Consider the following 42,075-nt stretch of genomic DNA (forward strand, 5'->3'; position numbering starts at 1 on the left):
TTTGTCGTGAAAGTATAGTGTGGCAATGGATTGCACAGCTATCCTTTCTTCAACCTAGCGGTCAAGCAGGAAGGGAAAAGTCTGGGGTCAAGTGTACTCCTTGACGCTAGATTTTTCCCTTCCTACACTCACAGGTGGTTGAAGAAGAGAAGAATCATATGAAAATGCGAGAATAAGGGAGAAAGACTCAAATTTTGAGGGGTTAAACCGAAATCAGTAAGCAATACATAGATCTTACTGAAATGAAGAAGACAAGTTTCGATGGGTTTATCCAAATCGTTAATGAAAAAAACCTTTAATATAAAAGAGTAAGTAAGCTCGATGAGTATCTGTGTCGAAAACCACATCAATCTTAATGACAACGGCAATTAAGAACAATCATTTTCTGTTTTCGGACATTAACTAGGGATTGTAAATTATTTTGTGTAAATGGGTTTTTAAGAAATAAAGAGTCACATCGAAGGCTTTACATGGAGGGGAGGGAGGGTCAAAGTAGTTTACTAATTCGACAATCACCCAAAAAATGATGAAGGTGATCAGTATGTATACCCATTTTTTACGAAGTGAATTGGAGCTTACGATAAATCCCCAACTAACTAGGAAGAGTGTCGACAAAACGATTGATTCAAAGTTGAGCACGGAAATCACTCCTTCACGCTTTATTACGCAAATGGAGAACATGGGTTACGGGATCGGTTTTACAAAACACGGGCTTTGCGAAAATCATGCTTTAAGAGAGAAACATAAAATCGTAACAAAGGCATAAATCAGCGACAGTCTAGGATTGGAAAATAAGGCCCTAAACTGCCGCCTATTGATAGAACGATCGTGACAGCTTGGTCAGGGTGTTCCGGGGCGGATCGGCGAGCGCAGTGAAGATGAGGCAGAGTGTGTCCTTCGCAACCAATTAAGCATCTCCTTAATTAAGGTTGTAATCAAATATAAGCGTCAATGCGGTCATCTCAAGCTGCTGCGAAAGGGCATTAAAGAAACGGAACGGAAGGAATTTGTGTAGGGGTATAACAAAAGAGAAAGTATGGGAAAGAAGGAAGATGCATGTGTTTCGTTGGTATCGACCAGTCCACCAAAATCGGATTTGGGCGTCATGATTTACCGCCTAATTTCAAATTTTCGGCCATTTGCTGCAAATGATGCTCCATTTGGGTTAGATAATCGCTGACAAGCCATTGCAACGTCACGGTATCACCATTCGGCAAGATGCACACGGTGGTGCATTTTTCTTGGGGTATGGCAGAAATAATGCGAAGGATAGACTTATTCAAATAGATCCAAAACGGGATGATGTCTGTAATCGGTGCGAGTTGGTAATGCTGCAATCGTACCCACTGATTCTGGTCATATTTCTGAATGGAAAAAGGAGCTTCCTCCATTTGTGCATGTATGAACCGGGTTAGATTATGAATAGCAGAATCACACAAATGCCCCAATATTTCCTTGGATGACCACTTGTTTGGAGAGGGACGTGACGCCAAAGCTGTTTCCGAGAGCGCTTCCAGTTCCGGTGGTAACGCATCAATGATCTGTGACAAGCGAAATATCAATTCATTCATAAAGGCCACCCCCTAGCTAAGTAGTAAACATCATATCACGAGGCCGTTTATTCAAACAGATTAACCTGACGATGGATGCGATCGGTTTTTTCGAATCACCAACGCTCAGTTCGTTCAACCGTTTTTAAAAAAAGCAAGCTAGCAGTTTAGAAAAGGATGACTGAACAAAAAAACAGACCTTTAAACTTCGGTCTGTAATTGGAGAACGTTGTCCCAATGTCTGATTGATTTTTGTAGCTGATGGATCTCATTGCTGATAGCTCTTTGCACAATCTTTGAGTAATCTTTTTTCTGTTCCTGCAACAGCTGGTCTAGGTCATTCGTGTAGCCTTCGAGTCGTTGTTTCGCGAGTTCTGTACGTGACATAACGATTCCTTTCACCTGACCTAATCATTGGTTCCAGATGAACATCAAGAACCGATTCATCACTACTAAAAGGCCATAGATTAAGGCTAAACTTTGCTTTCCTGCAACGTAAAGCGCGAGAGCAGGGAGACCAAACACGATTATCTCCAAAAGCAGATGTACATAGGTAGACAGCTTCACTGACGCCCCTGGAGAACCTAACATGCCCCAAATGACCGCGAGCAGCAGCGGAGCGCCAATACCCAGTGTGACTTTTTTCAAAAGCGTACCACTCGATTGGAATCCCCAGTATCCAAGAGCAGTTAAAGCGCACCATTCCAGGATGAATCGAAGTAAAAGGTTTGCCGTTTGCAGCAATGTGTTTCCTCCTAAACGAGTCCTTGTATCGGAAGTGGATACAAATGGAAAGATCGATTGGTAAAATTACGAAGACAAGCAAAATTAAAGGTCAGTCTTATCGCATTCACCTGATCACCTCTACGACTTTAATACGTGTATAAAGGTAAATGGTTTACAGGCTGAGGAATAACATAAAAGGGAAAGTCCCTTTCTGAGCGTTTTCCTGGAGAGGTGAAAGTATGGGAAGTAAAAATGTTGGCGAGGATCTCGCGCTTGTTGGCGTTTGGTTAACGGTGATGGCGGATATATTTGCGGCAGTTGGAGCTACGGTCTTAGCAGAGCCTGCTGCAAACTCCGACTCCAACGGGAAGGCACAAAAGCAATTGGACGAAATGATGGCGCAATTAAAGGAACAAAAGAAGATACTACAAAAACAGCAGATACAATTTCAACTGATGCAAATGCAGATGGAAGTGCGGGAACTGGAACAGCAAGTGAAGGAACGAAAAAAGTAGGGTTAAACCCGATTAGCAAGAGGGGATGCAGATGTCATCTTTTCAAGATGATGATGTGGCAGTCATAGCTCTATGGATTATAGCCATTGGTGTTTTTATATTGGCCATCGATAAGACAACCAAGCTAAACAATAAACCGGAGACTTTGCCTGCCCCAGTCCCCTGTCCACCCTGCAATCAATCGGACGACCAGCAATTTGACGAAATCCAAAAGCAGTTGGAGCAGTTGAAAAATGGGCTTATTCAACTAAAGAATATCTGTAAACCGGAAGAGAAAGGTGAGTAAGCAGGATTTATTCGGCAAAAAAATAAGCTCACTGCTCAGAAAGCAAGCAGCCATTTGTAAAGGTACCAGCTCACCAAAATCCCACAAAGTATCCAAATCAAAATAAATAAAACACCAACAACCCAATTTTTGGGCTTTCCTTTAGCGAGAAGTTCTTGAGCTTTTTCGCGACAATCCGTAATCACAGTCTTCGGGATAAGTTTCAACGCAAACCAGATCCCCAGCGGAACTAAAATGATGTCATCTAAGTATCCCAAAACGGGAATAAAGTCAGGGATTAAATCGATTGGACTAAACGCATAGGCTACAACGCATATAGCAAAAAGCTTCGCGTACCAGGCAACTCGATGATCTTTATACGCAAAATAAAGAACAAATGCTTCTCTCTTCAGTAACTTAGCTTTGTTTTTTATGGCTTGAAATGCTGATGTCGCTTTTGACAAGTATCTCACCTCAAAGGCTATGTTACGGAAGAGAGAGTAAACATTCAACGGCTGTATTTGCAATACATAAGCGTGAGTGCTTTTAAAAAATGTGCAGCATCTACAAATCCAAGAGGATAGTGATCATGGAGCAAATCCATAAAAGAGCAAAATGAAAATGAACTTAAGGACCAATCCAGCTCCAGCTGCTAACAAGATGTACAGGAGGCCAATCAAAATACGAAGGACTATTGAGGCATTTCTATTTTGAGCAAAACGAATTACCCGAATAAGACCGACGATCAACAAGGGAATAATGTAGAGATAAGAGAACCAATCAACCCAATCAAATAGTTTGAGAAATGCCTCACTGGGTACAGGGCCCTGCTTCATGTTGTAGGTCTTCATGATGTAGAATCTACCGCTAAAGAATACGAGCGACACGATGATGTAGTAAAAAAGCAGAGCTTTGATTTTAGTCATTTTTTCACTCCAACCTATTATTTTTACCAATGCTAATATTGGATGAAGAAAACAAAAAGTACCAAATTTTTTTGGTACTGAATCGATAACGTTATTTAAGTAGGCGATTACCTTCTGCTTGAGCGCAATTTGATTTATGTCCATAACTGGAGTCCTTAGTACCTTGATCCTGAAAAAAATAAACCCGGGATACATTTACCCGAGTTTTGAATGGCACTTTTTCATACAGAGCCTTTCTGCAAAAAAACTGACAGCCAGACCAATGATGACTGGAACGAAAGAACCCGATGAAATGACAAATCCATCTGGGGTAAAGGAAGATTGGTAATGAAACATGAACCAAGGAACCGAGAACAAATGACCAATGAAGTAAAGCAACCCCGTTGTCACTAGAAGGGATAATAGTGTAACGGCAAGACTTTTAAAATTCACTGAACATCCCCCTTTTTCAAAGTAATTGTAATTTTGATTGGAACGACGCTAGCTTCAGTAAATATCTTTATCGTTTACTGGAAAGTAGGGTGACAGCAATAGCTGCGATCGCAACGATGACTACAGCGACCCCTAATCCAAGGATTAAAGTAATGGACATATTGATCTACAACCCTTCTGTACAATACGTGTTTCTATACATGTAGTACGAATCAGGATTGTCGACTGTTACATGGAAAAGGCACATCTTTTGAGAATGGATGGGGACAAGCTGCGAAAACCCATCACAACTTTACCAGACTTGATCCAAACGATCCCGGTAAATGCGAATGGCCCGGCTGTATTTCTGGATATGCTGACTAGAAGATGTTTCGACCAAGCTATCCAACAGAAGCTGTATCGCACCTTCGAAATCCTTCCCATTGTACTTGGCAAAAGCTAAGAAAACCTTCAAGGAATGATCTTCAGGAAAAAGGGAGATTGCCTTCGTCAGCAGAGCAATGGATTTTTCATATTCCCCGATGCAACGGTATGTACTGCCAAGTCCCAGGTACGCACCGCGAAGATCCTCTGTTGACAATGCATCGGAAGAGATTGCCTGTTCATAATAGGGAACGGCTTCCTTCTCATGCCCAAGCATGTCGTGTACGCCTGCACACTCGTACGAGATTTTTGCATGGTCCGGATAGAGGGTGGAAAGTTCAATCAACCGTTCCTTCGGGTGCCAGTAGGGAAATCAAGCAGACGAATGCCACGAGTCGTAATATTCTCACCCATCTGTCCATACGAAACGTCAAAGCCTGCCAGGCGCAGCTCTTCATGCAATTCGGAGTGAATCAGGTGTACTTGGCGCAGGTTGGGTTGAGTCGGGTCCTGAGCTAAGCGAGATCGGTGTTTGACGGTCTCACCCAGGTGAGCATCGCCTTCAACTCCCAACCCTGCAAGAAGACGGATAGAGGTTTGATTCGAAGGTGATGGAATTAGTATGGGCTTGTATGGAAGAGAAAAACCCCCGGTAAAGGGGGCGGAGAGCGAGTGATCCCTACTTGGTTGCAGATAATTCGAGTTCAAAGGAATCCAGAATCTCGAGAAAATGCGAGGCTTCTCGAAAGACGTGATCTGCCAACAGGGGAGGGATGATGCTTTTAATCCGGCACGCTTCTATCAATTCGTAAGCAGTCTTCTTGAAATCACGCAACTGGCGGACAGAAACGCGATTTTGATCAACAAACTGATCCAGTAAGGGCTGGGTGAGGGACTCGGGACGCATGGAGTCAAGATCGATGGCCTGGAATAGGAGCTGATCAAAGTCGTGACTAAAATCTCTCGCTTGCTCTACCAATTTTCGTTCTGAGGGATCGAGCAAATGGTTAATAAACTTTGCGTGGTCTGCCATGATTTTAAGGAAGAACACGTTTTCATTGATAACCGCATCAGGCAAGGGATCAAGGGTCCCGGTATTTAATTGCTCGAGCCGCTTCATGAAATATGCGGCTTCCCGGCTGACATGGTCGACGAGTAAAGGAAAGTTGTTGCCCAGAATTTTGCAATGAATGATCAATTCGAGGACCTTACGCTTGAAGGCCCAAATATGGCAGACGGCTCCATGAACGACTTTGTTAAAATCATAAATCGTTTGTGGATCTGTATCGGATGAGTATGCGAGGGATTGGTTTTCAATGTTTTCGAATATGCTGTAAAAACGATCAGCTTCCCTGATTAATTGGGTGTCATCACAATTGAAGCCCAATTTGAGAAAGAGGGAATGTTCTTTCATGATCCTGGACCAAAAACGAATTTCTTCTAACGACCGATCAACAAAATGATCTGCCATGTCCTACCTCCGTTTTGTCATTTTTGGGGTGGCGCCTGATTCCAAGCAGCTATTCACAGATAAAATAATTGGGGAATTGCCTGACAATGCCCATGGTGAAAGCATCTGCCATCTCGAGCGCTTGACGTTTAACCTTATCGAACGTAGCAATGTCTACGGCAAAATAACCTGTCAATCGATTGACGGCTTCCGTTTTGGTGAGGGCAAGATGCTCGTGCAGCATGGCTCTAAATGCTTCCTCGGACCAGTAAGGATTGACGCGTTGCAGAAACGCCGCTATTTCATTCGCATTTTCGTACCAGTTTTTTTCGGTTTCAACGGCAGCCCTGTTATCGTCAGCTTTCGCGGCTTTGACGAGTTGAGCAGCGAAGATGAAATGATCTCTGAACAAAGCTTCAAACGTGGAGGCAATGGCATCGCCATAAAAGGATTTCATTACATTTGCCATATCAACAGCATTTCGAAGCAAGCGTTTGGTTACGAGTTCTTCATCTGGCAAGCCTGCCGCAATACTGATGATGAGCATTCTTGTCCATGCGACATGCTGCTCCCAAAGTGTTCGCATCAGATTGTTCAAATCGAGGTATGCTTTGGTGATACACATGCAAGAATGATGCTGCGAATAGGAGGGTTCAAAGGAAGCAACGGACTTAGGGTATACCAGTGAATGAGGCTGATTTAGGGAGGGCATAAGCTGGTAAAAGGGATTTCCAGCAAAAGGCACCGGGGGGAACCTTCTCATCTGGTTGAATCCTCCTTTCCTTTGAATGAAATCCATCTATTCAAGCTGCAAGTACAATCGAGGGTTGACTACCTTGCAACAAAAGGGTGAATGCCTAAGCAGTATATGTAAGAAACAGGAACTGGGTATGGGCAGATGTCTATGCTGGTGAAAGGAATTGACAAAAGTCTTGTCTGGTTGATTGGCTTGACATCTCCCCAACCATTGCTCATTCTTGAAAAGGAGAAAGGAATGATTTCACCATGCGACTCTGGCATCAGGCATTACTACCAAAGCTGCCCAGACAGCAGCTGCTTGGACAGCATCGAGAATGTGCAGCCTTACGCGGAGCCGGATGGGGGAAGAGACATGCAACTGTAAATTATGTGTTCGATCCCAATCCATACAAGCTTTTTCTTTACCATCAGCTCGTCATGCAGGAGATGGCGGCAAGAGGGTATACGCCTGATGCTGTATGGTTCGACCCCATGTATAGAGGGAAGGTCGCAGAACCTTGGGAAGAATCTCAACTGGATGACAGCTTCCAAAGAGGTGGTCTCATCTATGCGGAGCATGACGACACTTACATGCATGAATGCCTGGAAAATTTATCCCAAAAAGGAATTGTGATAGAAGAAGGTTCGGAAAGCGGTGCCTCCGCCCACCAAAAATGAAAGAACCAGCGCTCCCTTGTTTGGGGGAACAGCTGGTTTTTTACAGTCATGTTCAAGAAAACCATTGAATGGCCCAATAAATCACACCACTGACGACAAAAAGCGTTAGAAAAGTAATAATCCGGACCTTCAGTCTATTCGGATTGGGAGACAATAGAAGATCTGCCCCTACCCATACCAAGAGTGAGAGGGCAAGAAGTATTTTGATAAATAAATCCACCACCAACCTCCTACCTCTTCGTTTACCATATAATACCACTTGTTACGGGAAATGAAAATCTCATCTCAACAAATAGACCGTGCAAAATTTTGAAAACAGTTGGACATCCCGTATAATACGAAAGAAAGGGAAAATCATGTCAATCTCATGTATGGAGGATAAAATGGGCGTACAGGTTTCACTAATCGAGCCAACAGAAGCGTTGCAAGACGAATATCTTCCATTCTACCAGGAGTGGAAAAATAGTGGCGAGCCAATGGTTCCGTATGTGATTGGCAAAGATCCTACTGATTTTGCCAAAATGGTGAGAGAGTTGGAAGAGGAAGGATCAGGGAAGAATCTCCCTGAAGGATGGGTGCCGGCATCGACGTACTGGTTGGTGACCGATCAGAACAGAATCGTGGGAGCGGTGAACATTCGCCATCGTCTGACGGAGGGGTTGTTACAGTCGGGTGGCCATATCGGTTACGGAATCCGCCCATCGGATCGCAGGAAGGGCTACGCCACGCAAATCCTGGCGCTTTCTCTGGAAAAGGCAAAGGAGCTGGGGATCCAAACAGCGCTGGTCGTGTGCGATGCGAGCAATATAGGCTCGGAAAAAACGATTGTCAAAAATGGCGGGGTACCGGATTCGGACTTTGTGGAGGAAGACGGGAACGTCGTGAAGCGATATTGGATTGCGTTGTGAAATGAGGGGCTGACATGAAAAAGAACAAACTCGTGATAATCCTGCTCGCGCTGGTGATCATAGCTGCACTCGGCTACATTGGCTTTCGTGCGCTAGACTCTGTGGATTTGGCGGAAGGCTACTTGTACGAAGAGGAAAATCTGTTGCTCTATGCCAAGGTGACGAACGCAGAGAAGATTGCTGTTGATGTAACGGAATGGAAAGTAGAGAGCGAGCAAGGAATACCAGTTTTGAGAAACAGGCAGGAAGCGTACGGGGGCCGTATCGAAGATGAGAAACTGGTGCTTCAGCAGGATGCGGAAAAGACATGGAGCGCTACATTTACAAAGGATGAGCTGGTCTTTATCGATCCTGTAAGCGATGCAGTGACAGCCGAAGCCAGATGGAAGGCAGCCACGCTGGCGACCTATGAGGCCAAGCAAAAAGCGTTGGATGAGAGAATCCGGCAAGAGGCAGAGAAAAAGAAAAAAGAGAAGGCACTCGAGGAAGAAAGAGTGCAGTTGGCCAAAAAACTGGATCAACTCAAGCGCTTGAAGGCTGATCTGCTGGAAAATACCAATTACCTGAATGAATCACAGTTTTCCGATGAGACTAGTGTGTCCCAGAGCCACATGGAGCAGATGCAGGGGTTGTTGGAGGAAGTCAAAAGCTATGCATCCTCGCCAAGCCTTCATCGGGTGGAGTTCGAGGTGATGGGGGCGACCGTGGAAAGTATGAGTGTGTTAAGAGACGGCGTCCGCATCCTCGAAGAAAATATCGATCGTAAAAAGAAAGCCATGACAAATCTGATCGAGATTCTGGAATCAGATCTAGCCGATTTGGAAAAGACGTGGGAAGCGGTAAAAGAAGAAGTCCAAGATGCCGAAAACCAATTAAAGGAATTGGAAACCGTGAAAGCAGCGACCACGCAAGCCCTTGCTCAAGCGGAGGAACGGATCGTTGCGAGTGAAAAAGAGCTCTCCGCTGCCGAGAAAAAGGCAGATGAGCTTCTCAGACAAGCACAGGGTCTGGTGAACCAAACGAAGGAAAAGCATAAATTCTAAACAAGGACTAACTTGAAGCCTCCCTTTTCCGAGAAAAGAGGGGGTTTTTCGTTTCCAAGTGCGAGATACTGGTTTTCATACACGAGTATATGTATTATTCTTATAGAAATACTACGTGTTTGAATGGTCTCTCAAGGAGGTTGCACCATGCGTGTTTATCAAAATATAACAGAGCTGATTGGAAATACACCTTTGGTCAGGCTGAATCGACTGGTTCCGGAGGGGGCGGCTGATGTCTATGTCAAGCTGGAGTATTTTAACCCTTCGAGAAGCGTAAAGGACAGAGCAGCCTACAATTTGATTCATACCGCTGAAGAAGCGGGGCTGATTCAGCCTGGTGATACGATTATTGAACCGACGAGCGGAAACACGGGGATCGGTCTGGCGATGAACGCTGCTGCCAAAGGATACCAGGCTATTCTGGTCATGCCAGACAACATGTCCAAGGAAAGGATCAATCTGCTCAAAGCCTATGGGGCAAAAGTCGTCCTCACACCGAGTGAGCTGCGGATGCCTGGTGCGATTGCAAAAGCCGTTGAACTGCAAAAGGAGATTCCCAGAAGCTTTATTCCACAGCAGTTTGAAAACAAGGCCAATCCCGATATTCATCGAACCACGACCGCGAAAGAGATTTTTGAGCAGATGGATGGGAAGCTGGACGCTTTTGTTGCGACTGCCGGAACGGGAGGAACCATTACCGGTACGGGTGAAACTTTGCGGGAGCAGCTCCCAGAACTCTATATTGCGGTTGTGGAACCCAAAGGCTCTCCTGTCCTGTCTGGAGGAAAGCCTGGTCCACACAAGCTGGTAGGAACGAGTCCAGGCTTCATTCCGCCGATTCTGAATACGAGCATCTACAACGAGATCATGCAAATTGCAGACGAGGAAGCATTGCAAACCATGAGAAACCTGGCAGCGCTGGAAGGGATACTGGTCGGTCCTTCCTCGGGTGCGTCTGTCTATGCGGCTCTAGAGGTTGCCAAGCGTTTGGGTGCAGGCAAGCGCGTCGTATGTATTGCCCCTGATACGGGTGAGCGCTACCTGAGCATGAAACTCTTTTAAGCACTGCTAGACTGAAGCAAACCTATCCGAATGATAGGTTTGCTTTTTTTTCTTTCAAATATACTTCTCTTGGCAGCTAGAAGACGTTGATCCTGCGAAAACGTTCCTGCATCCATAGTAGGTTTTTTTCTTTGGTTTGCGACAAATGCTGACAGGCTTTTCTGGGTCTTTAGACTGGATTTCTTGGTTGATTCGATCAAGGAATTGGAAAAATCTAGATCAATTCTCAGAAAGCGATAAAAAATCCCTCCAACGTAATGACTGATTTGACGGCAAGGAAGCGAATTTTTGTCGAATAAAAAAATTTGGTTACAAAACGATGACGTGCAATAATTGGGAATAGTCGGAACTCTATCTTTCCAAAATCTCTCACACTCCGACAATTCCATAGAAATAGAAGAGGGTGAACGTTGTGAAGAAGGGCAAAAAGATTTTACCCATCCTATTTTCCTCTTCGTTGGTGTTTGGCACCTTCATGGCTGTGCCTGCAACAGGCTTGGCGGCCAAATCGAAAGAGGAGAAGAACTCCCTGCATGTGGACTTGTCCACGATCAACCTGGAGCGTCTGACCAATGCCTTGATCGATCGAGGGGTCATTGACGAGGATGCAGACCAGGAGGAAATCGACGAAGCGATTCGGGATTATTTGAAGGATCGCAAAGTTCCGCACGGGATTGATGAATCGACCTCTTTCGGGAAAAAAGCAAGCAAGTCTCAGCAAGCAGCCGTCTCCAAAGCAGCCAATAAGATTTCCAAGCTAAAAGATGAGAAAAAGTTTAGCGCATCTGGAAAAATACATAAGGACAACATCGTGGTAGCTCTGATCGAATTCCCTGATCGCGAGCACAACAATGTGCCAAAGAAAAGCGACTCGCTGTGGACCAAAGACTTCAACGAAAAGCATTATGAAAAAATGCTCTTCGACCGCAAAGGCTACAGAACGCCTGAAGGCACCAGCATGACGACAATGGCGAAATTCTACTATGATCAATCAGGACAAACCTGGCAGGTAGATGGCGTCGTGACACCGTGGCTGGTAGCGGAAAAAGGCTACGAGTATTACGGCGGCAATGACAGCAGCGGGAATGACGCCAATCCTCGCGATCTGGTGAAGGAAACGCTGGAAGCCGTTGGTGAAGCGATTGCCGGAAAAGAAGATCTCTATGACCAGCGTGATCCGTATGACCTGGATGGCGACGGAGACCTGATGGAGCCGGATGGCATGCTGGATAACCTGATGCTTGTACACGCAGGTATCGGAGAAGAAACGGGTGAAGATGATGATGCGATCTGGTCGCATCGCTGGACGGTAGGCAGACCGGTTGATATTCCGGGAACCAGTCTGAAGGCCTACGACTACATGATTCAGCCGGAAGATGGAGCGCCTGGCGTTTTTGCCCATGAGTACGGTCACAATCTTGGATTGCCTGACTTGTACGATACGACCAGGCAAGGACATGACTCCCCAGTCGGTGCTTGGTCCTTGATGTCGTCGGGAAGTCATACAGGCAAGATCTTCCAGACGCAACCAACCGGGTTTGATCCTTGGTCCAAAATGATGCTGCAACAGATGTACGGTGGAAAATGGATCAAGCCGGCTGTCTATGATCACAAAGACCTGAAGGGTGCAAAGCGTAGCGTCAAATTGGTGGATGCTAGCAGCATCGGCCCAAATAGCAAAGTGATCAAAATCAATATGCCGGAAGTCGAAAAGAAACCACCGATCCAGCCAAAAGACGGCGACTATGCGTATTTCTCGGATGAGGGCGACGATCTGAATACCAAAATGGTATCGGAAGTCATCGATCTGACCGGAGCAAGCAGAGCGTCCATGAGCTTTGATTCATGGCGTTCGATTGAGGAAGGGTACGATTATTTGTACGTCCATGTCATCGACGCAGACACAGGGGATCGCGAGGAAGTCGCCGCCTTTGACGATGTGACCAAAGGCTGGGACAGGGAAGAAATCAGCCTGAATGAGTTTGCAGGCAAGAATATTCAGGTAGAGTTCAATTACGTGACAGATGGTGGTCTGGCGATGGAGGGCTTCTATCTGGATAACTTCGAAGTCGAAGCAGATGGCGAAGTGATCTTTGAGGATGACGCGGAGGGCGACCTGAAATTTGAACTGGATGGCTTCGTCCACTTTGATGGGGAAGGCAAAATGTACGATGCCTACTATCTCGTCGAGATTCGCTCCCATAAAGGCGTAGATGCAGGCCTGGAATTCTTCCGACGTAAAGACACGTTCTTCAGCTATGACCCAGGCATGGTCATCTGGTACTACGATGGCCGTTACGGAAAAACACAAGACAATAACACCAGCCAACATCCAGGCTACGGAATGCTGGGAGTAGTAGATGCCCATCAGGAGGTTCGCTACTGGAACAATGATGAAGACAACAAGGATGCGATTGCGGATTCTCGTTATCAGGTAAACGATGCTGCGTTCAGTCCGAACAAAACCTCGGGAATGAAGCTGGATTACATTTTTGGCACGATGAATTACGAGCCGTTGAAGGGAATTACCATCTTCAACGACAAGGATGACTACCGGATGAAAGAAGTCCCTGAGATCGGAAAAATCCTGCCGAAGATCGGTCTGCAAATCAGACTGAAAAAAGTAGAGAAAGATTTTAGCGGCGGTACGATTGAAATCTCCGTCAAGAAATAAGCGTGCAAGTTCAAACAGGTTGCGCAGACCAAGTTCTGCGCAGCCTGTTTTTTGTTTTAGGTCTAAGCAGGGTTTGTCTGAAATAGGTTATAGCAATGAATAGAAGCTGCCCTCAGCAAGGAAGGAAATGCAGACAACCTGTGAAACAGCCTGAATACAGCAAAGAAAGCTGCCCGGTAGCAAGGAGGGATGTTGGATGTTGCACATTGTTGCTTGTATCAAACAGGTGCCCGACACCAAGATCATCAAGATGAACCCCAAAACCAATACAATGGACCGTGCCAGTGCGCCAGCGATTCTCAACCCCTATGACGCGCATGCAGTGGAAGAAGCGGTTCGGCTGAAGCAGCGGTATGGCGGTGTGGTCTCTGTGGTTACGATGGGACCCCCGCCCGCTGTCAAAGCCATTCGCAAATGCGTCGAGATCGGGGCAGACGCGGGATATTTGGTCACGGATCGTGCTTTTGCAGGTGCAGATACGCTCGCTACGAGCTATGCATTGACCAAGGCGATTGAAAAAATCAGTGAAACACAGCCGGTTGACCTCGTCATCTGCGGCAAAATGACGATTGATGGGGATACAGGGCAGGTCGGCCCCGGGATTGCCAGACGCCTCGATATTCCCCCGCTCACCAATGTGAATAAAGTGGTAGAAGTGAATCGGGAGCAAGGCTATGTGATCGTCCACCGAAAGCTGGAGGATGGCTATGAAGTGATCCAGTCTACGTTGCCTTGCCTGTTTTCCGTGGAAAAAGAAATCAATGAGGTACCGTACTCCCCTTTGCCCAACATGCTCCGTGCAGCCCGCTATCAGCCTGTGATCTGGGCGGTCAACGACTTGGGAGATATCGATCGCACGCTTTTGGGCCTGAAAGGATCGCCGACGATTGTTGCAAAAGTCTGGCCTCCGGAGAAGCCGAAAGGTGGAGAAAGACTGGAGGGGACTTCCAATGAGCAGGTGTCCAGACTAATGGAGGTCTTGTCGGAGAAACGAGCGTTGTTCCGGGTGAAGGAGGAGCAGGTATGAATTTGGATGAATACTGTGGTGTGTGGGTTTTTCTGGAAGTTTCTGGTGACCGGATAGCGCCTGTCTCCCTGGAGCTTCTGGGAGCAGGTCGACAGATGGCTGACAAGCGGGGAGTTCCGCTTGCAGGTCTGCTGATTGGCGAAGGAGTAGAAGAACTGGCACAGAGCGTGTTTCCTTATGGGGCAGACGAAGTGTATCTCTACGATGACGCCATTTTTCGAAATTACCGCACCGAGTCCTATATGAGAGCTGTTATCGAATGTGTCGAATTGCACAAGCCGGAGATCATTCTTTACGGAGCGACCTCTACCGGAAAGGATCTTGCAAGCGCTGTCGCAACTGACCTGCAGACTGGACTTACCGCCGATACCACCATGCTGGACGTAAATGCGGAGACAGGACTTCTGGAAGCGAGCAGACCTGCTTTTGGCGGGAACATCATGGCGACGATTCTATGTAAAAAGCATCGACCGCAGATGGCGACCGTTCGCCCCAAAGTCATGAAAGCGCTCCCCCCTGATCCCTCTCGGACCGGTCGAGTCATCCGGGAGAAGATAAGCCTGAGAGAAGAAGACATCCGGACGAAGGTGCTGGAGATTGTGCGGGAAACCAAGGAAAAGGTTCGTCTGGACGAAGCCGATGTGATCGTCGCTGGCGGCAAAGGCTTGGGCAGCAAGGAGGGCTTTGAGCTGATTCGCCGTTTTGCGGACAAGATCGGAGCGACAGTCGGCGCGAGCCGTGACGCGGTAGAGGCCGGATGGATCGATCATCACCATCAGGTGGGCCAGACTGGTGTGACTGTGACACCGAAAATCTACTTTGCGATCGGGATTTCTGGTGCGATCCAGCACATCGTCGGCATGCAGAACGCCGGGCTGATCATCGCTATCAACAAGGACCCGGATGCGCCTATTTTTCAATCCAGTCACTACGGAATTGTCGGAGATGCCTTTGAAATCGTGCCGATGCTGATGGAGGCGTTCCAAACCATGCCGGACAAGGAGGTTCAATATGGCTGAAAAATTTGATGTCATTATTGTGGGAGCAGGTCCGGCTGGAACAGCTTGTGCATATACCTTGGCAAAAGCGGGGGCAAACGTCCTGTTGATGGAGCGAGGGGAGTATCCAGGTTCCAAGAACGTGATGGGAGGGGTGCTCTACCGCAAGACGATGGAGGACATCATTCCTGGCTTTTACAAAGAAGCTCCCGTGGAGAGGCCGATTGTGGAACAGCGCTTCATGATGCTGGATCAGGCATCTGCGCTTTCTTTCAGCTACAAGGGCTTGGAATTTGCCCAAGAGCCGTACAACAACTTTACGGTGCTGCGGGCGAAGTTCGACCAGTGGTTTGCGGATCAGGCAGTGAAAGCGGGTGCCTTGCTGCTCAATGAGACGGTGGCGCTGGAATGTATCGTCGAGAATGGCAAAGTCGTGGGCATCCGAACAGACAGACCGGATGGCGATGTCTATGCGGATGTAGTGGTGCTGGCAGATGGTGTGAACTCGCTCTTGGCAAAATCGCTCGGGTTTCATAAAGAGTTTCGCCCTGACGAGGTAGCACTTGCCGTCATGGAGGTACTCAAGCTGGATCGGAAAATCATCGAGGATCGCTTCAGTCTGGAGGGCGATCACGGTTGTACAATAGAGATTTTTGGGGATTCGACCAAGGGCATTCTCGGAACGGCATGGCTGTACACCAATAAAGACAGTCTCAATATTGGAGTAGGAACGATGCTCTCCGGTCTGATCAAACAGAAGATCAAGCCGTACGATCTGCTGGACTACGTCAAGAATCATCCGATGATTCGCCCTTATATCCAGGGCTGCGAGCAGCAGGAATACTTAGCGCATCTGATCCCGGAAGGCGGCTACAAATCCATGCCAAAAGTTGTCGGCAACGGGGTCATCGTAGTGGGAGACGCCGCACAGCTCGTCAACGCCATTCACCGGGAAGGCTCCAACATGGCGATGGCCTCGGGTGTCATGGCCGCAGAGACGATTCTGCAAGCCCAAGAGGCAGGGGACTTTTCGGAGAAAATGCTCGACGCCTATCGGATCAAGCTTCTCGACAGCTTCGTCGGTCAGGATCTGAAGAAATACAAGGATGCGACCCATCACTTTGAGAAATTCCCGCAATACTTTGAGCAGTATATTCCCATGATGAACAGAGCGGCGAGCCAGATGTTTACCGTTGATGGCCATTCCAAATGGGATAAACAGAAAAAAGTATGGCGAGATATGGGATCAGCCAAAGAAAAGTGGAAAATGGCCCGCGATCTGATGAACGCATGGAGGGTGATGAAGTAATGGCAGACATACCCAAAGGGCAGTCCATCGAGGAAAAACAATATTTAGTCAGGTTTAAGGCAGATACGCAGTCACATCTGCATGTGATGGATGCCGACATCTGTGCTACACGTTGTCCCGACAAGCTATGTACGATATTTTGTCCTGCCGAAGTATACAAGTGGGAAGAGGTGCGGATGCATGTCGGATATGAAGGGTGTCACGAATGCGGAAGCTGCCGCATCGGCTGTCCCTATGAAAACATCAAGTGGGAGTATCCGAAAGGCGGACATGGCATTATCTTTAGACTCGGGTAACGGGTGGCGATGGATGTGATATCGGTAGGGGATCAGGTTGTGTTTCTTCGGGATGGCGCGAGAGGCATTGTGATGCGCATACAAGAAGGGAAGTGCCTCGTCTTGTGGGAGGATGAGTTTGTCAGCTGGGAAAGTGTAGAGCTGCTGCGGAGCGCACAGGTGGAAAGGTCAGAACAGCGGATGTAATTTCCCGCTGTTTTTTTCTGGTCAGAATACCACCTACACGTTCGACTGAAAGGAGACAAGGCATTGGCGCAAGTAATCGCTTCTGTTTTGAATGAAGGATCGTATAAAGTCAGGTTCAGCATCAAAGGATTCCATTTTATCTTTTTTAAAGGGGTCCAGAGGCAGGCAAGGCCGTAGAAGCTGATGGAGTTCAGCTATTCTAGGTTCCAGATGGTCAGGGGTAAAGGAAGTTTCTAAAATGTCTTCAAGAATCAGACTATACCGCTTGCGAAAGTGTGCAACGTCCAGTATTCGGGCGGTTAGCGTGTTGAAGCCATCGATTGGCAGGAAGGTATGATCCATCACTTTTCCATTTACATTGCGGCCCCAGGTAGCATCGTAGTCCCAAGGGATGATGCTGAACTTCTTGGTTTCTTCATTTCGATACAAGGCGTAGTTATGAATAAAACCGTCATAGTTTTGTGTGCAAACAGCTCCAGCCAGCCAGCGCAAATAGTTGTCGATCTCCAGAATCTTGTCTATCTCTTTCTCGAATTCTTCTTGTGGAGTTGTAATCGTTTTAAAAATGAGTTCGCGGAGAAAAACGTCATCATCAGCAGTCCCGCACTTCCGTATATAGCCTGCTTCCAATGAATCTTTCACTTTCTGTGATTTTGGATGGTACAAAGAAAAATTGGCATTGGAATTGACAGCGTAATAGATGGGGCCATTCGCTAGGTGACGTTTTTGCAGAAAGCACTCGTCAACAGATTCCAGCTTCAGATAGATTCCAGCACAGGATTCATTGATATAGAGCAAAATGTGTTGAGCCAACGGGGCCAACGAACCGATTTCGGTAAAAAAGTCAAAAGACAGTTTGTTTCGCATGAGTGAAGGATCAACAAACTCGGCATTTAGATGGACTTCACGCACCAGGGACATGGAATGCTCCGAGAGAAATTCGATTCGAAGAGACTTCTTGGCAAATTTACGCGTATGCGCACCGCGATATCCGACTTTAATGGAGAAACACTCATCTAACACGTTTAAAGTGGCAGGAACCATAAATTCTGTCTTGGCATGCTTTTTCAACAAACGGTAATCTTTTTCTGAAATGGTCAGGTAATAAGAGGGTATGGTCGTCATGGACTTACTACCTCCTGCGATTCATAGGTCTGGCGCTGATAGATGACGACACAGATTTGGGTAGCATGGCGTACCGAATGAGATGTCATCCGGTCGCCAGTACCACATCGTCGTCAGGATCCCGAACTTGCTCTTAAGAACTTCTTCTGCCGCAGCAGCTACCACTACGTTTTTGATTGGAATGATTCATAAATCTAGTGGGAGGATTGGGCCGAGATTGTGGAATGTAAGGCTTCTGCTGTTGAGGTTTATTCAGTTGGCTCAAGTCTGGTTGAACAGGGTAACCTATTGGCAGATTGGCTGGATTGTTGGACTCTCCTGAATTTTTCAAGGTGGAGCAGGCTTTATCGGCTCACATCTGGTCGATCGCTATATCGAGCTTGGACATGAAGTCGTAGTAATAGACAATTTCTCTACGGGGTTCCAAAAAAACATTCATCCGAAGGCGAGAGTCGTGGAGATGGATTTGTCCAATGCGGCTTTGGAAGAACTGGTCGTGAGCGAAAAACCGGATTTGATTAATCATCATGCCGCTCAGATCAATGTGAGAACGTCTGTTGATCAACCCTTGTTCGATTTGGACATCAATCAGCGCAATACCGTTCGGCTGCTGGAAGCGGCAAAAAAAGCACAGGTGAAGAAGTTCATCTTTGCCTCGTCAGGAGGTACGGTCTACGGAGAAACCGAGCACCAGCCCATTCCCGAACCGTATTCAGGGACACCGCTTTCACCGTATGGCATCAATAAACTGGCATCTGAGCACTATCTCTCCTTTTACTCCGGACAATCAGGTATGCGCTGGACGATCCTTCGGTACGCGAATGTGTATGGACCTCGTCAAAACATCTATGGTGAGGCAGGGGTGATCGCCATCTTTTTGGATCGAGTGAAAAGGGGATTGCCACCCATTATTTACGGCGACGGTGAGCAGGTACGGGATTACATTCATGTAGAAGACATCGTATCCGCAAACATGATGTTCAGCCATATCGATAGCGAAGTCGGTATATATAATGTAGGAACAGGTAAAGGGACTACCCTGAACAGGCTGGTAGCGTTCATATCCGAGATCATTCCGGAAGCCCTCCCTCCTGTATATGAGCAGGAACGGCCTGGGGATCTGCGCTGGAATATCCTCTGTGTGGACAAATTAAGAGCGCTGGGATGGCAACCCCTCGTGAATATGAAAGAAGGTATTGTCAAACTCATATGAACATGCAGCAAAACAATAGGCTCGCCTTCCCATCGAGAACGACGGAAGGCGAGCCTTTTCATTCAATAAAAGGAGACTTTTTGGGGGGTGACGATTCTCTCTCTGATCTGGTAGCAGGCAAAGGCGGGGTGTTTTCGGGTTAAAGATACGATGATATAGGCTGCTTCCGGGTAGGAAAAAAAGGCAATATCTTCACTGGACGGAACAGGAGGGGCAGTAGGGTGAGAGTGGTAAACGGCAACAAGCCGCTCCCCTCTGGCTCGAATGGCGTGAAATACGGATTGGAGTTGTTCCAGATCCATGGAAAAGGAGACAGGACTTTTATCGATGTTTGCCATCCTCCAGATGGTTTCAGCCCGGCCGTTGCGCCCGGACAATAGTCCGCATGCTTCATAAGGGCGTTCTGCCTGACAGTGAAGATACATTTCCTTCCAAACCTTTTTTGATGCGTACAGGACAGGAATGGGATTCGGATTCTTACTGCGAACGTTTCCGGCCGCAGCATCCGCCTGATTTGGGTGTAAAGGTATTCTTGACAGTATGCACAGGTCCTGAGTTGGGCAAGGGTGAGTTTGGTCCCCTTTGAGTGGAATATTCCGTTCTTACAGGTCTAGCTTGTCTTTGGCGGTACAATTCCCGATATTGTTCAGGTGTCATCCTACATTCACTCCTTTCTTCATGTGTAAGAATTTTTAGTGTCACACATATGAATTCCGGAGCTAATATTCACTTTCCGCCAAAAAGGCGGTCGTCGTATCGCTCCTCCTTGAGCTCGCCTCGATAGAGGTCATTAGTGGCTCTACAATGTTTTATGCCAAGTTGCCGCTAGAGGGAACGGCAGTTGCACATTGCCAGGAGAGCGAAAGGAGGAAGGGAAAGGCGCTAGGGTTTGGTTTTGAAAGGGTTGAACGTATTGGGGAGCGGGGATTGATGGTTTTTTAAGAAGCTGGCGTGAGATTGGGATGGGAGCTGAATAGAGGAGATGGGAGCTGTTATTCCTGTTGTAGAAGGTGCCTGTGGATTTGCAGGGTTCGCTTTTTGGGTGCGGGCTTCCCTTGTAACATATTCCTGAATGGACTGTTTGTATTTGTTTTCTTTCTCCTGCAAGCCAGCATTTACTTTTCTCAGGTGTTCGATGGTCGTTTGCAGCGTCGTTACTTGGTGTTGCAGTTTAGCAATCAGTTTTTCTTTCTCTTCTAATTGTTTGCTCCATCCGGTTTGTGCCTCTGTATGGGAGCTGGACACCTCTGATAATTGCTGTTCCAAGAGTCGTATTTTCTCTGCATTCGTAGATGCTTGTTGATCCGCTTCCTGCTCGTGTGCAGCGATGACCTGTTGAAGCTCTTGCTGAAGCTCCAGATGAGCTTGTCGAAGGTCTTCGATTGTCTGCTGCCATTCTTGTTCTTTCGTTTGGTGGCTTTCGATATCGGTAGTGAGCTGACGAACCTGATCGGTTAGCTTTGCTACCTGTTCTTTTGCCGCACTCAGTTGATTGCTTGCCTGCTCAAGCGATTGCCTCCATACTTCTTCTACATTGGCTTGGTGTGAACGTTGCTTCTGAAGCTTCTCCAGCTCTTGTTCACTTTGGTGCAGGGCTTCAACCGTTTGCGACCATTCTTGTTCTTTCTTTTGATAATTCTCGATGACGGAAGTATACCGCTGTATATGATCCGTCAGCTTCGCTTCTTTTTCTTTTGCTGCTTTCAACTGATGGTTCGCTTGTTCAAGCGACAGTTTTAAAGTATCCATTTCTTTCATGGAACGAGCGTTGAGCTTTAGCTGCTCTTGAAGCTGCTGTTCGTACTGCTCTGCCTTTTGCTTGGAAGACGAACTCTTCCACTTTTCTTCTTTTTCTTTGTAGTGCGAAATCGTGTTTTCTCTTTGGGACAAAAGTTTGGCTTGCTGAGCCAATCGAGATTCCAAATCACGAATTTGCGTCGAATAACTCTCCAGCTTGTCATTCCACTCCGTCTCGCGTGCTTGCTGTCTGGCAAATGCTTGATTCAAGCCTTCAAGCTGTTTTTGCTGCTCTTTCTCGCGTTCTTCCACTTGCACGACGTGCTCTTGGAGCTGCTGCAGTTCGTGGCTGTACTGAATGGCTTTCTCCTCGTAGTAGGCGGCCTGTCGTTTGAGCAGCAATATCTTCTCTTTATTCGGTGATAGTTTTGTGGGTGTTTTCTTCTTAACAGGCATGGTATCCCTCCGATGTCATGGATTTCCTCTATAGACATATGTAGATAGGCGTGGTTTTGTGCAGGAAATCTTCCAGCATTGGCCTAGGAAATGATAGTTTATGGGCTTGTACGAGAGAAGAAAAAGGGAGAAGAGTGCGCGGTTCTTCTCCCTGAATATATGGGTATGGTTACGGAATGGTAGGTCCGCTGAGCACATCTGGGAAGGTGATGCAATCTTGAACAAGCAGCTGTGCATCGGGAACTACAGTGATGGCTGCGGCGAAGGAAACGACTCCCAGAGGATCGGACAAGAGCATGATGATCACATCTGGCAAGCCAATTCCTGTTTCTGCCAATACCAGGGTGTAGTTGAGCGTCTGCTGGGTACCTGTGGATGTAAACGTTTGAACCCCAGTTCCTGTTACGGTCATACCAATCACGATGGCTGGCAGAACGACACCAGGAATAAGCGCTGGCAGAACAGTTATGCAGGTAGGAGAACTGATCGTCGTTGGCGAGAAGTTGAAGCTTTGATCGCCAGGGAAGACGTCTGGCAATGGAGTTGGTCCAGGCGTGTCGAAGAAGTTGAAGGTAAAGGTGCTGCCTCCAGGGTTGCAGCTCGGGCAAATGTCGGCAATCAACTGTACGGTACCAATCTCTGCCACAGCAGCCGGTGGCAAGCCAAGAGTGACGCCAACACCAGGAATCAGTGTATTGACAGTTGCCTGACAATCGCAGCTAGGCCGCGGGAAGATGGCAGGGCACTGTGGAGGGAAGGCAATAGGCGGGCAGTATCCGCCAAGTGTAGGAGATGGAATTGGAATGTCGTTTGGACGTGGAGAGCAGAATTTTGCCAGCACTTCCAGCTTTACTTCTGCCTCTACTTGGACTTCATTACAGAAGAGCAGATCCAGTTCTACGCTTCCATCCAGCAGGAGTGAGTAGGTTGGATAACATTCGAGTGCTGCGATCCGGCAAACAATATTATCTGCGTCAAGAGGTTCAGGCAAGCACAGAACCATTTCTTGATCGTACTGAACGGTTACGGGGAAATCGCATAGCAGTACACCATCGGCGAAGATACGAACTAAAACATTGCCTCCAAAAATGAACCTCACAATACCTACACGTACCGAAACACCTCCGACGAGGATGTTCTCGCGGCGAATGCTCGCAATGCGGCAGTTCAGGTTTGCGGTGCTCTCGATGCATTGGACGCTAATATCTTGACCGGCAGCGACTGCTGCATCTACCAATTCGCGGCAATCCGCAGGAATCGAATAACGATTTCGAAACCTGTTGGCACTGACGACCCAGTCGTACACCTTTTGGACGCGGATACACTCTTCTGCTAGGTTGTTGGAGATGGGAGGAGGTGCAGTAGGCGTCGGTGTAGGCACTTGGCGACCCATGATGGGCTTAATGTTTTTCACCGGTTGAATCCTTCCTTTCCTATTGGATTTGCATTTGCATTTACATACTATGGGAGAGGCTTCTCTTTTGCTTGTCAACAAATGCCTATTTTTAGGTAGTTGTACAAGGCGTACTGGCCTACTTCTTCGCTACATGCTTAAAATGGGATTCGGAATTGTCGGAACAACCAGTCATCATCGTACTTTCTCCGCGCATAATATCGGACGCGCTGGGCAGCGGCTCCGTACTCCAATACCTCTCGTTCGATCTCATTGGCATCGGTGTGAAGGATCAATTTTTTACAGGCAGCGATACGCGCTTCGTTGAAATGACTGTACGCCATACGCAGCATGTTGTAGTAGACGTGAGTGTGGGTGACGGTATAAGGATGAAGATTGCGAAACAGATGGAGGATTTTTACATTGGGGTGTACGTAGCAGCGATTGCCGAACAACCATAGCTTGATGGAAATCTCGATGTCCTCAAAACCCCATACCTGGAATCCGCGATCAAAGCCACCTATATCGAGGAAGATCGATTTAGGGATTACAAAACACCCCCCAGGTATAATGGCAATTGGTACAGGGCGTTGAGGATGAGGATTCCATACGACGCCCAATCGCTGGTCGAGTGTTTGTCCGTATCCTACTTTGTGCGGCTCGTTAATTGAACCGATCGCAGGGGCGATTGCATCAGCAGTGCGATTCAAGATCAACTCCATCAAACGGTCAATCCAATATGGCTCGAACGTGAGATGCGCATCGCAAAAAATCAGATATTCACCTTTTGCATGCTCAGCTCCCAGATTACGTGCAGGTGCTGCACCTATTCCTTGGGTGGTAATCAGCTTGACTGGAAAGGTGTTTTGTTCGGTGGTTAAAAAATGACAGCAATTGTCTGTTGAACCGTCGTCTACCACAATAATCTCAACGGGATACCGTGTTTTATTTTGGAGGAGGGATACCAATGTGGAACGCACATTGTTTCCCTCATTTTTTGCTGGGATGACAATCGAGATCAGTGGCAGTGTTTCCGTGTGCACATAGATCACTCCTTTCTAACTGACATGGTATGCATGTGCCGTTTTTATGGGGATTAGGAATGGAAAATTCGCACAGACGGATCACTTTTGAGGGAGGGCATTCATACTATAGACCGGGTGTACGGAAGAAGGAGTGACGATCATGGATGTTGAGGTGTATTACGAGGGTCAACGAAGAGAAGCCGTTCCTTACTCGGCCCTACCTGCACTGCATTTGTTCTGCCGACAATATGGCTTCCAGTTTCATTGGGATCCGAAGCAAAAGCGCATCGATCTGGACTCTGGTTTAAAAGGAAAGGTGTGCCTGCTTGTAGCGGGGGGAGCAGAAGAGGGAGGGGGATTGGAGCACGAAGTCCTTTCCTTGGTGGAAACGTTTCTGAGCAGCTTTGGAGCTCATGTCTTGATGCAGCACAAAAAGACAAGGCTTCCTGCCGTCAGTGATAGTGCGCTTCGCTTTACCGTAAAAGAGCTGCGTGCGTTGGACGAACCGCGCCTTATTTTGTTTCAGGGAGAAAATGAACGGCGGAGAGCCCTCTTGAATCACGTCTTTCAAGAGCTCAAGCAAACGGGGGTCTCTTGCCACATTCGCATGAGCAAGCAAGAGAAAACATCATCGATTCTTCCGGTTCAATTGCACATTCCCTTGCAATTCGGACCATCCGAGAAGCAGGACCTCGTAGAGAAGATCGCCTTTTTTTTGGCTTCAGGTGTCCTGTGTTTTTTTCAAGCTGGACAACAAATCAATCCGATATCTTATCTGCCTAGCCATATCGTTCAGGCGCTGTTTGGCAATACGCCACTCTTGGGAAAGGAGCCAGCAGCACAGCCCCACGAAGGAACATCCCAATCTGAGGAGATAACAGAACCCGAAGTCGTGCCAGAGGCTCAGGACATGGACACGTCAACGTTCAATGTCGTGACGGAACCAGAGCAGGTGCCCGAGCCATCGGAGACACCAGTATCAGAAGAAGCTCCAGAGATCAGCACGGAATCAGAAGTCCACGCAACAAAGGAGAGTCCATCTCCTTCGCCCCAACAAAAAGATCCTGTGCTTCAGGAAAGGGCTGTTCCGCTTGAGACAGAAAAGCGGCTTGAGGCAGAGGTTTACTTTGACTATACCCTGATGCATTCCGATACCGAGGACAGACCCTATCTGTTGATTGGCAGTCTTTTCGTCAAAAATACGGGCACGGAGCTTTTGTACAATCCAATCGTCTGTCTGCGAGTCAGTCCACTGAATGGCATCAGGCTAGGCGGTCAAATATTGCCGCCGAATATGCTGGAAACATTGGGAGTACAAAGCTCAGCAGGGATCAAAGGGTGGAAATACTTAGACGACGACTGGTTTTCACAGGCCCAGGAACGCGGAGAGTATTGGATCGCACCCATTCAACCCATGATGATACCTCCAAAAATGAATGAGTCCTTTCAAAATTTCCAGATTTCTCTACTGAAGCAGGAGACGCGAACATCGCTGACGGTGGAAGGGATGGTCCTGTTTAACGATCAGCAGGTTCATTTTATGACCAATAACCGAATTGCCGTATCCTTTTAAAAAAACCATCTCTTCGCCAGGAAGAGATGGTTTGACTCCGCTTTAGTATTTGACGAACATCTGCACAAAAGTTTTACCATATGGGCCACCGTCAACGACAGCAATGCCGACGTTGGTATAGGTTGCATTTAGAATATTGGCTTTGTGGCCCGAGGAATTCATGAATGAAGAGTGCGCAGATGAGACGCTGCGGTTCTGAGCAATATTCTCGGCAGCAGCGCGGTATTTGATACCGAATGTATTCATCATCGTGAAGGGTGACCCATAGGTTGGTGAGGTATGGCTGAAGTATTGATTGCTGATCATATCTTGAGCTTTCACTCGCGCTACCTTTACAAGATCCATGTCTACCTCAAACGCTTTCAGCCCACGGCTGGTCCGCTCCTGATTGACCAACTGAATCATTTCCTTCTCTTCAGCTGTCAAACCTGCCGGTAGCTTTACCTCAGAAGATTGATCTTTTCCGGAATTTTGCGATGGATCTGGTGTAGAAGGAGTAGCAGGTGTGCTTGGTGCAGTCGGCTTCGACTCTTCACCAGCGTTGCTTGATTGCTCCTTCGCTTGTTTGGCGATGGCAGCCATCGTTTTGCTGTCAGCTTCACCTGTCATTTTGATGGAATTGCGGTTTTGAAAAATCATGACAGCCAGACGAGTGGGGGCATCGTAGTTGCTGTTCACAGTCAAACTGTAGCCCAAAGCTTTCAAATCCTGCTGCATCGCTTTGACTGCCGCTCCAGAAGAACCAAGCTTTAGCGTGGAAGAGGAGGAAGTCGCTTTGTCACTCGATTCAGCCTTGGTTGTGTTGCTGTTTGTTTTTTGTTTGGCATTGTAAGCTTTTTTCAGCTTGTCATAGGTTAGTTTATTGACAATTCCTGTCTGCTTCAATTTCACAGACTTTTGGAAACGCTTGACGTTATAGGCTGTGTTTTTGTCGTACAGCTTGTCCACTTTCAGCTTGTAGTCAAAATTCAAGGCATTCAGCATTTTTTCAACTTCCTGCACCTTTTGACCCTTCATTCCAGATTTCAATGGAGTAAAGGTGGTTTTGGCGAAAGCAGGTTGTCCGATCACGCTAATAGAGACGGACAGGGAAAGGATCGCCGCAATTTTCACCATATTGCGATTCATGTCATCACGCCTTTCTCTGGGTGTTGTCGCCTTTTATGGTACAGGACTCAAAGTTGACAGAACAAGGGTAAATTACTGGAAAGGGATGGAGTCCAAATGTTTGGCATTTCACTGATCGATTTGCTGATTCTTGTGTTGGCTTGCTTCAGACTTACTCATCTGATCGTTTTTGACACGATAACCTCATTCATTCGCAAACCATTTCTAACCGTTTCCTATGAAGCAGATGTGACGGGTCAGCTTGTCCGAAATGTGCAAGTCAAAGGAACGGGATTGCGCCGCTGGATCGGTGAACTGCTCAGCTGCCACTGGTGTGTAGGGGTCTGGGTTGCTGCCGGGATCGTAGGCCTGTACTTGTTTGTACCGGCGGTATATCCGTTGCTGTTGATTTTGGCAGTAGCAGGAGCAGCGGCCGTGATTGAGACGAAAATGTACTTTGGTTAAGTGTCTCATTCACGGTCGCAACTCAGGTATAGAGATAGAGCGTGTTCAAATGAACAGTATTTACGAAAAGGCGCGAAAGACGATGGCCTCTTCGCGGGAGAGCGGGATGACTTCTTCTGCCATAAACCCGGCAGTCTGCATTGTACCCAAGCGGAGCGCCGCCGGTGACAGCATGCGTGATGCCGCGATGTCCACCACGTTGCTCGCTTTTGTCGGGTCGAGTGGAATTTGAAGCTGGAACGACGCTTGATCGATCGGAAATGCCTTGTAGGGATGCCCGTTGATCAAGGCTGTCAGTGTCAAAGGTGATTTTTGATCAGGAGGAGCAGGGAGTCGTCCCTTGATGACGAACAGCTGGGCGGGCGTGTGAGGTTCCGAAGCGATCTGCACGCGAAAAATCGGCGGCACCCACAGATCAAGAGAGCGGTTCATCGTGACGACGCGTGGCAGTTGATGAGCAGATGCAGTTTTCAGCTTGTTGATCAAGGTGTACACACCTTGACCTTGATATTGGGAGGCATAAGCGACCCAGCTAAACGGGATGCTGCCGTAGTGCTTGGCGAGAGATTTCAATACTTCGGGAATGCCGACCGATTGCCATTTAGTAGCCGATTTGCAATCCCCATGCAGTCTGGCGTTCGCCACATATTCCGGAATATTTCCGATGATGTGCTGTTTGGCAACGCGCATCCAGAGCTCATAGTCCATGCAAAAGTGCAGGTTTTCATCCACGCCGCCCATCTGTTCAAATACGTGTCTGCGGATAAATGCGGCAGGCTGACAGATGCAGCAAGTATTGTACAGCTTTTGGGCATCCGCTTTTTCGGTGGGAAAGGGACTGATGATGCTGTTTACCTCGTTGGTGACGTGGCAATGTCCGTGCACCATGCCCCACTCTGGATGAAGGCGGAGAGCTTCCACCGCTTTTCTGATCGCACCTGGCAAATACGTATCGTCAGAATTCAACCAGCCGATAATCTCTCCTTGCGCCATCGCCAAGCCTTTGTTGATGGCGTGCGACTGACCGCGGTCTGGTTCGGAGATATAGCGCAGCCGACTGTCTGCTTGAGCATTTCTTTGCAAGATGGACAGGGTGTTATCGGTAGAACCACCGTCTACGACGATATGTTCAATATGCCGGTAATCTTGCTGCAGTACGCTGTCAATGGTCTCTTGAATAAATTTCCCCTGATTGAATGACGGGGTAATGATCGTGACCAATGGAAATGGCGAATTCGACACTGGATCACTCCCTTGCATGGAATATCTATCTATCATGATATGTACAAGAAGATCGATTGGTTTTAGGGAAGTTGTATTATTTCGGGGGCGGAACGTGCGCAAGATTTCTGCGTGGGCAGCCGGATCGATCTGGCTTCCTGGTATTGCCTTTGCCACCAAGCTGACACGGCCTGCTTTATAACCGTTGAATTCACCGGACTCCAGCGTACGGATTGTGTGTGGAAGGGGTTCAAACAGTGTATTTTCCAGCATTTCCAAGACGCATGGCACAGTGGGGAGCCACCAGGTGGTATCATCCTGATAGATCCGATTCATTCTTCCAGGGGTTCCGTTCAACACCATTTTGGATTCATTCGAATGAAGGATGGCAGCTGTCTCCAACAGCAAGTGCCCTCCTGTTTTCACGACACTTCGGCATTGGGAGAGGGTCCAGAGCGGATCGCGCACGTGGTAGAGGAGTCCGAGGTGCTGGACGATATCAAACAGGTTGTGGTGGATTTGTTTAGGAAAAGGCATCTTTGTACTCATATCGTCCATGGGAAAAACCTGGAGGCCCTCCCACATGCCGTCGAAGCTGGCCAAATCAAGGACGCGCTTTCCTTCGTAGGAAAGATTCTTTCTGGTCTCGCGAGAATCGCCCACAAATCTTCAAGGATCGAGATTCCCGGTGTAAAGATACCGGGGCGAAGCTCGATTTTGTGATACCATTTGCGTTTGCTTATTTCTATTAGGATCTCTTCATTTGTCCAGTTGCCACCCAAACTTTCTACCTCCTTCTTGCTAGACAGCGAGCGAACTTTGCTGTATTTAATGTACGGTTGCACCATAGGATACGTGCGGATGCTTGGTACCCCGCCGCACTCTCGCAACATATGGTAAACAAGAGTGAGTAAAAGGGAGGTACGCGGATGACCTTGCCCATCGTTCTCATCCATCGCGGTGACGATACCTATTTGTCCTACAGCCTGCGGCAGGCAGAAGTGAGTAATCCTGAAGCATCTGTTTTCCTGCTAGGGACAGCGATCAATCAACACTTCGCCAGTGATGGCATTACTCATGTCATGATCCATTCCTACATGCAGTCTGCCTCTGCGTTTGCCCCGATCTATAAACACATGCACATTATGCCACTCAGCTACAACCTGTTTTGTTTCCAAAGATGGTTTGTGTTGCGGGACTTCATGCGTGACAACCAGATCCAGGCCTGCTGTTATATCGATTCCGATGTCATGCTGTACGAAAACGTGAACAATCCGATATACCACGATTTCAAGATGGAGTTCGTCTGGACCAACTTTGTCAGTCTGGATTTGCTGGACCGTTTTTGCGCGTTTACGACGACCTATTTTGCCAACACGATGCTCTACGGGCAGCTGGTTCAGGAGACGAAGCAGCTAGGACACCTGAGCAACAACCTGCCGCTCGTCTCAGACATGGTGGTCGGACTTTTATTTTTGCGTCAGTTTCCTCAATATACCTACACACACGGAAGATACGATGACCGGATGTTCGATGAAAATATCAATCGTCCGATTTGGGCAGAGAGTCTGGAGGGGAAACGAAAGGTATATCTGAACGATGGGCAGCTCTACACGAAGGATGTCGCAAGCAAGGCGTATATACGCCTCAACTCTCTGCATTTTCAAGGAACCGTGATGAAAGATTTCATGTCTTTCTTTTTCACGCCGCATCTCTCGAAGAAAGGCAGTTTTTACTTTGATTATCAAACACGTCTGTGGATGCCTACCGTTTTGACGTAACCGCCCAAGGTTTGGGAGAAGCCTAGCGTGGGTTGTAAGTCGGTAGGCTGGTAGGCAGCTATGAAATCCCTACGGGTGAGCTGACCATTTTCATGGAATGGCAGAGCATCTACCTCGTCCTGTTCATATGATGCGTTATACACTTTGATAATGGACAGAGGTGGCCGGGATGAAACTGATATTGCTATCAGGGGGGGCCGGCAAAAGACTGTGGCCGCTCTCCAATGATGCAAGGTCGAAACAATTCTTGAAATTGATCCACAATGCACACGGCGAGCCGGAATCCATGGTTCAGCGAGTATGGAGACAGTTGGCCGCTTATCAGTGGTCAAACGAAGCTTATATATCAACGAGTCGTTCACATATGGATCTGCTGCAGAGTCAATTGGGTGAGGATGTACCCTTGATCATCGAACCAGACAAACGGGATACCTTTCCAGCGATTGCTCTGGCAGCCACGTATCTGCATTCCTGCGTCGGAGTCGAACCGGATGAAGTCGTGATCGTCATGCCGGTCGATTCCTATGTCGAGACCTCATTCTGGGGGAAACTCAATGAATTAGAGAGTGCCCTGCTGCAATCCGAAGCCGATCTTGCTCTGATCGGAGTGGCCCCTACTTACGCATCGACGAAATATGGCTATATCGTCCCTAAACAGAAACCAGAAGGCAATAAATCGCCTGCCTTCTATCATCAGGTCGCTAGTTTCAAAGAAAAACCGGATCAGAATCAGGCAGAGGCATTGTTGAAAAAACAGGCTCTTTGGAACTGTGGCATCTTCTCTTTCCGCCTCGGATACCTACTCGATGTGTTGAAAAGCAAAGGAATCCCAACCAGTTACGACCAGCTTCTACAAAACTATCTTGCCTTGCAACCGATCAGCTTCGACTACGAGGTAGTCGAAAAAGCGAAAAAGGTCGTGGTGGTTCCCTATCAAGGCTATTGGAAGGATCTGGGGACCTGGAATACGCTGACGGAAGAAATGAATGTCCATTCGGTGGGACGGGTCGTTTGGGATGAAGAATCTAGCAACACTCATGTGATTAACGAGCTGGATATTCCCATCGTGTCGATTGGCCTGTCTGATATGGTGATCGCTGCGAGTCTGGACGGAATCCTGATCGCATCGAAGGAAAAAAGCCATCGGATCAAAGAAATGCCAGTGGATTGGAAGCAAAGACCGATGGTTGAAGAAAAGCGCTGGGGGTATTATCGTGTCCTTCATTACAGGACGACAGAGGAAGGAACAGAGGTACTGACCAAAGCACTGCACGTATATGCGAACAAGAATTTGAGCTATCAGCTCCATCAGCAGCGCAGTGAAGTGTGGACGATTGTGGCGGGCGAAGGAGAGTTTGTCTTAAATGACCGCATCATTCGGATCGGACCAGGAGATGTCCTGGAAATACCGGTTGGTGCCAAGCATGCGGTACGCGCCAGCAAAGATCTGGAGTTCATTGAGGTGCAATTGGGGAGCAAGCTGATCGAAGAGGATATCGTCCGTCTCGCCATGACATGGGAAGAGATCATGGAGCAAGTGAGAGCGGGAGATGAGGAACATGATCAATAAAGCATTTTGGCGAAACAAACACGTATTGATTACCGGACACACCGGGTTCAAGGGCGCTTGGCTGTGCATATGGCTGGAGGCATTGAGTGCCCGGGTGTCCGGTTTTGCTTTGGCGCCTCCTACCAGCCCCAGCTTGTTTCAACTCAGCGGTGTCGAGCAGCGAATTTCCTCGCAAACAGGGGATATTCGCCGTATGGAAGAGCTTGAGCAGGCGATTTTTCGAGCACAGCCTGAGATCGTCATTCACATGGCTGCCCAGCCTCTAGTGAGTTACGGCTATGAGAATCCGCTGGAAACCTATGAAACCAATGTGATGGGCACGGTTCATCTGCTGGAAGCTGTCAGGCGTGCCAGTCTGCAGGGGATGCCGATTCGTGCTGTGCTTATGGTGACGACCGACAAATGCTACGAGAATCGGGAGTGGGTCTGGGGATATCGTGAGCAAGACCCATTGGGAGGACGTGACCCGTACTCCAACAGCAAAGCGTGCACGGAGTTTGTGACGACCTGTTATCGGGAATCTTTCTTCTCGGCGGGCAGTGGTTCACGGGTGGCAGTAGCATCTGCGAGAGCGGGCAATGTCATTGGAGGAGGAGATTGGGCACGCGACCGCTTGATACCGGATTGTCTCGATTCCCTCATGAATCATCGACCGATCATTCTCCGAAATCCGGATGCGGTCCGGCCGTGGCAGCATGTGCTAGAGCCATTGGGCGGCTACCTGATGCTGATTGAGAAGATGTGGGAGAATGCAGCCCGTTTTTCGCAAAGCTACAACTTTGGGCCGAATGAAGAAGATGCTCGTACGGTCGCTTGGATGGTACAGAAGCTATGTGAGAAATGGGGAACAGAGGCTAGCTTTGAAATCGAGCAACAAGCAACCTGGCATGAGGCCAAATATTTGAAGCTCGATTGCTCCAAGGCAAAAGCCGAGCTGGGCTGGCACCCGAAGTGGACGAGTGAAGAGGCTTTGGATCGAATCATTGAGTGGACTCGCTGCTATCAGCAGGCAGGCCATATACGGGACCTATGTCTGCAACAAATCACACAGTATATGGACGGGGTGCAGGAGTAGAGAGCTGGCGATGAGGAAAGGAGGGGTTCATGTGAAGGTGGTCATTCTAGCTGGGGGGTACGGGACGCGGATCGGGGAAGAAACGCATTTAAGGCCCAAGCCATTGATCGAGATCGGTGAGAGGCCGATCATCTCCCATATCATGTCGATCTATTCTCATTATGGATACAACGACTTCATCATCTGCCTGGGCTACAAGGGCTATATGATCAAAGACTACTTCGCCCACTATTTCCTGCATCAGTCCGATGTTACGTTTGATTTTCGAAATGACAACGAGATGATTTTGCACAATCGTCGAACTGAGCCCTGGAGAGTAACCTTGGTTGACACAGGCAAGGACACGGGCACGGGAGGACGGATAAAGCGAATCCAGCCTTACGTGGGACAAGAGACCTTCATGCTGACCTACGGGGATGGAGTGGCGGATATTGATATTCGTGCGCTGGTCGCGTACCACCAGGTGCACGGCAAGCTGACGACGATCACAGCTACACAGCCACCAGGAAGATTCGGCTCACTGGACCTGACGTCAGGGCATGAAGTACGCGGTTTTCAGGAAAAGCCAAAGGGCGATGGCGGATGGATCAATGCAGGATTTTTTGTGATGGAGCCAGGAGTGTTCGACTACCTTGGTGATGACACGTCAATCTTGGAAAAGGAGCCCCTTGAATCACTGGCCAGAGCAGGGGAGCTGGTCGCCTATCCGCTAGCGGGCTTTTGGCAGCCGATGGACACGCTGCGGGATAAGAACTATTTGGAGACTTTGTGGAAAAAAGGAGAGGCACCGTGGCGAAGATAGGAGGGACGCCATGCGGGTACTTGTGACAGGGGCTACAGGCTTTTTGGGCAGCCACCTGGTTAAGGCATTGCTGCACGATGGGCATGACGTCCACATCCTGAAGCGAAGGGATTCGAACTGCTGGCGGCTTGCAGATGTGCAAAGCGAGCTGTATAGCCATAATCGGGAAGAGACGAAGATCGACAGGCTCTTCCAGGAAGGGGGAGGCTATGATGCAGTCATGCATGCCGCGACCTCCTATGGGCGAAACGGGGAAAGCTATCGCGCCGTACTGGAAGCAAATGTAGCCCTCCCTCTTCAGCTGCTCGAAGCCTGTATTCGCTATGAAACGCCGCTGTTTTTCAATACGGATACCTTTTCGAATACGGCTCAAGGATCGATCGAACGACTGATTGGGTATCATCTGACGAAAAGACATTTCCTGGAGTGGGGACAGCATCTGGTCAAAACGGCTTCCATTCACTTTGTGAACATGAGGCTGGAGCACTTATACGGCCCCGCAGATTCGCCAGATAAATTCATTCCGTACGTCGTCAAAAGCTGTCTGGAAAACCACATGGAATTGCCGCTGACTGCGGGTGAGCAAAAAAGAGATTTCATTCATGTTCAGGATGCCGTCAGGGCTTATGTCCTTTTGCTCCGGCAAGGTGTGAAAATGCCAACCTCCTTTAGCGAGTTTCAGGTTGGGAGCGGTACTGCTACTCCGATCAAAACGCTCGTGCACAGCATTCATGCCATGACCGGATCTACGACATGCCTTCGCTTTGGCGCATTGCCCTATCCCCCGCAAGAGATCATGCACTCACAGGCGGATGTAGAACCATTGCAGCGCTATGGATGGCATAGTCAAATCAGTCTTGAAGAGGGACTTCTCTCCGTGATCGAGGAACAAGGGGGAGGCAAGCATGACCATTTTCAAAAATGAAAAAGGCGTGGCGCAGAGGATGAGCGCCACGCTTTTGTATTGCGTATAAGAAAGTTTAAGCACTTCACCGTACCAAAGCGAAAACTGGACTTGATAAGTACTTTCTTATCCCCATGCTTTTTTGTTGGTGCAGTACAGATCACCGTGAAAGGGTTTGATCATCTCCAGGAGCGAGTCGTAATCCGTGACCTTGACTACTTGATCATCACGGCGAATCAAGTACATATTGGCATACATGCTTTGCAGGAGGGTAAACAAATCTAGCGGATTTTTGCCAAAATTGTTGACCATGCTATCCAGGTTGAACTCGATGACCAGATCAGGATCGAATCGTCGAAAGGTTTCTGCACCCCCCTGAAGGACTTCCATCTCAGAGCCTTCTACATCGACCTTGATGATGTCGATTCGCTCCAAAGCACTTGTTATGACCCAATCATCGAGGCGAACACAAGTGATCTGGCTGGAAGAATCGGTGGAATCGGTTTGTTTGGTATCGATAAATGACCACCCGCCACCGTGAGCTACCTCCCGAAAAGAGATGGTACCATTTCGATCAAAGACGCCAAGCTTGAGCGGTTCGATATTCCGAATGCTGTTATCGGCTATGGTTTGCACCAGATAGCCGTAATTGACGTTCGAAGGCTCGAAGGCGTAGACCTTTCCTTTTTTCGCCAGGTGGCTAAAAGCGAGTGAGATCGTACCCAGATTGGCGCCGATATCCAAACAAACCGCATCAGGGGCGACGACACGGCGGAGCAGATTCATGACGTACGCTTCATAATAACCGTTCTCCAGCTCCATATAGTACAGGACGCTTTGATCAGACTCACTGCCGTAGAGGGTGAAAGACTTTTGGTCAAAAGGCAAGTGGAACTCCATCTTCTTCAATGGGAAAATCCCTCCTTTTATGGGAGATGGATGCGGATGATGTCATTCTTCACTGTAAATTGCATGTCAGGGCGTTTTTGCTGGACGTAGTCCTTTAGCTCAGCGATGGTTGGATAGTCTTTCAGAAACGGGTTTTTTCCAATGAAGCACCGCGCATCATCCACGAGAATGACGTGATTCGGAACGGAATGGTTCAAGATGACATCCAGCTCTTGCAGGATGGGGGTGTCTATATCGCCTTTTGCCGCTTCGGTAGACAGGGGGATGTAATGACCATCCAGCCAGAACAGGCAAGGTGTGTGGATGGTCGAGAGCAGCGGAGGCAGCTTCTGCGCACTATCGCCAAGGATGATTTTGACATGGCGGTCAGGTGCAAAATGCTTGGCTGCGTTCTGGTAGAGTGATTTCTCCAGTTCAATAGAGTAGATCCGTTCGAAGTGCTGTTTTGTAGATTCAATCATGGCACCTTGATAGGTTCCCGTTTCAATCAGCGTTCGAAGGGAGAAGGTATTGGCGTATTCCAGAACGGTATTGACCTTCACGTCGTATGTGGGTGACTCCAGGAGCCAGAAATCCCACGTTTCCTGGGCGCTCAATGCAAAGGGTATGCGGTACTCCGTGCGCCACACCCGCAGAATTTCATCCATTCTTGACATCAGGTAGCCTCCTTAACTGCTTGTTTTGCGAAGTACCGATTGAAAGACAGCAAGGGTTTGTCGTGCGCATTTATCCCAGGAGAAAAGGGTTGCTTGTCTCGTACCCTTGGCGATCAGATCGGCTCTGATGGCTGGATCCGACATCGCGGCGATCTTAACGGCAATATCCTCTGGTACGTGGGGGTCAAATAACAGCGCTGCCTGACCTACGACCTCTGGGATGCTCCCTGCGTTGGAGCAGATGATGGGAATATTCGAGCGCATGGCTTCGACGAGCGGGATCCCAAATCCCTCGAATAAAGAAGGAAAGCACAGAAAATGTGCATTTCGATACAGCGAGGGCATTTCGTCCTGCGGAATGTAGTTCAGCCATTTGATCTGATCCCGTAATTGATGCTGTGATATCGCGTTGATGACCGTTTGGTGTGCTTCCTGAGGAAAGCCGGTAAAGACCATATTCACCTTGTAATTGTAGGTGTTGCGCAAGATAGCGAGCGCCTGAATCAGGGAGAGATGGTTTTTATGCCGCCAGGTGTTGGCCGGAAAAAGGCCGTAATGATCAGGAAGCTGGTATTTTAGACGGAATACCTGATCCTGTTCAGGGCGCATCGGCAAGGAAAATTCCCCGGAGGAATCCAGGTGAACAGCATGTACTTTGTGCGGAGGCAGCTGGAATTTCTCCAGGATGGATCGACGGGAGAATTCGGACAGGGTCAGGACAGCGCTGCTTTTTTGGGCTGACGACTGGTAGTTCTCACGTCTCCATTGCAGCACAGGCGCATCGAAAAACTGGGGATAAAATTCATGCTGAATATCCGGGATGTTGATGACGCTTGGAATGGTCACATCGATCGGCTGCAAGATCAGCAGGGGGCAGAACCACAAATCGAGTCGCAGGGCTTGAATCTGTTGATGAAAAAGCTCATGCGCTCTCGATATGTCGTGAAACAGGATTTTGTGCAGATGACGGCCTTCCGAAAAAGTGTGGAAGTTGTGCGTGCTTAAAAACAGGTACCACTCATGAGCCTCGTTGTTTTTCTGTGAGTACGTAATCAGATTGCGCACGTATTGCTCCATCCCGCCAATTTTTCCAGGAATGACGGCAAGCAGGTTAACGCCAATTCTCAAGACCGGCCCCCTCCTTTGGAAACGGCTGTCCGATACCAATCGATGGTTTGCTGCAAACCTTGTGGCAAGGACGTCGAGGCTTCGAATTGGAAATATTCCTTGGCTCGCCCTACATCCAGCTTGCGTCTCGGTTGCCCATCAGGCCTGCTTCTGTCCCAAATGATGGTTCCGGTATACCCGCATTTTTCTTTGATCCATTCTGCCAACTGGCGAATGGTCATCTCTTCACCAGATCCGATATTGACGGGTTCGTTTCCATCATAGCGCTCCGTCGCCAGAACGATCGCCCGCGCAGCATCCTCCACATAAATGAACTCTCTCGTTACTTCGCCGCTTCCCCAAAGGACGATGCTGTCTTGACCCGATGCCTGAGCGTCGAGGCATTTTCGGATGATGGCCGGAATGACGTGAGAGGTTTCCAGATCGAAGTTGTCATAGGGTCCGTACAGGTTGACCGGCAACAGATAGATCGAGTTGAAGCCGTACTGCTGCCGATAAGCCCGCGATTGGACCAGCATCATTTTTTTGGCCAAGCCATAGGGGGCATTGGTCTCTTCGGGATAGCCGTTCCACAGCTCTTCCTCCATAAACGGTACAGGCGTGTATTTGGGATAGGAGCATATCGTTCCAATGGCCACGAATTTCTCGATGCCGAACAGACGGGAGTGTTCGAGGAGCTGAGCACCCATGATCAGGTTGTCGTAGAAAAAGGAACCTGGATTTTTTTGATTGGCAGCAATTCCTCCCACCACCGCAGCCAAATGAATGATGATATCCGGTCGATAGGTTTGCAGCATGAGAACGATATCCGCCTCCTTGCGCAGATCAAACTGACTGCTGCGCGGAATGAAGATATGCTCACAGCCCCGCAGGTTCAGCTGCTTCACGACATGTCTGCCCAAAAATCCCGCTCCGCCTGTTACGACGATTCGTTTTCGTGTGAGATCGATCGTGGAGTGACACACCGTCCTTTCTTTATGGATGTCAAAAAATAGGCGAGGGTTTTCTTTTTTCTTTCATCCATTGCTGAAGGGTGCTGTTCCCTTTGAGAAAATGATGGTAAAAGGCGTATTCCTCGTCAGAAAGAGGCATGATTTGCTCTGCCACAAAGCTGACTGTTCGTTTTCCTAGCTCCGATCGGGGATCTTCCTTGACGAATTGCCTGCTGGACAGGATTTCCACGGAGCAACCTGGACCTGGCGAATCGATAGGGATTTCCAAGGTGAAGTCATTACTGCCTGAGGTACGGATAGGGACCAGATTCCCGTCGACCAGGACGTGGAATTGCAAGGGCAGTGTGGAAATGGTCTGTGAGCCGTGGACGACGAGCGTATGCAACGGGTACTCGGGGTCAATTTCGAGGTGGATGCGCAAGTATGGGGGAGCCCACTGATCGGCAAAGCGATTAGACGATGCCAGTTTCGGGGTTTTTCCGAATAAATGGTAGGTTTTGAACAGATCCAGGAACCAGAAAACACCCTTCTCGCGATAATCCTTTAAAAAGTGAAGCAGCCATTCATTGGCTACAGTTCCGAAATGCTTCATACTGGTTTTCATAATTTCAGGGAAGCCGATATCGATCAGGCTGGTCACGGACTTACAGGCATCGTGCAAGCGGGAGGAGGCGAGATAGTCTTCCATCCAACCGATGGTAAACCTGACGGAGATGCGCAGCCACAGGTCGTAATCCATGCAAAAATGCAGATCTTCATCGACACCGCCAACATCCTCTAGCACGTGCTTGCGAATGAATGCGGTAGGCTGGCAAATAATGCAGTGGTAAAACATTTTTTTGCGATCAAATGGGACCCACGGATATTTGTACATGATTTTATTTTTCTCGTTGATGTGCAGCCCTTTTCCATACACCATCGCCCAATCGGGATGACTGGTCAGGCTGTTGACTGCCTTCGTCACCGCTTGCGGGAAGTACGTATCGTCGGAATTCAGCCAACCGATGATCTCGCCCTTCGCCATTTGCAACCCTTTGTTTATGGCATGCGATTGACCGCGATCGGGTTCGGAGATGTAGCGAAAGCGATCACCGAGCTGCTGACTGTACTGCTTCAGAATCGTCTGCGTGCCATCCGTGGAGCCGCCATCGACTACGATGTGTTCGATCGCCGGATAATCCTGCCGCCATACACTGTCGATCGTCTGTTGAATAAAAGCAGCCTGGTTATAGGACGGGGTAATAATCGATACCAGTGGCATGGAATGATTGTTCAACAGCTGTCCCTCCCTGACTTCTTGCGGTCATGCAGTACAATGCGCCAGTAATTCAGCAGATCGTGCATCGTGGTTGCAAAAGGGATCTGAGGAGCCCAGCCAGTCTTGGCTCGAAAGGCGGAGGAATCTCCTACGAGAATCTCGACATCAGACGGCCGCAGACGATCCGCATCCACTTCGATGGCGACCTTAACGTCTGTAAAGGAGAGCAGGGTTTGTAGCACTTGTTCAATCGTATACGCCGTGCCGGAAGACAGATTGTAGACTTCACCAGCGTCACCGTGCTCCAGTGCCAGCCAATAGGCTTTGACAATGTCGCGGACATCAGAAAAGTCACGTTTCGCCTGCAGATTGCCAACGAGTACCTTTGGCGGCTGCAACCCTCGTTCAATCTGGGCGATCTGCTTGGCAAAGTTCGAGGTGACGAAGTACTCTCCCCTCCCTGGTCCTGTGTGATTAAACGTACGAGTGCGAATGATTGGGATTCCGTAGCTCTGGAAGTACTGAAAGCCGAGATAGTCTTGTGCGATTTTACTCACTGCATAAGGATTGAGGGGTCTTAGGGGATTGTTCTCTTTGACGGGTGTCTCATGAGGATAGACCAGTCCATACTCTTCACTTGAGCATGCGATATGGATCTTACAGTTCAGATCCAATTTGCGCACGGCTTCCAGGATGTGAATTTGACAGACTAGATTGTTGACCAGCGTCTCGGAGGGAGAGTTCCACGAGGTTGGGACAAAGCTTTGCGCAGCTAGATGGAAGATCAGGTCAGGCTGTATCTCTTTAAGCATGAGATGGACGGAGTGGGGGTCCCGTAATTCACATTCGACGAGATGAATCTGATCGGTCAGGTGTTTGAGAAGATCCATGTTACTTCTCACGCGGAAGGTGCCACATACCTCTACATCTCCTCGGGAGATCAGGTACTCAGCCAGGTGACTGCCAGCAAATCCGGTAATTCCCGTAACCAGTGCTCTCAATGGACAACCTCCTTTTGTCGAGCGCGTGAAGGGTCGACTCTCCTGCATGACAGGTTCGTCCTTGCAGGAGATAGGAATGGAGCAGTCTACCCTGTTATTCATATGGTTTGGAGGAGAACATGCCACGGCACTCGCCTTGCAGCAAGAGGACTTTCAGCGCATACACAGGGCATTCGTCCAGATTGGCTCACATTTTTTTCAATGTTCAACACTTGACCACGCTTTGTCGTCGATCGAGCCATACAATAGTTCGAAACGACAGCAGTATAGGAGGTTGAAGATGGCTTCTACGATCAATCTGTATGAAAAAAAAATCTTCTCCCAGAACGGAGAGGATGGAATGATTGAGGAGATTTTCACGCGAATCGGTACGACCAACCGCTTTTTTGTGGAATTTGGTGTAGAAGACGGAATGGAGTGCTTGACGCGTCATTTGCTGGTCCATCATGGGTGGTCAGGAGTGATGATGGAGGGGAGCGAATCACATTTTCGAAATCTGGTGGCGAATACGGCGATGTACCCACAAGTGCATGTCAGTCATCAGTTCATCACACGCGACAATGTTCCCGGACTTTTTAAAGCACATGGCGTTCCTAACGAGTTTGACCTGCTGGTGATCGACATTGACGGGAATGACTACTGGGTGTGGCAGGCGCTCGACGCTTACAAGCCAAGGCTCGTCGTGATTGAATACAATGCCTCGTACCCGCCGCCGCAGAAAATGGTCATCCCGTACATGGAGAACTTTTGCTGGGATGGGACTTCTTATTTCGGCGCCAGTTTAAGTTCGCTTGAAGCGTTAGGTAAAAAACTGGGGTATGCCTTGGTCGGTACGGACACGCGTGGGGTCAATGCCTTTTTCGTACGTCAGGATCTTCTCGCAGCTTTAGGTTTTCCAGCCCTTCCAGCGAAGTTAGCGTACCATCCACCGCGATATGGCCCGGACAAAGGAGGACACCCGCATCGCGGCGGCCCGATTTTGGAGATCTAGCATGCCTATGGTGAACCGATCAGTCGGATTAGCTCCTGTTTGAGGAGGGCGAGTTTTTCGGTACTGTCCTCGAGGGAGGTTCCTTTCGTTCCGATGTAGAGCTTGATCTTTGGCTCCGTACCAGAGGGGCGAATACAAAACCAGGCATCACCCTCCAATCCGAACTTGAGCACATCCGAGCGGGGGAGCATCAGCGGCTCGCAGCTTCCTTTTTCCAGATCAAAGCGTATGCCCTCCAGGTAATCCTCTCTGTAGATCACGCGATAGCCGAGGAGCGAAGGAAGGGGGGTGCTGCGCAGAGAGGACATCATGGCAGTCATGGACTCCACACCTTGAATTCCTTTGTATGTGAGCGTATGCAGTTCCTCGCAGTAGAACCCGTAGCGATCAAACAGCTGTTGCAAGGCATCGAGGAGACTTTCCTTTCTAGCTTTGTGATAGGTGCACAGGTCAGCGAGCAGGAGCGCACTTTGGACCGCATCCTTGTCTCGGACAAAATCCCCGACCAGCATCCCGTAGCTCTCCTCATACCCGAATTGAAACACATACTGACCGCTTTTCTCGTATTCGAATCAATTTCATAAAT

At 48.5% G+C, this 42,075-nt stretch carries 44 protein-coding genes; 21 read left to right on the forward strand and 23 right to left on the reverse strand.

What is annotated here, in order from left to right:
- Positions 1 to 1,103: 1,103 nt before the first annotated feature.
- A complete protein-coding gene (locus EDM52_RS21375; protein ID WP_122910962.1) occupies positions 1,104 to 1,571 on the reverse strand; it encodes a DinB family protein in 468 nt (155 codons plus the stop codon).
- A gap of 390 nt (positions 1,572 to 1,961) precedes the next feature.
- Positions 1,962 to 2,294 (reverse strand): YrdB family protein, encoded by a 333-nt coding sequence (locus EDM52_RS21385; protein ID WP_122910964.1) that lies wholly within the window; start codon positions 2,292 to 2,294, stop codon positions 1,962 to 1,964.
- 221 nt (positions 2,295 to 2,515) lie between these two features.
- Between EDM52_RS21385 and EDM52_RS21390 the strand changes: the two genes are divergently transcribed.
- Both EDM52_RS21390 and EDM52_RS21395 read left to right on the forward strand, forming a co-directional pair.
- Positions 2,516 to 2,791: a hypothetical protein gene (locus EDM52_RS21390; RefSeq protein WP_122910965.1), complete on the forward strand. Its 276-nt coding sequence runs from the start codon at positions 2,516 to 2,518 to the stop codon at positions 2,789 to 2,791.
- Positions 2,792 to 2,822: 31 nt separating this feature from the next.
- Entirely contained in the window at positions 2,823 to 3,077 is a 255-nt protein-coding gene (locus tag EDM52_RS21395; protein ID WP_122910966.1) for a hypothetical protein, read from the forward strand.
- 35 nt (positions 3,078 to 3,112) lie between these two features.
- Here EDM52_RS21395 and EDM52_RS21400 read toward each other — a convergent pair whose 3' ends face one another.
- The 6 genes from EDM52_RS21400 to EDM52_RS21425 all read right to left on the reverse strand — a co-directional run bounded on the left by EDM52_RS21400 (position 3,113) and on the right by EDM52_RS21425 (position 7,026).
- On the reverse strand, positions 3,113 to 3,520 hold the full coding sequence (locus EDM52_RS21400; RefSeq protein WP_122910967.1) for a YkvA family protein: 408 nt from the start codon (positions 3,518 to 3,520) through the stop codon (positions 3,113 to 3,115).
- A 123-nt stretch (positions 3,521 to 3,643) separates the two neighbouring features.
- The gene (locus tag EDM52_RS21405; protein ID WP_122910968.1) at positions 3,644 to 4,126 is read right to left on the reverse strand and encodes a hypothetical protein; all 483 of its coding nucleotides are present in this window, start codon (positions 4,124 to 4,126) and stop codon (positions 3,644 to 3,646) included.
- A gap of 580 nt (positions 4,127 to 4,706) precedes the next feature.
- Complete coding sequence (locus EDM52_RS21410; protein ID WP_245997245.1) at positions 4,707 to 5,123, reverse strand: tetratricopeptide repeat protein; 417 nt, start codon at positions 5,121 to 5,123, stop codon at positions 4,707 to 4,709.
- On the reverse strand, positions 5,120 to 5,350 hold the full coding sequence (locus EDM52_RS21415) for a hypothetical protein (protein ID WP_245997248.1): 231 nt from the start codon (positions 5,348 to 5,350) through the stop codon (positions 5,120 to 5,122). The genes EDM52_RS21410 and EDM52_RS21415 overlap by 4 nt, the downstream gene beginning before the upstream one ends.
- Before the next feature lie 106 nt (positions 5,351 to 5,456).
- A complete protein-coding gene (locus tag EDM52_RS21420; RefSeq protein ID WP_122910969.1) occupies positions 5,457 to 6,248 on the reverse strand; it encodes a DUF2935 domain-containing protein in 792 nt (263 codons plus the stop codon).
- A gap of 49 nt (positions 6,249 to 6,297) precedes the next feature.
- The gene (locus EDM52_RS21425) at positions 6,298 to 7,026 is read right to left on the reverse strand and encodes a LysM peptidoglycan-binding domain-containing protein (RefSeq protein WP_245997250.1); all 729 of its coding nucleotides are present in this window, start codon (positions 7,024 to 7,026) and stop codon (positions 6,298 to 6,300) included.
- 206 nt (positions 7,027 to 7,232) lie between these two features.
- Between EDM52_RS21425 and EDM52_RS21430 the strand changes: the two genes are divergently transcribed.
- The gene (locus tag EDM52_RS21430) at positions 7,233 to 7,643 is read left to right on the forward strand and encodes a TIGR02328 family protein (RefSeq protein ID WP_122910970.1); all 411 of its coding nucleotides are present in this window, start codon (positions 7,233 to 7,235) and stop codon (positions 7,641 to 7,643) included.
- 52 nt (positions 7,644 to 7,695) lie between these two features.
- On the opposite strand, the gene EDM52_RS24850 is transcribed toward EDM52_RS21430, so the two are convergent.
- Positions 7,696 to 7,863 carry a hypothetical protein gene (locus tag EDM52_RS24850; RefSeq protein ID WP_183185265.1) on the reverse strand — a complete coding sequence of 56 codons (168 nt, stop codon included), beginning with the start codon at positions 7,861 to 7,863 and terminating at the stop codon, positions 7,696 to 7,698.
- Between the two features lie 163 nt (positions 7,864 to 8,026).
- Between EDM52_RS24850 and EDM52_RS21435 the strand changes: the two genes are divergently transcribed.
- From EDM52_RS21435 to EDM52_RS24390, 9 genes are all read left to right on the forward strand, one after another.
- Positions 8,027 to 8,551: a GNAT family N-acetyltransferase gene (locus tag EDM52_RS21435; RefSeq protein WP_122910971.1), complete on the forward strand. Its 525-nt coding sequence runs from the start codon at positions 8,027 to 8,029 to the stop codon at positions 8,549 to 8,551.
- Positions 8,552 to 8,565: 14 nt separating this feature from the next.
- Positions 8,566 to 9,594: a hypothetical protein gene (locus EDM52_RS21440; RefSeq protein WP_122910972.1), complete on the forward strand. Its 1,029-nt coding sequence runs from the start codon at positions 8,566 to 8,568 to the stop codon at positions 9,592 to 9,594.
- Positions 9,595 to 9,741: 147 nt separating this feature from the next.
- Positions 9,742 to 10,656, forward strand: a complete 915-nt coding sequence (cysK, locus tag EDM52_RS21445) for a cysteine synthase A (protein ID WP_122910973.1) — start codon at positions 9,742 to 9,744, stop codon at positions 10,654 to 10,656.
- Positions 10,657 to 11,068: 412 nt separating this feature from the next.
- A complete protein-coding gene (locus tag EDM52_RS21450; RefSeq protein WP_122910974.1) occupies positions 11,069 to 13,330 on the forward strand; it encodes an immune inhibitor A domain-containing protein in 2,262 nt (753 codons plus the stop codon).
- Positions 13,331 to 13,526: 196 nt separating this feature from the next.
- Entirely contained in the window at positions 13,527 to 14,357 is an 831-nt protein-coding gene (locus tag EDM52_RS21455; protein ID WP_122910975.1) for an electron transfer flavoprotein subunit beta/FixA family protein, read from the forward strand.
- Positions 14,354 to 15,376, forward strand: a complete 1,023-nt coding sequence (locus EDM52_RS21460) for an electron transfer flavoprotein subunit alpha/FixB family protein (RefSeq protein ID WP_122910976.1) — start codon at positions 14,354 to 14,356, stop codon at positions 15,374 to 15,376. Before EDM52_RS21455 ends, EDM52_RS21460 begins: the two co-directional genes overlap by 4 nt.
- Complete coding sequence (locus EDM52_RS21465; protein ID WP_122910977.1) at positions 15,369 to 16,664, forward strand: FAD-dependent oxidoreductase; 1,296 nt, start codon at positions 15,369 to 15,371, stop codon at positions 16,662 to 16,664. The genes EDM52_RS21460 and EDM52_RS21465 overlap by 8 nt, the downstream gene beginning before the upstream one ends.
- The gene (locus EDM52_RS21470; RefSeq protein WP_122910978.1) at positions 16,664 to 16,960 is read left to right on the forward strand and encodes a ferredoxin family protein; all 297 of its coding nucleotides are present in this window, start codon (positions 16,664 to 16,666) and stop codon (positions 16,958 to 16,960) included. Before EDM52_RS21465 ends, EDM52_RS21470 begins: the two co-directional genes overlap by 1 nt.
- A 15-nt stretch (positions 16,961 to 16,975) precedes the next feature.
- Entirely contained in the window at positions 16,976 to 17,146 is a 171-nt protein-coding gene (locus tag EDM52_RS24390) for a hypothetical protein (RefSeq protein ID WP_183185267.1), read from the forward strand.
- A gap of 33 nt (positions 17,147 to 17,179) precedes the next feature.
- Here EDM52_RS24390 and EDM52_RS21475 read toward each other — a convergent pair whose 3' ends face one another.
- A complete protein-coding gene (locus EDM52_RS21475) occupies positions 17,180 to 18,271 on the reverse strand; it encodes a CotH kinase family protein (RefSeq protein ID WP_122910979.1) in 1,092 nt (363 codons plus the stop codon).
- 322 nt (positions 18,272 to 18,593) lie between these two features.
- Between EDM52_RS21475 and EDM52_RS21480 the strand changes: the two genes are divergently transcribed.
- The gene (locus tag EDM52_RS21480) at positions 18,594 to 19,484 is read left to right on the forward strand and encodes an NAD-dependent epimerase/dehydratase family protein (protein ID WP_122910980.1); all 891 of its coding nucleotides are present in this window, start codon (positions 18,594 to 18,596) and stop codon (positions 19,482 to 19,484) included.
- 62 nt (positions 19,485 to 19,546) lie between these two features.
- Here the strand turns inward: EDM52_RS21480 and EDM52_RS21485 are convergent, their stop codons facing one another.
- The 4 genes from EDM52_RS21485 to EDM52_RS21500 form a co-directional block, all read right to left on the reverse strand.
- Positions 19,547 to 19,948: a M67 family metallopeptidase gene (locus EDM52_RS21485; protein ID WP_280207565.1), complete on the reverse strand. Its 402-nt coding sequence runs from the start codon at positions 19,946 to 19,948 to the stop codon at positions 19,547 to 19,549.
- A gap of 418 nt (positions 19,949 to 20,366) precedes the next feature.
- Positions 20,367 to 21,677 carry a coiled-coil domain-containing protein gene (locus tag EDM52_RS21490; protein WP_122910982.1) on the reverse strand — a complete coding sequence of 437 codons (1,311 nt, stop codon included), beginning with the start codon at positions 21,675 to 21,677 and terminating at the stop codon, positions 20,367 to 20,369.
- Between the two features lie 169 nt (positions 21,678 to 21,846).
- Complete coding sequence (locus tag EDM52_RS21495; protein WP_245997253.1) at positions 21,847 to 23,091, reverse strand: BMQ_0737 family morphogenetic spore coat protein; 1,245 nt, start codon at positions 23,089 to 23,091, stop codon at positions 21,847 to 21,849.
- Between the two features lie 137 nt (positions 23,092 to 23,228).
- Positions 23,229 to 24,113 (reverse strand): glycosyltransferase, encoded by an 885-nt coding sequence (locus EDM52_RS21500; RefSeq protein WP_122910983.1) that lies wholly within the window; start codon positions 24,111 to 24,113, stop codon positions 23,229 to 23,231.
- A 142-nt stretch (positions 24,114 to 24,255) separates the two neighbouring features.
- Here EDM52_RS21500 and EDM52_RS21505 point away from each other — a divergent pair, with 142 nt between their 5' ends.
- Positions 24,256 to 25,668 (forward strand): hypothetical protein, encoded by a 1,413-nt coding sequence (locus EDM52_RS21505; protein ID WP_122910984.1) that lies wholly within the window; start codon positions 24,256 to 24,258, stop codon positions 25,666 to 25,668.
- Between the two features lie 42 nt (positions 25,669 to 25,710).
- Here EDM52_RS21505 and EDM52_RS21510 read toward each other — a convergent pair whose 3' ends face one another.
- Entirely contained in the window at positions 25,711 to 26,796 is a 1,086-nt protein-coding gene (locus EDM52_RS21510; RefSeq protein ID WP_122910985.1) for a peptidoglycan-binding protein, read from the reverse strand.
- Between the two features lie 96 nt (positions 26,797 to 26,892).
- Here EDM52_RS21510 and EDM52_RS21515 point away from each other — a divergent pair, with 96 nt between their 5' ends.
- Positions 26,893 to 27,240: a DUF1360 domain-containing protein gene (locus EDM52_RS21515; protein WP_122910986.1), complete on the forward strand. Its 348-nt coding sequence runs from the start codon at positions 26,893 to 26,895 to the stop codon at positions 27,238 to 27,240.
- A 60-nt stretch (positions 27,241 to 27,300) separates the two neighbouring features.
- Here EDM52_RS21515 and EDM52_RS21520 read toward each other — a convergent pair whose 3' ends face one another.
- Complete coding sequence (locus EDM52_RS21520) at positions 27,301 to 29,010, reverse strand: glycosyltransferase family 2 protein (protein ID WP_245997255.1); 1,710 nt, start codon at positions 29,008 to 29,010, stop codon at positions 27,301 to 27,303.
- 380 nt (positions 29,011 to 29,390) lie between these two features.
- On the opposite strand from EDM52_RS21520, the gene EDM52_RS21530 reads away from it, so the two are divergent.
- The 5 genes from EDM52_RS21530 to EDM52_RS21550 all read left to right on the forward strand — a co-directional run bounded on the left by EDM52_RS21530 (position 29,391) and on the right by EDM52_RS21550 (position 34,614).
- The gene (locus EDM52_RS21530) at positions 29,391 to 30,242 is read left to right on the forward strand and encodes a hypothetical protein (protein ID WP_122910987.1); all 852 of its coding nucleotides are present in this window, start codon (positions 29,391 to 29,393) and stop codon (positions 30,240 to 30,242) included.
- Positions 30,243 to 30,411: 169 nt separating this feature from the next.
- Positions 30,412 to 31,812 (forward strand): sugar phosphate nucleotidyltransferase, encoded by a 1,401-nt coding sequence (locus tag EDM52_RS21535; protein ID WP_122910988.1) that lies wholly within the window; start codon positions 30,412 to 30,414, stop codon positions 31,810 to 31,812.
- Positions 31,802 to 32,887, forward strand: a complete 1,086-nt coding sequence (gene rfbG / locus EDM52_RS21540; protein WP_122910989.1) for a CDP-glucose 4,6-dehydratase — start codon at positions 31,802 to 31,804, stop codon at positions 32,885 to 32,887. Before EDM52_RS21535 ends, rfbG begins: the two co-directional genes overlap by 11 nt.
- A 31-nt stretch (positions 32,888 to 32,918) precedes the next feature.
- On the forward strand, positions 32,919 to 33,689 hold the full coding sequence (rfbF, locus tag EDM52_RS21545; protein WP_122910990.1) for a glucose-1-phosphate cytidylyltransferase: 771 nt from the start codon (positions 32,919 to 32,921) through the stop codon (positions 33,687 to 33,689).
- 10 nt (positions 33,690 to 33,699) lie between these two features.
- Entirely contained in the window at positions 33,700 to 34,614 is a 915-nt protein-coding gene (locus EDM52_RS21550) for an NAD-dependent epimerase/dehydratase family protein (protein ID WP_122910991.1), read from the forward strand.
- 105 nt (positions 34,615 to 34,719) lie between these two features.
- Here the strand turns inward: EDM52_RS21550 and EDM52_RS25285 are convergent, their stop codons facing one another.
- From EDM52_RS25285 to EDM52_RS21575, 6 genes are read right to left on the reverse strand one after another with little or no spacing between them, the layout of a single operon-like run.
- Complete coding sequence (locus EDM52_RS25285; protein ID WP_245997263.1) at positions 34,720 to 35,493, reverse strand: FkbM family methyltransferase; 774 nt, start codon at positions 35,491 to 35,493, stop codon at positions 34,720 to 34,722.
- A gap of 26 nt (positions 35,494 to 35,519) precedes the next feature.
- Entirely contained in the window at positions 35,520 to 36,158 is a 639-nt protein-coding gene (locus EDM52_RS25290; protein WP_245997257.1) for a class I SAM-dependent methyltransferase, read from the reverse strand.
- Between the two features lie 12 nt (positions 36,159 to 36,170).
- Positions 36,171 to 37,286, reverse strand: a complete 1,116-nt coding sequence (locus EDM52_RS21560) for a glycosyltransferase family 4 protein (protein WP_122910992.1) — start codon at positions 37,284 to 37,286, stop codon at positions 36,171 to 36,173.
- Positions 37,283 to 38,251, reverse strand: a complete 969-nt coding sequence (locus EDM52_RS21565; protein ID WP_245997259.1) for a GDP-L-fucose synthase family protein — start codon at positions 38,249 to 38,251, stop codon at positions 37,283 to 37,285. Before EDM52_RS21565 ends, EDM52_RS21560 begins: the two co-directional genes overlap by 4 nt.
- Positions 38,252 to 38,270: 19 nt before the next feature.
- Positions 38,271 to 39,515: a glycosyltransferase family 2 protein gene (locus tag EDM52_RS21570; protein ID WP_122910993.1), complete on the reverse strand. Its 1,245-nt coding sequence runs from the start codon at positions 39,513 to 39,515 to the stop codon at positions 38,271 to 38,273.
- The gene (locus EDM52_RS21575; RefSeq protein ID WP_122910994.1) at positions 39,512 to 40,498 is read right to left on the reverse strand and encodes a GDP-mannose 4,6-dehydratase; all 987 of its coding nucleotides are present in this window, start codon (positions 40,496 to 40,498) and stop codon (positions 39,512 to 39,514) included. Before EDM52_RS21575 ends, EDM52_RS21570 begins: the two co-directional genes overlap by 4 nt.
- Before the next feature lie 280 nt (positions 40,499 to 40,778).
- Between EDM52_RS21575 and EDM52_RS21580 the strand changes: the two genes are divergently transcribed.
- Positions 40,779 to 41,489 (forward strand): hypothetical protein, encoded by a 711-nt coding sequence (locus EDM52_RS21580; RefSeq protein WP_122910995.1) that lies wholly within the window; start codon positions 40,779 to 40,781, stop codon positions 41,487 to 41,489.
- A 5-nt stretch (positions 41,490 to 41,494) separates the two neighbouring features.
- On the opposite strand, the gene EDM52_RS21585 is transcribed toward EDM52_RS21580, so the two are convergent.
- Positions 41,495 to 42,034 (reverse strand): phosphohexomutase domain-containing protein, encoded by a 540-nt coding sequence (locus EDM52_RS21585; protein ID WP_122910996.1) that lies wholly within the window; start codon positions 42,032 to 42,034, stop codon positions 41,495 to 41,497.
- Positions 42,035 to 42,075: the final 41 nt, after the last annotated feature.

It is taken from the genome of Brevibacillus invocatus, assembly GCF_003710915.1.
Classification (GTDB): Bacteria; Bacillota; Bacilli; order Brevibacillales; family Brevibacillaceae; genus Brevibacillus; species Brevibacillus invocatus.

Bases quoted from the DNA above. Each gene is read 5' to 3' on its own strand.
- EDM52_RS21375 (WP_122910962.1), bottom strand. From the start codon at position 1,571: ATGAATGAATTGATATTTCGCTTGTCACAGATCATTGATGCGTTACCA.
- EDM52_RS21390 (WP_122910965.1), top strand. From the start codon at position 2,516: ATGGGAAGTAAAAATGTTGGCGAGGATCTCGCGCTTGTTGGCGTTTGG.
- EDM52_RS21395 (WP_122910966.1), top strand. From the start codon at position 2,823: ATGTCATCTTTTCAAGATGATGATGTGGCAGTCATAGCTCTATGGATT.
- EDM52_RS21405 (WP_122910968.1), bottom strand. From the start codon at position 4,126: ATGGACATAAATCAAATTGCGCTCAAGCAGAAGGTAATCGCCTACTTA.
- EDM52_RS21420 (WP_122910969.1), bottom strand. From the start codon at position 6,248: ATGGCAGATCATTTTGTTGATCGGTCGTTAGAAGAAATTCGTTTTTGG.
- EDM52_RS21425 (WP_245997250.1), bottom strand. From the start codon at position 7,026: ATGGATTTCATTCAAAGGAAAGGAGGATTCAACCAGATGAGAAGGTTC.
- EDM52_RS21430 (WP_122910970.1), top strand. From the start codon at position 7,233: ATGCGACTCTGGCATCAGGCATTACTACCAAAGCTGCCCAGACAGCAG.
- EDM52_RS21435 (WP_122910971.1), top strand. From the start codon at position 8,027: ATGGGCGTACAGGTTTCACTAATCGAGCCAACAGAAGCGTTGCAAGAC.
- EDM52_RS21440 (WP_122910972.1), top strand. From the start codon at position 8,566: ATGAAAAAGAACAAACTCGTGATAATCCTGCTCGCGCTGGTGATCATA.
- cysK (WP_122910973.1), top strand. From the start codon at position 9,742: ATGCGTGTTTATCAAAATATAACAGAGCTGATTGGAAATACACCTTTG.
- EDM52_RS21455 (WP_122910975.1), top strand. From the start codon at position 13,527: ATGTTGCACATTGTTGCTTGTATCAAACAGGTGCCCGACACCAAGATC.
- EDM52_RS21460 (WP_122910976.1), top strand. From the start codon at position 14,354: ATGAATTTGGATGAATACTGTGGTGTGTGGGTTTTTCTGGAAGTTTCT.
- EDM52_RS21465 (WP_122910977.1), top strand. From the start codon at position 15,369: ATGGCTGAAAAATTTGATGTCATTATTGTGGGAGCAGGTCCGGCTGGA.
- EDM52_RS21470 (WP_122910978.1), top strand. From the start codon at position 16,664: ATGGCAGACATACCCAAAGGGCAGTCCATCGAGGAAAAACAATATTTA.
- EDM52_RS21475 (WP_122910979.1), bottom strand. From the start codon at position 18,271: ATGACGACCATACCCTCTTATTACCTGACCATTTCAGAAAAAGATTAC.
- EDM52_RS21490 (WP_122910982.1), bottom strand. From the start codon at position 21,677: ATGCCTGTTAAGAAGAAAACACCCACAAAACTATCACCGAATAAAGAG.
- EDM52_RS21505 (WP_122910984.1), top strand. From the start codon at position 24,256: ATGGATGTTGAGGTGTATTACGAGGGTCAACGAAGAGAAGCCGTTCCT.
- EDM52_RS21510 (WP_122910985.1), bottom strand. From the start codon at position 26,796: ATGAATCGCAATATGGTGAAAATTGCGGCGATCCTTTCCCTGTCCGTC.
- EDM52_RS21515 (WP_122910986.1), top strand. From the start codon at position 26,893: ATGTTTGGCATTTCACTGATCGATTTGCTGATTCTTGTGTTGGCTTGC.
- EDM52_RS21520 (WP_245997255.1), bottom strand. From the start codon at position 29,010: ATGAGTACAAAGATGCCTTTTCCTAAACAAATCCACCACAACCTGTTT.
- EDM52_RS21530 (WP_122910987.1), top strand. From the start codon at position 29,391: ATGACCTTGCCCATCGTTCTCATCCATCGCGGTGACGATACCTATTTG.
- EDM52_RS21535 (WP_122910988.1), top strand. From the start codon at position 30,412: ATGAAACTGATATTGCTATCAGGGGGGGCCGGCAAAAGACTGTGGCCG.
- rfbG (WP_122910989.1), top strand. From the start codon at position 31,802: ATGATCAATAAAGCATTTTGGCGAAACAAACACGTATTGATTACCGGA.
- EDM52_RS21550 (WP_122910991.1), top strand. From the start codon at position 33,700: ATGCGGGTACTTGTGACAGGGGCTACAGGCTTTTTGGGCAGCCACCTG.
- EDM52_RS25285 (WP_245997263.1), bottom strand. From the start codon at position 35,493: ATGGAGTTCCACTTGCCTTTTGACCAAAAGTCTTTCACCCTCTACGGC.
- EDM52_RS25290 (WP_245997257.1), bottom strand. From the start codon at position 36,158: ATGTCAAGAATGGATGAAATTCTGCGGGTGTGGCGCACGGAGTACCGC.
- EDM52_RS21580 (WP_122910995.1), top strand. From the start codon at position 40,779: ATGGCTTCTACGATCAATCTGTATGAAAAAAAAATCTTCTCCCAGAAC.